General features: G+C 38.2%; 51 protein-coding genes and 1 tRNA gene (2 of these 52 cut by a window edge). 14 read left to right on the top strand and 38 right to left on the bottom strand.

The window, feature by feature from the left end:
- The 4 genes from LVD47_RS06760 to LVD47_RS06745 form a co-directional block, all read right to left on the bottom strand.
- On the bottom strand, positions 1-781 hold the 5' portion of the coding sequence (locus LVD47_RS06760; protein WP_236974803.1) for a sulfotransferase family 2 domain-containing protein. Its footprint begins 56 nt before the window's first position; the window shows 781 of its 837 coding nt (coding positions 1-781); the start codon lies at positions 779-781; the stop codon falls past the left edge of the window.
- 1 nt (position 782) lies between these two features.
- The gene (locus LVD47_RS06755; protein WP_236974802.1) at positions 783-2237 is read right to left on the bottom strand and encodes a lipopolysaccharide biosynthesis protein; all 1455 of its coding nucleotides are present in this window, start codon (positions 2235-2237) and stop codon (positions 783-785) included.
- Between the two features lie 306 nt (positions 2238-2543).
- Entirely contained in the window at positions 2544-3452 is a 909-nt protein-coding gene (locus tag LVD47_RS06750) for a hypothetical protein (RefSeq protein ID WP_236974801.1), read from the bottom strand.
- A gap of 3 nt (positions 3453-3455) precedes the next feature.
- A complete protein-coding gene (locus tag LVD47_RS06745; RefSeq protein WP_236974800.1) occupies positions 3456-5564 on the bottom strand; it encodes a hypothetical protein in 2109 nt (702 codons plus the stop codon).
- Between the two features lie 81 nt (positions 5565-5645).
- Here LVD47_RS06745 and LVD47_RS06740 point away from each other — a divergent pair, with 81 nt between their 5' ends.
- Entirely contained in the window at positions 5646-5819 is a 174-nt protein-coding gene (locus tag LVD47_RS06740) for a hypothetical protein (RefSeq protein WP_236974799.1), read from the top strand.
- A gap of 136 nt (positions 5820-5955) precedes the next feature.
- Here LVD47_RS06740 and LVD47_RS06735 read toward each other — a convergent pair whose 3' ends face one another.
- The 20 genes from LVD47_RS06735 to LVD47_RS06640 form a co-directional block, all read right to left on the bottom strand.
- Positions 5956-6927: a Gfo/Idh/MocA family oxidoreductase gene (locus LVD47_RS06735; protein WP_236974798.1), complete on the bottom strand. Its 972-nt coding sequence runs from the start codon at positions 6925-6927 to the stop codon at positions 5956-5958.
- Positions 6928-6959: 32 nt separating this feature from the next.
- Complete coding sequence (locus tag LVD47_RS06730) at positions 6960-7556, bottom strand: acyltransferase (RefSeq protein WP_236974797.1); 597 nt, start codon at positions 7554-7556, stop codon at positions 6960-6962.
- Between the two features lie 24 nt (positions 7557-7580).
- Entirely contained in the window at positions 7581-9065 is a 1485-nt protein-coding gene (locus tag LVD47_RS06725; protein WP_236974796.1) for an oligosaccharide flippase family protein, read from the bottom strand.
- Between the two features lie 9 nt (positions 9066-9074).
- On the bottom strand, positions 9075-10025 hold the full coding sequence (locus tag LVD47_RS06720; protein ID WP_236974795.1) for a class I SAM-dependent methyltransferase: 951 nt from the start codon (positions 10023-10025) through the stop codon (positions 9075-9077).
- Positions 10015-10911 (bottom strand): glycosyltransferase, encoded by an 897-nt coding sequence (locus tag LVD47_RS06715; protein ID WP_236974794.1) that lies wholly within the window; start codon positions 10909-10911, stop codon positions 10015-10017. Before LVD47_RS06715 ends, LVD47_RS06720 begins: the two co-directional genes overlap by 11 nt.
- A 140-nt stretch (positions 10912-11051) precedes the next feature.
- The gene (locus tag LVD47_RS06710) at positions 11052-12008 is read right to left on the bottom strand and encodes a UDP-glucuronic acid decarboxylase family protein (protein ID WP_236974793.1); all 957 of its coding nucleotides are present in this window, start codon (positions 12006-12008) and stop codon (positions 11052-11054) included.
- A gap of 59 nt (positions 12009-12067) precedes the next feature.
- Positions 12068-13369 (bottom strand): UDP-glucose dehydrogenase family protein, encoded by a 1302-nt coding sequence (locus LVD47_RS06705; RefSeq protein WP_236974792.1) that lies wholly within the window; start codon positions 13367-13369, stop codon positions 12068-12070.
- 82 nt (positions 13370-13451) lie between these two features.
- Entirely contained in the window at positions 13452-13907 is a 456-nt protein-coding gene (locus LVD47_RS06700) for an RES family NAD+ phosphorylase (RefSeq protein WP_236974791.1), read from the bottom strand.
- Positions 13908-13915: 8 nt separating this feature from the next.
- The gene (locus LVD47_RS06695; protein WP_236974790.1) at positions 13916-14383 is read right to left on the bottom strand and encodes an Xre family toxin-antitoxin system antitoxin; all 468 of its coding nucleotides are present in this window, start codon (positions 14381-14383) and stop codon (positions 13916-13918) included.
- Between the two features lie 72 nt (positions 14384-14455).
- Positions 14456-15403, bottom strand: coding sequence for an SDR family oxidoreductase (locus LVD47_RS06690; protein ID WP_236974789.1), 948 nt, complete (start codon positions 15401-15403; stop codon positions 14456-14458).
- A gap of 155 nt (positions 15404-15558) precedes the next feature.
- Positions 15559-16827 carry a nucleotide sugar dehydrogenase gene (locus tag LVD47_RS06685; RefSeq protein ID WP_236974788.1) on the bottom strand — a complete coding sequence of 423 codons (1269 nt, stop codon included), beginning with the start codon at positions 16825-16827 and terminating at the stop codon, positions 15559-15561.
- 16 nt (positions 16828-16843) lie between these two features.
- The gene (locus tag LVD47_RS06680) at positions 16844-17782 is read right to left on the bottom strand and encodes an NAD-dependent epimerase/dehydratase family protein (protein ID WP_236974787.1); all 939 of its coding nucleotides are present in this window, start codon (positions 17780-17782) and stop codon (positions 16844-16846) included.
- A 96-nt stretch (positions 17783-17878) separates the two neighbouring features.
- Positions 17879-18553, bottom strand: coding sequence for a phosphoadenylyl-sulfate reductase (locus tag LVD47_RS06675; protein ID WP_236974786.1), 675 nt, complete (start codon positions 18551-18553; stop codon positions 17879-17881).
- 60 nt (positions 18554-18613) lie between these two features.
- Positions 18614-19690 carry a hypothetical protein gene (locus tag LVD47_RS06670; protein WP_236974785.1) on the bottom strand — a complete coding sequence of 359 codons (1077 nt, stop codon included), beginning with the start codon at positions 19688-19690 and terminating at the stop codon, positions 18614-18616.
- Between the two features lie 5 nt (positions 19691-19695).
- Positions 19696-22737, bottom strand: a complete 3042-nt coding sequence (locus LVD47_RS06665; RefSeq protein WP_236974784.1) for an SLBB domain-containing protein — start codon at positions 22735-22737, stop codon at positions 19696-19698.
- Between the two features lie 2 nt (positions 22738-22739).
- Entirely contained in the window at positions 22740-23801 is a 1062-nt protein-coding gene (rfbB, locus tag LVD47_RS06660) for a dTDP-glucose 4,6-dehydratase (protein ID WP_236974783.1), read from the bottom strand.
- Between the two features lie 182 nt (positions 23802-23983).
- Positions 23984-24850: a glucose-1-phosphate thymidylyltransferase RfbA gene (gene rfbA / locus LVD47_RS06655; protein WP_236974782.1), complete on the bottom strand. Its 867-nt coding sequence runs from the start codon at positions 24848-24850 to the stop codon at positions 23984-23986.
- Between the two features lie 346 nt (positions 24851-25196).
- Positions 25197-26267 carry a glycosyltransferase family 4 protein gene (locus tag LVD47_RS06650; protein WP_236974781.1) on the bottom strand — a complete coding sequence of 357 codons (1071 nt, stop codon included), beginning with the start codon at positions 26265-26267 and terminating at the stop codon, positions 25197-25199.
- A 158-nt stretch (positions 26268-26425) separates the two neighbouring features.
- A complete protein-coding gene (locus tag LVD47_RS06645) occupies positions 26426-27016 on the bottom strand; it encodes an RNA polymerase sigma-70 factor (RefSeq protein ID WP_236974780.1) in 591 nt (196 codons plus the stop codon).
- A 32-nt stretch (positions 27017-27048) separates the two neighbouring features.
- Positions 27049-28365, bottom strand: coding sequence for a BNR-4 repeat-containing protein (locus LVD47_RS06640; RefSeq protein ID WP_236974779.1), 1317 nt, complete (start codon positions 28363-28365; stop codon positions 27049-27051).
- 107 nt (positions 28366-28472) lie between these two features.
- Between LVD47_RS06640 and LVD47_RS06635 the strand changes: the two genes are divergently transcribed.
- The 3 genes from LVD47_RS06635 (at position 28473) to LVD47_RS06625 (ending at position 34767) form a co-directional block, all read left to right on the top strand.
- A complete protein-coding gene (locus LVD47_RS06635; RefSeq protein ID WP_236974778.1) occupies positions 28473-29618 on the top strand; it encodes a S9 family peptidase in 1146 nt (381 codons plus the stop codon).
- A 63-nt stretch (positions 29619-29681) separates the two neighbouring features.
- Positions 29682-31781: an outer membrane protein assembly factor BamB family protein gene (locus tag LVD47_RS06630; protein ID WP_236974777.1), complete on the top strand. Its 2100-nt coding sequence runs from the start codon at positions 29682-29684 to the stop codon at positions 31779-31781.
- Between the two features lie 211 nt (positions 31782-31992).
- Positions 31993-34767 carry an outer membrane beta-barrel protein gene (locus tag LVD47_RS06625; protein WP_236974776.1) on the top strand — a complete coding sequence of 925 codons (2775 nt, stop codon included), beginning with the start codon at positions 31993-31995 and terminating at the stop codon, positions 34765-34767.
- Between the two features lie 61 nt (positions 34768-34828).
- On the opposite strand, the gene rplI is transcribed toward LVD47_RS06625, so the two are convergent.
- From rplI to LVD47_RS06605, 4 genes are all read right to left on the bottom strand, one after another.
- Positions 34829-35275 carry a 50S ribosomal protein L9 gene (gene rplI / locus LVD47_RS06620; protein ID WP_236974775.1) on the bottom strand — a complete coding sequence of 149 codons (447 nt, stop codon included), beginning with the start codon at positions 35273-35275 and terminating at the stop codon, positions 34829-34831.
- A 27-nt stretch (positions 35276-35302) separates the two neighbouring features.
- Positions 35303-35569, bottom strand: a complete 267-nt coding sequence (gene rpsR, locus LVD47_RS06615; protein ID WP_236974774.1) for a 30S ribosomal protein S18 — start codon at positions 35567-35569, stop codon at positions 35303-35305.
- A gap of 36 nt (positions 35570-35605) precedes the next feature.
- A complete protein-coding gene (gene rpsF / locus LVD47_RS06610; RefSeq protein ID WP_236974773.1) occupies positions 35606-36022 on the bottom strand; it encodes a 30S ribosomal protein S6 in 417 nt (138 codons plus the stop codon).
- 220 nt (positions 36023-36242) lie between these two features.
- Positions 36243-37433, bottom strand: coding sequence for a caspase family protein (locus LVD47_RS06605; protein ID WP_236974772.1), 1191 nt, complete (start codon positions 37431-37433; stop codon positions 36243-36245).
- Positions 37434-37702: 269 nt separating this feature from the next.
- On the opposite strand from LVD47_RS06605, the gene LVD47_RS06600 reads away from it, so the two are divergent.
- Positions 37703-38182: a DUF4920 domain-containing protein gene (locus LVD47_RS06600; protein WP_236974771.1), complete on the top strand. Its 480-nt coding sequence runs from the start codon at positions 37703-37705 to the stop codon at positions 38180-38182.
- Positions 38183-38789: 607 nt separating this feature from the next.
- Here the strand turns inward: LVD47_RS06600 and LVD47_RS06595 are convergent.
- Positions 38790-39887, bottom strand: coding sequence for an AAA family ATPase (locus LVD47_RS06595; RefSeq protein ID WP_236974770.1), 1098 nt, complete (start codon positions 39885-39887; stop codon positions 38790-38792).
- Positions 39888-40630: 743 nt separating this feature from the next.
- Between LVD47_RS06595 and LVD47_RS06590 the strand changes: the two genes are divergently transcribed.
- The 8 genes from LVD47_RS06590 (at position 40631) to LVD47_RS06555 (ending at position 46558) form a co-directional block, all read left to right on the top strand.
- Positions 40631-41659 (top strand): glycoside hydrolase family 113, encoded by a 1029-nt coding sequence (locus tag LVD47_RS06590; RefSeq protein ID WP_236974769.1) that lies wholly within the window; start codon positions 40631-40633, stop codon positions 41657-41659.
- Between the two features lie 6 nt (positions 41660-41665).
- Positions 41666-42523, top strand: a complete 858-nt coding sequence (gene panC, locus LVD47_RS06585) for a pantoate--beta-alanine ligase (RefSeq protein WP_236974768.1) — start codon at positions 41666-41668, stop codon at positions 42521-42523.
- A gap of 436 nt (positions 42524-42959) precedes the next feature.
- Positions 42960-43307, top strand: a complete 348-nt coding sequence (gene panD / locus LVD47_RS06580) for an aspartate 1-decarboxylase (protein ID WP_236974767.1) — start codon at positions 42960-42962, stop codon at positions 43305-43307.
- A 6-nt stretch (positions 43308-43313) separates the two neighbouring features.
- Positions 43314-44375 carry a lysylphosphatidylglycerol synthase transmembrane domain-containing protein gene (locus tag LVD47_RS06575; RefSeq protein WP_236974766.1) on the top strand — a complete coding sequence of 354 codons (1062 nt, stop codon included), beginning with the start codon at positions 43314-43316 and terminating at the stop codon, positions 44373-44375.
- Positions 44356-44835: a D-glycero-beta-D-manno-heptose 1-phosphate adenylyltransferase gene (gene rfaE2, locus LVD47_RS06570; RefSeq protein WP_236974765.1), complete on the top strand. Its 480-nt coding sequence runs from the start codon at positions 44356-44358 to the stop codon at positions 44833-44835. The genes LVD47_RS06575 and rfaE2 overlap by 20 nt, the downstream gene beginning before the upstream one ends.
- Positions 44832-45626, top strand: coding sequence for a Nif3-like dinuclear metal center hexameric protein (locus tag LVD47_RS06565; protein ID WP_236974764.1), 795 nt, complete (start codon positions 44832-44834; stop codon positions 45624-45626). Before rfaE2 ends, LVD47_RS06565 begins: the two co-directional genes overlap by 4 nt.
- Positions 45627-45643: 17 nt before the next feature.
- Positions 45644-46396, top strand: coding sequence for a zinc ribbon domain-containing protein (locus LVD47_RS06560; protein WP_236974763.1), 753 nt, complete (start codon positions 45644-45646; stop codon positions 46394-46396).
- Positions 46397-46484: 88 nt separating this feature from the next.
- Positions 46485-46558 (top strand) — tRNA-Met (locus tag LVD47_RS06555).
- 523 nt (positions 46559-47081) lie between these two features.
- Here LVD47_RS06555 and LVD47_RS06550 read toward each other — a convergent pair.
- The 9 genes from LVD47_RS06550 to LVD47_RS23685 form a co-directional block, all read right to left on the bottom strand.
- Complete coding sequence (locus tag LVD47_RS06550; RefSeq protein WP_236974762.1) at positions 47082-48254, bottom strand: PepSY-associated TM helix domain-containing protein; 1173 nt, start codon at positions 48252-48254, stop codon at positions 47082-47084.
- A gap of 14 nt (positions 48255-48268) precedes the next feature.
- On the bottom strand, positions 48269-49510 hold the full coding sequence (locus tag LVD47_RS06545; RefSeq protein WP_236974761.1) for a DUF4374 domain-containing protein: 1242 nt from the start codon (positions 49508-49510) through the stop codon (positions 48269-48271).
- An 8-nt stretch (positions 49511-49518) separates the two neighbouring features.
- Positions 49519-51924 (bottom strand): TonB-dependent receptor, encoded by a 2406-nt coding sequence (locus LVD47_RS06540; RefSeq protein WP_236974760.1) that lies wholly within the window; start codon positions 51922-51924, stop codon positions 49519-49521.
- Between the two features lie 1311 nt (positions 51925-53235).
- Entirely contained in the window at positions 53236-54297 is a 1062-nt protein-coding gene (locus LVD47_RS06535; RefSeq protein ID WP_439651988.1) for an alpha/beta hydrolase, read from the bottom strand.
- A gap of 35 nt (positions 54298-54332) precedes the next feature.
- Entirely contained in the window at positions 54333-54725 is a 393-nt protein-coding gene (locus tag LVD47_RS06530; RefSeq protein WP_236974758.1) for a DUF2255 family protein, read from the bottom strand.
- 69 nt (positions 54726-54794) lie between these two features.
- On the bottom strand, positions 54795-55508 hold the full coding sequence (locus tag LVD47_RS06525) for a carboxymuconolactone decarboxylase family protein (RefSeq protein ID WP_236974757.1): 714 nt from the start codon (positions 55506-55508) through the stop codon (positions 54795-54797).
- Between the two features lie 9 nt (positions 55509-55517).
- Positions 55518-55934: a cupin domain-containing protein gene (locus LVD47_RS06520; RefSeq protein ID WP_236974756.1), complete on the bottom strand. Its 417-nt coding sequence runs from the start codon at positions 55932-55934 to the stop codon at positions 55518-55520.
- Between the two features lie 99 nt (positions 55935-56033).
- A complete protein-coding gene (locus tag LVD47_RS06515) occupies positions 56034-56384 on the bottom strand; it encodes a cyclophilin-like fold protein (RefSeq protein WP_236974755.1) in 351 nt (116 codons plus the stop codon).
- Between the two features lie 78 nt (positions 56385-56462).
- Complete coding sequence (locus LVD47_RS23685; protein WP_305067721.1) at positions 56463-57023, bottom strand: sugar O-acetyltransferase; 561 nt, start codon at positions 57021-57023, stop codon at positions 56463-56465.
- Positions 57024-57138: 115 nt separating this feature from the next.
- On the opposite strand from LVD47_RS23685, the gene LVD47_RS06505 reads away from it, so the two are divergent.
- Positions 57139-57671 carry the 5' portion of a helix-turn-helix domain-containing protein gene (locus LVD47_RS06505; RefSeq protein WP_236974754.1) on the top strand. Its footprint extends 304 nt past the window's final position, so 533 of the gene's 837 nt are visible here — the first part of the coding sequence; the start codon lies at positions 57139-57141; its stop codon lies off the right edge, out of view.

Below are 57671 nucleotides of genomic sequence, written 5' to 3'. Positions count from 1 at the left end.
AAATGATCTTTTCTTTCTTATTGATCCTTTCAATGATCTCCGGGGTCAGTAGCTGACTGCGGTCAGGGGACTTCCTTTTGGATACATTCACCTTTTTTTGTCCGTCTATTACACTCAATTCCTGTTCCGTAAAATTCATTTGGGAAAGAAATTCTTTTAAATCAGTATTGAGGTTTTCCTGGCGGAGAAAATGAATTCCAGCAAAGTCATCAAAGACCTTTTCGGAGTTAATGTATTCATCAGAAAGGTTTCGAATAACCTCGTCGGGGTTTTTGAAAAACATTTGTATAAATTGGATACTTAGGATCCCTATATCCGTATTTCTGACTTCATGGCCTACGAAATAAGGGACGGCCATATCGACCAAATGGAGGTATTCGGTGAAAGTCAAGTCCGGGTAATGGGAAAACGCATTTTTGATGATTTCCATGGGGCAGGGTGGATTCCTCACCCAGCTTTCCCAGTCATATCGGGAAAGATAGGCACTGACCGGATTGCGGACAATAGAGAATATTTTTTTTTGTTTATGTTCATTTGGAATTTGTTCATAGGTGCCGTGCTGGTCAATAACCCCTTTATTACCAACATTGGTTTTTACCTTGATGTTTTCTACTAAGTAATCCTGGAAAAGAGGCGGCTTTGAATTTGTCCAAATTGAAATTTTATGTTTTAAGGGTAATTTTTTAAATCTTTTACTATAAATGTCTTTTATACATTTTCGAGCATAGGTACTACCCGTTTTGGGCAAATTGAGCATGACAAATTGGTCTGTGATTATCATTTTACGTAAATTTCCTTTTAATTACCAATTGATGAAATTCGTGCATAGGGGTATTACTTTGCAATAAATTCAACCCGATATATTGTAACGTATAAATTGAACCCAATACTATTAATTGGACAAAATCATTGAATTGAGTAAAGTCAAATATCACATATCCAATTAAATAGGTAGTAAAACCCACTATAAACGCCCGGAGTATTACCGGTATGATATCTTTTATCTGATCGATGGTGTTATAGTTAATGAATTTACCACTGTAATAGCTGTTTATTACAAAAGCAAATATAGAATTGAGGACCTGAAAATATAACAAAGCAAATATCCCCATTGGAATGGCAATGATGATACTGATAATGTTGATACTTTTTTTGATGAGTGACAAACGAAGCATTAGATCCGAACGTCCTTTAACCTTCAAAATATTGAGATTATATAAATGGATAGGGTATAGGATCCCAAGGGCACATAATATCTGAAAATAAGGAACGGCCGGAACCCATTTTTCGGTGAGTAAAAATCGAAACATCGGTTCCGCTAACACAAATGCAATAGTGAGTGCAGGGGTGATCCAAAACAGGACTTGTTGCATTAATTTTTTATAAACTATTTTGAGTTTGGCATCATCGTCCTGAATACTGGCAAACATCGGATATGTTACTTTATTAAGAGCAGTGGATAGCGTTCGCACTGGATATTTTTGCATGGTGTCTGCCCTGGTATAAAACCCTACCTGCGAAGCTGTAAAATATTTTCCGATAACAATCGGGTAGACATTATTAAAAATGGCACTTAATAGCCCGGTAATAGTCAATTTATATCCGAAATTAAAATGCTCTGTAAGCCTTTTTTTATCAATTACCCAACTTGGTCGCCAACCCGTATATATCCAATATTGCACCGTGGAAACAAGGGCCTGAACAAGGTTCATATAGACTAATGACCATACACCCCATCCCATTACCGCCAATACGATACCCACAATGCCGCTTATGACCAGCGAAGGGATCTGTATAATCATTTGTATCCTAAAATTCATTTCTTTGGTCATCCGCGTGATCTGAATACTGGAAAAAGACCGGATGATGATCGAAATAGTATAAACCCGGATAATATCGGGTGTCAGGATTTCTTTGTCGTAAAAACTGACAATCAAAGGTGCTGTGGCATATAATAGACCGTAGACAAAGAATGATACCACTATATTAATGAAAAAGACTGAAGAAAAGTCTTTTTGGTCAGGATTGGGTGTGCGGATCAGTGACTGGGTCATCCCCGCATCGACCAGCATATTCCCAATAGCCATAAATACAGCGATCATCCCAATAACCCCAAATTCTTCAGGTAGTAGTATCCGAGCCAGGATAATAGATACCACAAACCCGATCCCCCGTGAACTAAACTGTTCTGCAAAGGTCCAGAAAAGACCGGAGAGCGTTTTTTCTTTCAGTGACATATATATCGGCTAATGTAGAATTTTTTTAGAATATTTTCTGTAGTCAGCAGGCCTCGCAAATAGTTGGGGTGTGGCCGGGGTTGGCTCGATCCAAAGGATTCTCTGGGGATGGGATCCCTTTGAGACGATTTGTTGTGCAGAGGATTGCTAACCCGCGTAAGTGGATGGCGCATGGACAGGGTTGGTGAGCCGTGTATTTTGGAGGACCATTAGGGCTCACCAAACCCGGTCTTTGCTCGAAAGCCTGATCGCGGCTTAGCGATCCCTTTATGGACGAGCGGGAGGGAAGCCTGGTGAGCCATATAGCTATATACCATCATAATCTCTTTTAAATAAATCATGTACTTTAAAAAATTCCGGTTCTCCATTTTTTGTGTTTTGTGTTTCCAACAGTGAAAAAACATCTTGCCACGCTACCCTTTGCTTTCTGGCAATGTAGTCATTATATGAAGAATATTTCCAGTCAGCATACTCTGAGACCAATCCATGGTGAATAGGATTATGGTGTACATAACAAAGTTTATTTATTGTATCCTCTTCCGAAGTGACAACCAATCTTTTCGTTCTCTCAAGGAATAGAGAGCCTTTAATCTGGTATTTTCTATTTAAATACAGTGAGATAGAGCTAAAAAATCGACGCATTTGATCTTGCAGGAGTTTATTTACGGAGGATTGATTATTCAAAAAAAGCTCTGCCTGCTTCGTTTGTTCAAATTTCAATATATTTCTGTCTATGTTATTGATTTTTCGCACTTTAAATAGAAAGTGGAAATGATTCGGTATTAGACAATAGGCGTAAAGCAAAATATAGGGGCCGAAGTAGTCGAGAAATTTAGTTAAAAATCTTTGGTAGTCATTATGTTCTTTGAATAGGAGCCGGCCGGATATGGTTTTATTGTATATGTGATATATACCCCCATGTTCGAATTTATGCCAGTAGTCAATTTTCATTATTTGTTTGTTTTCATTTGGTTCGTGTAGAAGGCATCCCTGCAGGGCCAGACCTGGCTTCCCCAGGATTTTTTGCGATCTAGCCACTAAGTGATCCCTTTGAGACGATCTGTTGTGCTGAGGATCGCTAACCCGCGCATGCGGATGGAGCGTAGCCAGGGTTGGTGAGCCGTGTAGCTCGAAAGCCTGATCGCGGCTTAGCGATCCCTTTATGGACGAGCGGGAGGGAAGCCTGGTGAGCCATATAGCCTGTGGAACCTGCACAATTCACTCAAACCACTCCGGATGGTTCAGTATCATTTCCAATTTGCGAATGATAATATCCACCTGGTTCATCTGGTCTTCGATCTTTTGGAAAAAGATACTTACATCCCGATCTTTCCAACTTTCGGATATAACACGGGAACCAAGGCTTATACGTATATACCCACTAATGGTGCCATTGGAATGAGTGGATTTTACCGGTTGACCTATGTGGCATACCTGGGCGGAAAGACGTTTACTGTCATCGGATTGATTGGTCAATAACGGAGTGAGATTTTTATTTAGCAATTGATATACCTTCTTCACTTCGTCCAGTGAAAGAATACGATTACCTGTTTTTACAAAAAATGGAAATATAGTCCTTCTGCTGCCAGTATTTTCGACTGTGTTCTTTTCGTCCTGGTTTGTATTGTACTCGTTTATTAGTTCCAGAAAACCGGCTTGCGAAATGCTTTCTTTTACGTGTTCGCAAAACATTTCAATACCGAGGTGCCTCAGCGTTACAGGAGTTTGGAAATACCGTTCCATTTCCACAATAGAGGCATACCACCTCAGGTACATTCCAAAATTGATTCCCCGGGGGAATTCCGAATTAATCTTCCAGGTTTCTGGCCATTCATTTACATGGGCGTATTCAAAAAGTCCTTCGGGAAGATTGATTTGCTGTTTTCCCCATTTTTCATTTAATTTTTTGGGTATGATAAGTGCTCCGCTAAAGGGGGGACCGGTAAAAAACTTTGATCCCGTAATCGTCATAAGTATTTCCCTTTCAAGGTACCACTTTAATTCTTCATGGTCCATTCGTAATTGGGAATTGTCAACAACCATCAATACGTTGTTTCCAAATTCCTTCTGGATATTTTGAATGCTTTTTTTTCCGGGGGCAGAAAAACCTAATTTGGATTGGTCCATTATATGCAGGACCGGTTGCCGGCCACCTTCCAAAACTTCTTTAATGGTATGGCTTATTTCTATGTCGATTACCTCGGGATCTTTGAGACTACCCGCTTCATCTCGTAGAGTTATTGTATGGACATCTGTTTTTCTAAAGCCATCTACCCATTCCCCTCTTTTTACATCATAACCACAAGCAGTTGTATCTGAGAAATGTTGACCGGCGAGAGCAAGTGGCACACCGCTTCCCGTTTCATCTGAAGCTACAAGGATATGTACGACTTCATTAGCGAAAACGGATTGACACATACCGGCGATACGCAATGAAATATCTGTGCCGGATGGTGCCATGATTAGCCCGGAGGATGATGGTATTGATAGTACTTTTTTTAATTTGCTTTTGACTTCGGCAGGGAATGAAACAATGGTGTTTTGAATATCTTTTTTCAGGCTGTTTCTAATAAGTACTTCCCTTTTTATTTCAGTATGGTTGAAAGCAACATTTGATACAGACGTAGCAGTAGAAGAGGCAAAAGTGTATGCTTCCGGCCGGGGGAATGGCCTGCATCCGTAGACGTTTAACAGGGCTTCCGGGTCTACATTCATTCTTAGGTCGCCACCAGACATTAACAGTGACTCTGAAGGCTTGGCCAGATAAAATAATACATCGACCAGGTCCGGATCCAAATCGTATTCTGGATAGGGCCGATTGTGTAATTGACCTAAAATCTCAAAGTCACTTTTCTCAAGGGAAGGAATAAAATGATCGTTGAATTTTAAAATGATATTCACAATATCTGGAGGTAATTGGTCAATTACCTTTTTGTCTTCCTTGGGCGTTAATTCGTAAAATTTTGCTGCAACCCTACATGCTGCCAGGTCACAGATCCGGACATCCATTTTGTCTTTTGGTAGTCTTTTATACCAAATTTGCCATTCTATCCCATATCTCAGACAAAAGAGCGTAGCTATGGGGCTAGAGAGAAGGTTGACCCCAATGTTGATGGATTGCCCGGGATTGATAAAGAATATGTCTGGCCTGGAGTGAACAGATCGAATATGTATATTACTTATTTTAGGTAATGTACTGGAACGACTTAGAATTCTTATTAGCTGTATCCTTTCTCGAACACTTTCTGCAGAGTTATTTAGCAAAATTTGCTCCATAGGAGGACTTTGCCCAAATAGTTGATCAGATGTGGTTCGGTCTTGTTCCATTTCTTATGTGATTACTGGCAATTTTTGCCTTTTTTAGCTTCCCATTCTTCCAAAAAACACAAAGTTAAAAACTTTTGTTTATTGAACGTAAGTATTGGCTCTGAAGCACCTCTGCCTGAAGAGATATCCGTAAGTCTTCCGAACTTGGAAGATACGGCGCCGGGATCCGCTCTTCAAGATGTTTATTCAGGCTCCCCGATTCATAAATTTAAATATTTTCGAAGGATCGGCCCCAACGGGATGCCTATGGCATAAGCTTGAGAAGATTGCCGAGCCTGATTAAAATAGTTTTGGCTCAGAAATCCGCTTTTCACAATGCTCTCTCAGGCTCACTGATCCGTAATTTTGGAATGGATGCCGAGTCCTAAAATTAATGATTTCAGATCTGTATTTAATCCCCTCTCTCAAAAGGATGCCTGCTCAGAGGTTCTTCCGATAGTGGATGGTGATTCCCGGAAAGGGGAGATACTGCATTATTACGAATGGTATGTGCCAGTTCTATAGCCGGTCGAACTTCATTAATCCCAAAGCCTTTCCCCTGTAAAATGGTTTCATAGCTCTTGTCATGAAGGTCAGTGAATCCCCCGCTGAATTCAAACTCCCTGTCATTGAGGGTAAGGGAACGATAGGTCCGTGCTCCGGTTCGCTTTATGTTTTCTGGAATGAGATTATAATTGATGCTTAAAAACCATCTTACTCTTGCCTTTTGAAGACGGAGGTATCCAGCTGCCCGGTCGTGAGAATTTATATGAACTTCAATTTCAACCGGGGGCCCAAATATCCATAGTAACATATCAAAAAAATGAATGCCAATATTGGTAGCGATTCCTCCCGATTTTGAAGAGTCACCCTTCCAGCTTGCATAATACCATTTACCCCGTGAAGTGAGATAGGTAAGGTCGATATCAAAAACCTTGCTTTCGGGTGAATGGTCTACGGTATCTTTTAATTTGATTACTTCGGGATGAAGTCGCAATTGAAGTATGTTGAATATTCTTTGCCCCGTTTCATTTTCTACATGTTCCAGAGCATCTACATTCCAGGGGTTGAGAACCAATGGTTTTTCACAAATCACATTCGCACCGATCCGCAAGCCAAACCGTATATGAGCGTCGTGTAAATAATTAGGCGAACATATGACTAAATAATCGATAGAGATATCATTACGGATTAATTTATCCAAATGCCTATCAAATCTTTCAAATTCTGTGAAAAAATCTGCTTCAGGAAAGAAGGAGTCTATGACACCTACGGAATCACAGGGGTCCAGTGCCGCGACGAGGTTGCCACCTGATTCTTTGATAGCCTTCATATGTCGAGGGGCAATATATCCGGCAGCTCCGAGTAAAGCGTAATTTTTCATGCTGGATCCAATTGGTTTTTTGAAAAATGAGATTACATATCGGAATTAACCGGTCGTACTTCATTATTGGTTAAAATATACCAGTCTTTGCCTTCCGGGCATTGAAATCGGTTATCATTGTTAAATTTCATTCGATGACCAAATTTAGACATCCAACCAATATGTTTGGCAGGGTTCCCTACCCATAATTCATAAGGCTTAATGTTTTTGGTAATGACGGCACCGGCTCCAATAAAAGCGAACTCCCCAATCTCGACACCACATACAATAGTTGCATTAGCCCCAATGCTGGCACCTTTTTTCACTACAGTAGATGCATATTTGTCACGCCGTACAACATGGCTTCTCGGATTTACGATATTAGTAAATACCATTGACGGTCCCAGGAATACATCATCTTCACAAATAACACCGGAATATATAGAAACATTGTTTTGAACTTTTACATTGTTGCCCAGGGTTACATTGGGCGAAACAACTACATTTTGACCAATATTGCACTTCTCCCCGATATGGGATTCTGGCATTATGTGAGAAAAATGCCAAATTTTTGTGTCCTTACCAATTGTGCTACCCGGATCTATCACCGCTGTGTCATGTGCAAAGTAGCTTTTACTATTTTTTTTCATTATTAATGATAATCATTTTTTAGCTTAATTACGGAGTCCTATTTTAGCATAATATGTCTTGCATATTTCAATAAACTCCGGTGATATTTTAAAATAAAATAGACCGGTGAAGACCAAAACGGAAATAATTACTGGCTTACCTATAATATTTATGTAGACCTGTCCAAAATCAATAAAATAGAGGGTGAGGAATGTTACTGCCCCTAACAATATCAAGTGCATTAATGGAAGTGAAAATGGGCTTAACTTGTATTTCACCAACAGGTATATGAATTTCAAAGTATTGAATAAGAGATACGCTATAAATGTGGAATAGGCAGCACCCAATATGTCAAAACGCTGAATCAAAAAGTAATTTAATACGATATTCGTTGAACCCAATAATAGTATAAATATAAAATTAACTTTGTAAGAGGGAGAATAGCCCAGGATAGCGTTATTTATTCCGGTTGCCAAATCAATTAATTTCCCTAATCCAAGAACCAAAAACAGGATTTTTCCACCTTCAAAAGATTGCGGGTTGGAGGATATACTGATTAAGTCGTCGTATATAAACCATAATACAAGGAACAGGTAGATTCCGCCTGCCAACATATTTACAGATGCGTTTTGATAAAATTTTTTAATGAGTTCGGTATTGTTTTGGGACCACGCATTTGAAATAGCAGGTGATAGGGTCTTGTTTAATACTCTACCGGGAATTTCAATAACATTTGAAAGAATTAAGATCTTTGAATATAACGCCGTTCCTGTCAGGCTTATTAACGTTCCAACCATAATTACATCAATCCTGAATGCTATAATGGAGCTTATGCTGCCTAAACTGGAAAAAAGCATAAAAGCAAGAATTTCCCGGGAAAAATCAATTTTAAGACTCTTTTGGGGAAGGGAAAATGTAATGAATTTTTGATGAATAGAATACGCTAGGAGTGTGATGAATACCCCAATGGTAAAAAACAACAACGCCTTTGCTCCAAATTCCAGGGGAACCCATCCAAAGTAAAATAGTAGTACGGTGACGGGGAGAACTAACTTGTATCCCAGGTCACGAATAAGTGAAGGGGTGGCAATGCGATTAAAATGGCTTAAAAACGAGATTAATATTCCAGACTGGACCATAACAAAGCCAGTAAAAAAAATAATTTTTTCATTGGATTGTAACAATGCAATGTCGAAATCCAATTTGTCAAGGTTGTGGTAAATATATTTTTTGAAGGATAAAAATAGAAGGACAAAAATCAAGGTCGTGATAAAAGAGTATATAACCATTTTGATCAGGAATCTATTTTTATCTTCCTGAACCTCATAGGGTATAAACTTTAACAGAGCAACAGGGATTCCCATGCCGAGTATGGGGATGAGAAGATTCCCGGAACTGTATAGAAATTGCATATAACCGAAAATCTCATCACCTAATGGATAAATAAATAATAAACTGAAAAATCCGATAAATATCCCCAGCCCTTCTACTATGAATGTTTTAAGACTTTGTCTCTTGATGGAGTTCATGAAGATCTTTCAATTCAATTTTTTCAGGTAATAGGCAGCGGCATCTCCTTCTCTCCGATTATTCAGTTTTTTCGCCCGTTTTCGAAATTCTTTAACTTGTGACTTTGTGAATATGCTTCCCGAATTATTTTTTTCGGAAATGAGTGGTATCCCTTGCTTGAAAAGTTCACTTCCGATAAATTGCTTTTCGGTGCTATTGTATAAAACAGATTTGATTGTATATCCGAATTTTTCTACAAAATCGACCATTCCTTTTTCGGAAAAAATATGTAGATGGCGAGGCGGGTCCATTGCTATCCAATTAGCTCCGTATTCTTTTTCAGCATAGGAATCTGCTACGGGCATGGCAATAATAAGGGTACCCTGTTCATTCAATAACCTAGATAACCCAATAAGTGTTTCACCGGGGTTTTCTACGTGTTCAAAAACATGATTAAGGATAATTACATCATACGTTCCATCGTGTTCTTCAACAGATCTTTTGTATACTCTTATCCCATTTTCAAAGAATAGGTCTTTGTCAATAAAGGGTTCAATACCTTCGAGATTTTTAAAGCCATGTCTGTGTAAATATTGCAATTTCGCACCATTTCCACAACCTACATCCAGAATTTTGGAGTCAAATGTGATGCCCGGAAATTGAAATTGCCTTAAAAAGTTTGCTTTATAAACCTGTTCTAATAATCCGTGGAACAGGCTGCCCTTTTTCGTCCCCAGGTATAGATGAGCATATGTACCTTTCAAAGAATTGATGAACTTCGATGCCTGCACTTTCGCATTATCGTTATAGGAATAGTAATGAGCAGGATAATACTTCCCCAGGTTTTCCGGAATCTTTTGAATTTGTAAAGAACCGCAGTGTTGGCACTTTTCATACATAAAGACTTCTCTGGTCCCAAACATCATCTCTTTAGTCTCAATTTCCAGGAGATCGCTGGCAGAACAAATCCTACAATTCATCTTTCATCAAATTTAGTAACTCGCTCCTGGACTGTATAAAGTTTTTATAATAAAAGATTCTTCGTTTTGCTTTGTTCCTCAGAACTGTTTTGGTGCTTGAAGATTCTTTGTGGTACAAAATGACATCTGGGAAATAAATAGTTTTTAATTGGTCTCTATTTGAAATATAGTGGAGTATGGACTCTTCTCCATACATAAAAGTACGATCGTATAAACCTTCATATTTTTCAAGATATAGAGGCGAAAATATTATGGCACAACCATTAATTTTTACATCTTCTATTTCTTGTGAGGGATGATATGCAACCTCCCCGGAGGAAGGTAGCCATGAATTCCTAAATATTTTTTTCTTTATTTTTATGAAAGTGGTATCAAGGTTGATGCTTGCGAGTGCTTTCATTTTTTTGTAGTGGTCAATTCTGGCCTGAAGTATTTTTACGTTTTCAGCTAATGATTTTTGCCTATTCCAATCTTTATTTGTTCTGGGGCTTTGGTCAGATCCATCAATGGATGAAATCACCCTGGGGCCTAAAATATGAAAAGGAGAGTGTTTGTATTTATTGATAATTTTGGTCACAAAAAGGGCATCGTCAATAAATGTATCATTATTTATAAGAGCTATAAAATCCGAATGTAATGTATGTTTAGCATAATAAAAACCAATATTGTTTCCCCTGGCAAATCCTACATTAGTCTGGCTGGGAAGAAAGTGTACCCTGGGATTATTTGAAAATTTGTGTTTGAGTAGATCTCCACTTCTATTGGGAGAGCCATTGTCAATAATAACAATTTCCACATTTGGATAATCGACGATTGACAAGCTATTTACACAATCTAATGTATCGCTGTATGTTTGGTAATGTAAGATGACAAATGCAAATTTCATCAGTTATAATTTGGGGTTACAAAGAATCAACGTTGGTAAACGGGTTGTCTTTTTTCTTACAATGAATGTAAATTTCCTAAATATTCATTGGTGACCCGGTCCAAAGCCTGGCAAATGCAAGTGTTAAATTATAAAAAATTTTAATATGTAGTTACTTTTTTCTTAAAATATTTCGATGTTAATGACAATCCCTCATTTAAAGAATTGTTGGGTTGCCAGTTTAATAATTTTCTGGCTTTAGATATATCTGGTTTTCTTCGTTTGGGGTCGTCTTCGGGAAGGGGGTGAAAGCTTATTTTTACATTGGAATTCCCTACCGTTTGAATTATTTTATTCGCCAGTTGCAAAATGGTGATTTCTTCCGGATTCCCCAGGTTAACGGGTGCTGAATATGTATGTTTTAATAGTCTGACTATTCCTTCAACCAGGTCATCAATAAAGCAAAATGATCTTGTTTGGCTACCGTCCCCATATACGGTGAGGGTACGGCCCTGAACGGCTTGCGTGAAAAATGTGGGTAATGCCCTTCCATCTTTTGTACGCATCCGGGGTCCATATGTATTGAATATTCTTGCGATTCGTGTATCAATTCCATGAACCTGGTGATAGGCCATAGTCATTGACTCCTGAAATCTTTTGGCCTCATCATATACCCCTCTGGGGCCAATAGGGTTTACATTTCCCCAATATTCCTCGGGTTGGGGATGGACAAGGGGATCACCATAAACTTCCGATGTGGAAGCGATCATGAAAACGGCTTTTTTCGCTTTTGCCAGTCCTAGCAAATTATGTGTGCCCAGGGACCCGACCTTCAACGTTTGGATAGGCATTTCCAAATAATCTACAGGGCTTGCCGGAGAGGCGAAGTGTAAAATATAATCCAGTTTTCCTGAAACATGTACAAACTTCGATACATCATGTTTGTAAAATTCGAAAGTTCCTAGTGGAAATAGGTGTTCTATATTTTGTAAATCGCCGGTGATTAAGTTATCCATCCCTACGACATGGTAATTATCTTGGATAAAACGGTCGCACAAATGGGATCCGATAAAACCTGCGGCTCCAGTAATTAATATTCTTTTTTTTCGGTTGTTCATCCCTTGGGAATGATAGATATTACATGTATCATCTTCATGTCTTTCAGATTAATTTATGTTTATCGCCCTATGCTCTCGTAATAGAAATCCTGATCTTTCATAAAGTCCATCTCGTATAAGTTTCTTCCGTCAAAAATTACAGGAGCTTTCATCAATTCTTTCATTACGGAAAAACTTGGTGTCCGGAATACACTCCATTCTGTAATTATTGCCAGTGCATCGACATCAATTAAAGCTTCGTATTGGTCATCGCACAATTGTACTTTTTCTCCGAATAATCTATTGATATTCTCCATTGCTTCCGGGTCATATGCTTTTATTCGAGCCCCATGTTCCAGAAGCTCCTGAATGATATATACGGCTGGAGCCTCTCTTATGTCGTCAGTATTAGGTTTGAAAGATAACCCCCAGATTCCAAAAGTTTTCCCGGCTATATCGTTGTCGAAATATCTCAATATTTTTTGAACAATTACTTTGCGTTGCCGGTCATTGACATCCATTACTGCATTCAGGATTTGGAAATCATAGTTGTTTTGGTTGGCCGTTCTGGCCAGAGCCTGTACATCCTTGGGAAAGCAGGACCCCCCATAGCCTACTCCCGGGAACAGGAATCTTTTTCCAATTCGCGAATCCGACCCGACGCCGATGCGAACATGGTCTACATTGGCTCCTACGATTTCGCACAGGTTGGCAATTTCATTCATAAATGAAATTTTAGTCGCCAGAAAACTATTGGCTGCATACTTGGTCATTTCTGCTGATTTCTCATCCATAAAATATATAGGATTCCCTTGCCGGACAAAAGGCTTGTACAACCTTTCCATCAGACTTTTTGCTTTGTCCGATTGTGTTCCTATCACGACTCGTTCTGGTTTGAGGAAGTCATCAACAGCTACGCCTTCCCTGAGGAATTCCGGGTTGGATACTACATCGAACAAGCTTTCGTCGAGGTGTTTTGCAAGGGTGTTATGTACTTTGTCCGCAGTACCTACCGGCACTGTACTCTTATCAACTATCACCGTATATCGAGTAATAATTTTTGATAACTGTTCAGCTACGCCCAATATATATGTTAGGTCTGCTGATCCATCTTCACCCGGTGGAGTGGGTAAGGCGAGGAATATGGCCTCAGCCTTCTGTATTCCTGCTTTGAGGTCAGTAGTGAAACTCAGTCTTTTTTGCCGGGTATTTCGTTCGAACAAAGCTTCCAGCCCCGGTTCATAAATAGGGACTTCTCCCTGTTTCATCCTTTCTACTTTATCTTCATCAATGTCCACACATACCACTTGATTACCTGTTTCCGCAAAACAAGTTCCCGTTACCAAGCCTACATATCCTGTACCTATAACCGTTATATTCATATTGTCAAATTATTATCGTTATCTGTTTATTTTTAATTAAAAGTGACGTTGGCATCGTTTGTATTCAAAACCCAAATTTTGGTTAAAAAACCCTTTGGTCAAATAAAAACGGCTCTTCATCAATAATCTTAATGTATTTAAAAGAATGGTGAAATGGATTGATCAAAAAATTAAAATCACCTTTTACCACGGCCGAAGGGACTTTCAAAATTCCATACCGATTTTCCGAAATTAAGCGGTCTCCGAAAAACTGGGTTCCCGGGGTGTAGGGAAAACGGTTCCATCCATTTGGTAATTCCTCAGGCGAAGCTGATCGAATGGGGGTAGTATCCGGAACATAAATTACAAGCATATAATAATCATTAGCTAAGGTCTCAGCACTAATATGAACGACTACCTCTGCCATTGCCAATGCCCTGCTGGAAGCAGTATAAATGAGTTCTGTTCCCTGGCTATTCCATCTTGCTCCATACCTGGAGGCCCCTTTCCCCGATAAAGTTGATTTATACTTTGTTTTACTAAGGCGGAAAACTTCCATAAGGTGTTTTATGCAAAAATTCCGTACTCTATGTTGTTTAGCTCTCTGATAACCAATTCTCTTCCAAAGGAATCTTTGAGCAAATCCATGGGCTTCTGAGACCCTAGCGCAAAAGAGGGAGTCTCTAGCCAATGGTGGAACTTCTCTCTATTCTCAAAGACATCCTGACCTGTCGCAAATACTTCTGCCAGTTGCAATATCTTTTCGGAATAAGATGGTCTAAAGGTCTTTTGGTCCTGTTCATATCGCTGGATCGTTTTATGGGAAATTCCCATTAATTTTGCCCATAATTGTGTGTTGAGTGAACTGGCCGAACAAATTCGATCAAATAGGCTATAAGGAATACCTTCCCTGACAATAGATCTCATCAATAATTTGTCTTTAAAAATATTTTCATCCAATGGTTCCTGTCTGATGGCAGATGATTTCCCGGACCGGAGATACGTAAGCAGGGGCTCCTTAACAACATTTTTCATAGCTTGACATTTGTATAAAAAAACAAGACATTTGTTTTATAACTGCCTATTATCTTTTTTAGTTCACGATTCTCAACTTTTTTTAAAGTACTCAACCGTTTTTTCCAATCCTTCCCGGACTTTTATATTTGGTGAATAGTCCAATAGGGATTTTGCTTTGGAAATGTCTGCCAAGCTGTGCGGGATGTCACCCTGGCGCTCCGGGCCGTGAATAGGGGAAATATTTTTTCCGGTAATTTCATTTAGTAATTTCCAAATTTCAGATAATGTAGTCCGATAACCACAAGCTATATTGTATACCTGGTTAATGGATTCCGGACGGGTGGTGAAGAGTGCTTTGATATTGGCTTGTACAGCATTGTCCACATAGGTAAAATCCCGGCTAAAAGACCCATCGCCGTTTATTGTAGCAGGCTCATTATTCAACAATGCCTGAATAAATAAAGGCAATACGGCTGCATACGGTCCATCAGGACTTTGATTCGGTCCAAAAATATTGAAATAACGCAATCCAATCATTTCCATTCCGTAAAGGGATCCAAAATTATCGGCATATAACTCTGCTGCTTTTTTAGTCACAGCGTATGGTGACAGAGGGCGTCCCACACGTTGTTCAACTTTCGGCATTGTTTCTTCATCCCCATAAACCGAAGAACTGGAGGCATAAACAACCCTTTTAATGCCCTGGTCCCGGGCTGCGGTAAAAATATTTAAGGTTCCCTGAATATTGTGGTCATTGGTGGATATAGGATCTTTTACAGATCTGGGAACAGAACCTAAGGCCGCCTGGTGACAAACAGCATCTGATTTTTTACACAATTCCTGGCACAAATCGATGTCCCGGATATCCCCATTGGCAAAGTGTACTTTTTTGTGATGTCGGAATTCCTCAATATTTTTTTTATAGCCCGTTGATAGATTGTCCAGGATTATAATGGAGTCAATATCACTATTGTCGATTAGGGTACGGGTTAAATTTGAACCAATAAAGCCGCAACCGCCTGTCAAAAGTAGTTTCATAGATGTAATAAAGTTATATTTTCAATTTGATGAAGTTTTATCACCAATTATATAGGGTGAAGGGACTGAGCTTTAAATGAAATTGGTTTAATCAGTTAAAGTGCCCCTTTACCTTTAATTGATTTATTTCTTTATTCAAGGGAAGGATTCTGCTTTTACAATCTTGCCGGAACATTGGCTTTGTCCCAAAAACCTTTCACATCATAGAGCACTGCTTCTTTTTTGGCTTTTGAGATATTAATAGTGGCAAATTCCCTATGGGCTACACACAATATTATGGCTTTATAATGTCCGAGATCAGGTTGTGCATTGAGCATTTCTACCCCAAGAACATTTTTTACTTCTGATGGTGAAGCCCAGGGGTCGTAGATATCTATATCGAGTTCATAGTCCTCTAATTCGCGATAAATATCAATAGCGCGTGTATTCCTGATATCCGGGCAATTTTCTTTAAATGTAATGCCCAGCATCAATACTTTAGCTTTTTTTAGAGAAAAATCTCTACTTATCATTAGCTTAATAACTTCTTGCGCAACAAACCCGCCCATTCCGTCATTTATCCGTCTACCGGCCAATATCATTTCCGGATGATAACCGACTTCCTGCGCTTTTTGCGCCAGATAATAAGGGTCTACCCCTATGCAATGCCCTCCAACCAAACCTGGTCGGAAAGGTAAAAAGTTCCATTTGGTTCCGGCTGCTTCAAGTACTTCAAGGGTATCTATATGAATGCGATTGAATATTTTTGCCAGTTCGTTTACAAAGGCAATATTGATATCGCGTTGGCAATTTTCAATCACTTTAGCAGCCTCTGCTACCTTTATACAGGTTGCCTTATGTGTTCCTGCAGTAATAATGGTTTTATAAAGAGCATCAATTTTTTCTGCTGCTTCCGGTGTTGAACCGGAAGTAACTTTTACGATTTTCGTTAATGTATGGTTTTTGTCACCCGGATTTATTCTTTCGGGGCTATATCCTACATAAAAATCTTTATTAAAAATTAAGCCTGATTCTTTTTCCAGTATTGGGACGCATATCTCCTCAGTTGCCCCCGGATACACTGTTGATTCGTAAACTACGATATCCTCTTTTTTGAGATGTCTGGCAAGCATGGAGGAGGCAGATACCAGTGGAGTAAAATCCGGTTTATGGTGTTTGTCTACGGGTGTAGGAACCGTAATTATGAAAAAATTACATTTTTTTAGGTTGGTTTCATCATGGGTAAGGGTGAGTCCCTTTTCACCCTGGTTTTGTACGGATTGTAAGTCTGTGTCTTCTACCTCCAGGGTTGAATCATGGCCGCTTTGTAATTCTTTTATTCTATTCCCGTTAATATCAAATCCCAGGACAGAATATTTTTTGGCAAATTCAACAGCCAGGGGAAGGCCTACGTATCCGAGGCCAATAACTCCGATTTTTGTCATAAATTTTAATTTTTGATCACGCGGGGGATACAGGGGTGTATTTGTCTAGCACAAAATGATCAGCAAATATTTCGACTTCTTCTTTAAGTGACTGGTATATCCAATCTTCATTTTTGAGATTGGAGTCCAGTATTTCCAGACTTGGTACTTTTTGCCCCTGGTTAACGTATATATATTCAAGACTAGGGATTATAGACTGGAGGATACTCCTTATATCATTTATACTCATATTGAATTGGACCATATTGTGAATATTGAATCCTTTTCCGGTATGTGTATGCAGAAACTGAATGAGTGCCCGGGTCAGATCTTCAAGCCGCATGAAGGGTCTTTTTTGTTCGCCGTCTCCAAATATTTTTATTTTTCCGTAGCAAAGGGCTTCAAAAATAAACCTATTGATGACAGAGTCTAACCGGACGGTCCGATTGTACCCATAAATATTGCCAACCCTGAAAACTTCTACTTTTATTTTGCCGGATAACAGTTGTATAAACTTTTCCGCTTCCCTTTTTGACTTTCCGTATGCATTCATAGGATTGGGTTCCATTAACTCATTTTCTATATTGTTGAAACCATATACCGAAGCGGTACTGAGAAAAATAAATTTTTTAACCCGGGTATTGTTTTCAAGGCACTGAACCAGGTTGGCAGTACCCCATAAATTGATTTGTTCGTATTTTAGACTGTCTTCGTGGCTAAATGGTGATTTTACGACCCCGGCCAAATGGTACACAACATCAATTTCTTTCAGGACTCTCGACAATTCAATATGATTGAGAATATCTCCCTGAATAAAATGTACTTTATTTAATTTAACACCATTAAAAAAGAATCGGATATTATTGTGTGAACGATTGTCATAAACGATAATTTTGTCGACATCGGGATGTTGATTTAGTTGGTCTACCAGCGAAGTTCCCAGGTATCCAGCCCCTCCTGTTACCAATATATTCATAGTGGTTGAAAATTATTTGTACGAATATACATTATTAGATGAATACAAAATAGCAATTCAATTAGTAAGCATGATTATATAACCGCTGTTTACATGTCAGGAAAGGTCGGTATGTAACCCACATTCTGTTTTGGTTTGTCCTTGCCATCTTCCTTGTCTTCCCAGCTCGTCAACCCACGAAACAGTGCAGGGTACACATCCTATGGATTTGTAGCCGACATCGTGTAGTGGGTGCTTAGGTAAATCAAATGCATTAATATAATCGTAAATCATTTTATTGGACCAGTATAGCATAGGGTGATATCGGATAATTCCATTATTTGTTTCCATTACCGGTTCGAAACCAGCCCGAACTTTCGATTGGTCCGCCCGTACCCCATTGATCCATACATCGTATTCTTTAAGCACTCGATCCATAGGAATGACTTTATTGAGATGGCAACAATAGTCCGTATTAGAATTATAGTAAAAAAGACCGTTTTCGTCCATTTGCTGCGAGTGTGGAATATCTGACCGTTCCACCCGTACATTAATACCCAGGGTCTCAACTAATTCTTCCCTAAATGCTTTAGTCTCCGGAAAAAGAAAGCCCGTATCTAAAAAGACAACCTCAATATTTTTATCAAATTCCGAAAGTATATGCAATAATGGTACAGACTGAGTCTGAAAAGAAGAACTGCTTACCATTGTCATATGGTGAGCTTGAAATGAAGCTAACTTCGTGTGAATGGATTCAATATGTTCGCGGAATTCTTCCTGTTTCTTTTTCATTCTGTATTTCCTTCAATTACCAAGGTAATCAAATCCTCTCAAAAATGTTCACGGGCCTTATCATGTATCTTCGTACATAAGGTCATTGTAAGTTTTGGACAAAAATAATATGATCGAAATTAAAAAGACCCCTATTACGGATCCTAATATTATACTGATCAAAAGGCTTTTCCTATCTGTTCTAAGTGGCAACATTGGTGTATCAATGATCGTGAAAACGGGACGAATATTGTCGAGTCCAAACCGCGCCGTTTCCAAATTCTTTACGACTTCAAAATACATTGTACGGATAATTTGAACATCCATACTGAGGTCTCTTTTTTCTACATTGTCCTTTTGGTAAATAGTCCCGAGACTCCGGTCGTTTTCGACAGCAAGGTTGATTTGCCTTCGTTTTAGAATTCTTTCCAGGCTATCCCTTCTTGCTGTTAATTGGTCTACCGTCTCCTGCGACTTGGATATAGATTGCAGAATGTAAAAGTTGCTGAGTATTTCATAAATTTTTTCTGCTAATAGAATTGAAAGTGCGTTTTCCGGGGTCGTGGTCTGCATGGAGAGTATTTGGGAAGTTTCATCAAAAGTAAGTGAAAATACCGGGTCGGATCCCGATGAAATCATCCCGTACAACCTCTTGAGCATTGCTTTTTGCTGAAGGGGTAGTTTGGCGGCAATATTCGAATCAAAATGTATGGATTCCCCTTCATTCCATTCCTCTTCCAGGTTAAATGCTCTGATTATATGGTGGGCGAGCAAGTCTTTTTGGTCTTTATAGGATACGGAGTCCAGAAGAACATCAAATAGTATCTTTTGTGATTTACTAAGCTGAATGATTTTCTGGTAATTAAAACCGCCTCCGGAACCGGAAGAAAGCCCAAAGCTGGCAAGGGCTGAAGAAATGCCCCCTCCGCTTTTCCCCTGGTCTTCATTAACTACAAAAGTAAGATCTGCTATGTAGTTAATTTTTTGATTGAAAATAACAATACCTCCGATCATCCCACCGACAATAATACCAAAAACCACCCAAATCCACTTTCGGCCCAAATACCGAAAGTAGTCTCTCGTCTTGAGGATTACATCGCGAAGTGTCACCTCATTTTCGGGGAATTGGTTATAGTTTGAAGGTCCTCTTTCAGTCATCTAAATTATTTATCATTAATCCTATCCAGTAATAAAATTGCAGTCAAGGTACTGGTCAATAACGCTGTGGTGGCAGAAACCGTTCTAATAACCTCGTTCCAGTCTACTTCCTTCTTCGGTTCAGGGGCAGGTTCTTCTTCCTGTTGAACCTCGGGAGGTTGCATTGAAATCAGAACTTTACTACCCTCTAATACCTGGGGATAATTCCTGAAGAACAAAAAGCTTTTGGTTCCTTTGATACGGCCATTGGGGTATACGACTTTTACTGATTTGCGGTTTGCATCTTCAGCAAATCCCCCGGCATAATTTTTGACATACCACCCGGCTGATTTTCTTCCGTCAAAGTTTACATTTATAGCATTGTTTTCAATCAGCGTGTCTTGAAGAAATTCCCGTGCCCTTGTTCCAGTGGTGCGAATAGAAACCAGGCTTTCGAGCCGAGGAATGCTGATTATATCCCCTTCTCTCAGGACCATATTTGTTTTATGATTTTCTTTTTTCAATGCCTTGTCGAGTGAAATTACGACTATTCCATTAATATCTCCCTGTGATCGAACCAGGGTAGCACCACTGGGGAATGCATCCGGACTCAATCCACCAGCTCTCTCTACTATATCTGTGAGTTTTTCAGGTTTTTCCATAAGAACATATGGCCCAGGGTATTTGACCCTCCCATTAATTTGAACGACTTCTTGTAACCTGTAATCAGGAATAGTCCTGACGATAATAATATCAAAAGGCTCGAGTTGGAAGTTTTGATCCGTAGCATCGATCATGCTTCCCTGAGGATCCAACTCAATGGAACGAATAATGGTACGGGGAGTGCCGTTATCGGCAAACTCTATACGATAAACGTCTACCCGTTTGGGGTCGGCATCAAGTTGTAGGCCACCACCCATCAAAAGGGCGTCTTTGACAGAAAGTGTAGAATCATATACAAAGGTATTGGGTGTATTGACCGCACCTAGAATAGAAATTTCAAACTGATTGATGAAGGTCTCCTGATTGTATATTCGGAATTCATCACCCGGTTTGATTTCGATGGTTTCTTTCCCGTTCATCAAAGCCTGGACATCAATCATCCTGTATTCTCTTTTTTTCCGATTGATGGTATCCTTCCTGATCAGCATACCATATCGATTAGCCTGAGGCGTCAATCCTCCGGCATCCATGACCATGTCCCTGAAGTTGAGACTTGAGTCATAAATAAATGTCTGTGGGTTGCGAACCAAACCTGCGAGCTCAACGGTATATTGCTCTTCAAAATATTCCACATTGTACGCAAATATACTATCTCCGGGGGAAAGGGAAATGTTGTAATTCGATTCCGGGTTGTTGACGGCTTGTTCTAAGTTTACGGTAATAAATTCCCTTTTGTTGTTATTGGATAAATTTTTTCGAGTTAAAATACCTTTGCCTGTTGCGTTTGGTTGTAAGCCACCAGCCATTTCTACCATGTCAGAGAGTTTGACTTCGGCTTCCGGTTTGAAAAGTTCTTTCACTTTCTGCCGTACAGCCCCTGCAATTACCAAATTCCTGTTTTGGTTAACAAACTTTCTTTTATTATAAATCGTAATGCGATCCCTGGGTTGAAGTGAAATATCAGTTTCTGACCCTTCGAGAATCGCCTGTGGATTTGTCTTCAATAATTCAACCGAGCCATCATTGTTGGTTCTAATAATGTAGGCAAGGTCTGTCCTTGCTTCTTCGCGAAAGCGAGCTTTTCGCAATACCTGCGACAGGGATTGATTTTCCTTGGTGGAATAATTGCCTGGAAATACAACCGCTCCTGAAACAGATACAAAAGACTTAAATTCATCGGGGATGGTACTAATGGTGATAATATCGCCATTTTGGATTTTAAAATTACTGTTGCCGCTAAGTATTTCATCTAAATTAACTTCGAGTAATTCCCTTTCATTCGCACCCTGGCGGTTGATCCTTATAAGTTCAGTTCGGGCATTACTGCTAAGCCCCCCTGCAAACTTGACTAATTCTTTTAAATTCTCTCCCTCTTTTAGCTCATACATCATCGGTCTTTTAACCGCTCCTCTTATGGTTACTACTTTTTGACTAAATGGGACATAAATCATGTCGTTGTTGTCAAGTGCAAAGTCAAATCTTACTGTCGGATTAGTCAGAAATTCATAGACATCAAGTTCCTTTACTTCATTGTTGTCTTTCATTAATTTAATGTTCCGCACTGATCCATTGGCCGTAGGACCTTTACAGGCTACCATGGCATTAAAGGCCGTGTTCAGCGCAGAAATGGTATATGACCCGGGTTGTGCCACCTGACCAAAAATATTGACGGTAATGGTTCGGGCTGTATTCAAAACGACAGAGAACTGTTCTTCAAGGAAAGTATACCGCAAACTAAATCTTTTGATTAATAATTTTCGCGCCTGTTCTATGGAAAGTCCCTTAAGGAAAATTTTAGGCATTTGCTCGGGGTTAATGGAGCCATCTTGAAGTATGGTGTAATTGAAGTCAGCTTGTGACCTGCCAAAAATAGATACTCTCAGTTGATCTCCCGCACCCAGTATGTAATTAGATGGAGCGGGAATGTCATCAGCACTTCTGTATAAGGATAATTCGGAGCCAGTGAATACAGAGTGCCCGTATATATTTGTGAGGTTTACCTTTTCTTCTTCAATAACCTCAGAAGTGGTCTCAGATAACGCTTCCTTGACAGAAGCTCCTTCCGTTACTTTATTTTGTATTTCCTCACTCTTTTGCTCAATGGCCTCCTGGGTAGTTTGCCCTGTTTCTTCGACTACGGAATCCTGGTTGGCTTTTTCCTTTTCCATTTCTGCCACAATCTCTTCCAGTGCTGTTTCCAATTCCGGTAATTGTTCGGGGGTTATATTATCCAGGTCGAACCCACGGGCTTCAAGACGATTTTTGACCTCTTCTTCATCGAGTCCCCGGGCCCGGATTTCCTGTTCTGCCAGATTTTCTGTTTGTTCAGGGATATCCTGGGCAAATGTATAATTTACGGACGCAAATCCCATAACCAGGTATATAATCAAATATCTAAAAGACATATTTATACTTCTTTATATTGCTGTTGGTAATATTCCTGATAACTTCCATCAATGACATTGCTGAGCCACTCATCGTTGGATAAATACCAGTCAATGGTTTTTTCAATACCTTCTTCGAATTGAAGAGAGGGTACCCAACCCAATTCAGTTTCTATTTTAGTGGCGTCGATAGCATACCTCAAGTCATGTCCGGCCCGATCTTTCACATAGGTAATCAATGCCCTCGAAGTTCCTTTTTTTCTTCCCAGTTTCTCATCCATGGTATCACATAAAACCTTAATAAGGTCGATATTGGACCATTCATTATGTCCACCAATATTATAAGTTTCCCCTAATTCACCTCTGTGAAATACCGTATCAATTGCTTTGGCATGGTCTATAACATATAACCAATCGCGTACGTTTTCACCTTTACCATATACCGGTAGTGGTTTTTGGGTTTTAATGTTATTTATAAATAATGGAATTAACTTTTCGGGAAACTGATTGGGCCCATAATTATTTGAACAGTTGGAGAGAACAACGGGCATCCGATAAGTATGATGCCAGGCTCTAACCAAATGGTCAGCACTTGCTTTCGAAGCTGAGTAAGGACTCTTCGGATCATAAGCAGTGGATTCTTCAAATAAGCCCTTGCCCAGCTCTAATGAGCCATATACCTCATCTGTAGAGACCTGATAGAATAAGTGACTATCAGTGTTGGATTTTTCCCATGTTTCCTTAGCCACCTGTAACAATGTGGCAGTACCCAAAACATTTGATTTTATGAAGACTAAAGGATCTGAAATGGAACGGTCTACGTGAGATTCCGCTGCGAGATGAATAACATGGGAAATGTTTTTCATGTTGAAAATTTCTCTCATTTTTCCCAAATCAGTTATATCAGCGTGGATAAATTCATAATTCGGAGCACTTTCCAGGTCAGCTACATTATGTAAATTCCCGGCATAGGTAAGAGCGTCAAGGTTGTACACCATGTACTGGGGATATTTGTTGACAAATTGCCGTACAACATGCGAACCTATAAATCCTGCTCCTCCGGTAATCAAGATATTTTTCTCCATTAAGATTAAATTTTAATAGTAACGCTTTATTTTAAAATTGATTATAGTTTTACAATTCGATTAGACAGGAGAAAATTAATTTTATCCCATTTTCTAAATACTCGAAATTCGAATTTGTAGCTATGTCTAAAGGGCATGATTGCTTAAAGGTCTAATAAATAATGATACCTGGGTACTCTTTATTAAAAAGCTTCCCCAATTCGCTGCAAGTACTTCCCATAACCACTTTTTAATAGTGGCTTGGCTAATTCCAATAGTTGATCTTTATCAATGAATCCCATTCTATATGCAACTTCTTCAATACAACCGATCTTGAAATCTTGCCGATGTTCAATAACCCTGACAAATTCGGAGGCATCATGAAGGGATTCAAAAGTACCTGTATCCAGCCAGGCTGTCCCCCTGTTCATAACAGCTACACTCAATTCATTTCTTTCAAGGTAAGCTTTATTGACATCTGTGATCTCATATTCCCCCCTTGCAGAAGGTTTTAAATGTTTAGCGATTTCAATTACCCGGTTATCATAAAAATAAAGTCCGGGTACCGCAAAATTAGATTTTGGGTTTTTGGGTTTTTCCTCAATTGATTTTACTTTATGATTTTCATCAAAGTCTACGACTCCGTATCGTTGGGGATCTTTTACTGAATAGGCAAAAACGTACGCTCCTTCTACATCATTACAAGATTGTAATAATTTGCTCAATCCGCTGCCGTAAAAAATATTATCGCCGAGGACTAAAGCAACTTTATCCTCTCCTACAAATTCTTCGCCAATTACAAAGGCCTGAGCAAGTCCGTTAGGAACTTCTTGAACGGCGTACTGGAAATGGCACCCGAGACTTTCACCTGACCCCAATAAATTTTTAAAAGCGTTATGGTCTTCTGGTGTCGTTATAATTAATATGTCTTTTATCCCTGCCAACATCAATATAGATAAGGGATAGTATATCATTGGTTTATCATAAATAGGCATCAACTGTTTAGAAATGGCTTTGGTAATGGGGTAAAGTCGGGTTCCCGAACCTCCGGCTAAGATAATCCCTTTCATTTTCAAATTCTTTTTTGGTGATCAAACATGGCTCCGCCGTCCATATGTCGAATCAACTTATGGAAAGTTATAAATAATAAATTTTTCAAAACACTTTGATTAATAATAAATTGTGTTTTGCTTTTGCAAAATCTAAAATATTGACTTTGCGATATCTTATTATATTTTGAATTTAGTAATTCAAAATATTTAGATCGTTTAATTACCCTTCGCAGCACCTTATTTACTATGCTTTTTAAGCAACTCAAGGTAATAATTTCAAATCAAGATTGACCGAATTTGTTACTACAAACAAATTTATGAACGCAAATGAATTGTGAAAATTTCTGCAACTATAAGTTTTAATTCATTTGGTTATTTCTGTTCCTTTTGAAGGAATGTTCTCTGGGCGGGAAGCATAAAATAATATGGTTGTAAAAATGACCATTGTTCCGATAAGGATGGCCAAAAGAAAATTAATATTAAGATTTTGGAGTGATAACACCATATATATAATTAGGGCATTAAATGCTGTAAGAATTACCGAAGATACCATATGGGTAAATCCTGCGTCAACCATCATATGGTGAATATGTTGCCGGTCAGCAGTAAAAGGGGAGCGCCCTTTAAGAATTCGAATAGAAAATACTCTTAAAGTGTCAAAAACGGGGATAGCGAGAATACCGATTGCTACCACCGGGGCAGAATGTATGGCAAATCTGGATTCATCAATAACGTTGTTTACTTCAATAAATTGAATGCTCAAAATGGAACATATCAACCCGATGAACAGGGCACCTGTATCTCCCATAAATATTTTGGCCGGTGTCATATTATAATACAAAAAAGCGATGCAGGCACCTGCGGTGCTAAATGCTATTAGTGATAAGGCAAGGTGGTCAACCAGAAAAAACCAGGCGGACATAAAGCTTGTAATCAAAACAGTAATGCAGCCCGTCAATCCATTTATTCCGTCAATTAAATTAAATGCATTAATAATTAATAATATCGTGACCATACTAACAATAAAACTAAACCAAAACGGTATTTCGTAGATTCCGAAAAGGCCGTGAAAACTGGTTAACCTGATGTTGGACTTGGTGACTAAAATGATGGCAGCAAAAATTTCCCCTGCAAACTTTTTTTTCGGACTTATAGGTACAATATCGTCTTTTACCCCAATCAGAAATATTATGGTAAAGGCACAAAGTATATATTGCAAGTCTCCAAATAAATTAAAAGGGGTCCAGAGAACAATAGAAAATAACACCCCCGCAAAAATAGCAATGCCTCCGAGGGATGGAGTTATCTCGTCATGACTTCGACGTTCTCCCGGCATATCTACAAGTTGCTTTATTTTGGCAACTTTAATAATAGAGGGAATGGCGTAGAAAGTGACAACTAAGGCTGTTATAAAACTCAATATGATGTCATACATATTTTCTCGGTTGGGCTCAAAATTTTTAATTTGTGGTACCAATTCTCAATATCTAAAAAAACCTCTTTTAACCACAATAATGAAGTAGATTTTATTTACAAAACATTAGAACTGAAATTAAACGGTCTTATTTTGTTTTTGACCTTTATTAAGACAACTTACAGGTAAAAGAAAAATATTACAATAGAGATGACCAGGTCTGTTTTTTCCCGAAGGTAATTTTTAATAAAGGCATTAGACTTGACGATTTGAGCACGTACCGTATTTACGGATATTCCCAATCTTTGGGCTATGTCTCTATTCTTGAGGCCGTCGATTCTACTCAAAGTATACACCTCTTTACATCTTTCAGGCAATTGATCTACCGCTTCCTTGGCAATTGAAAAATATTCGTTGAATATGATGTCATTTAACGAGGAAGGATTGGCCTGATACAGGTCTTCCTCGACGAATATCTTTTTGATTTTGTATTGGTTGCCGGCAGACTTAAGGTGGTTAATGCATTTATTCCTGGCTATGGTATATATATAATTATCTATATTTTTATTTTCGTTGAGTAATTTTCTGTTCTGCCAGACTTTTATAAATACGTCCTGAGACAGTTCCTCTGCTTCCTCTTTTGATTTACAAAATGAGTAACAAAATGAGATTAACCGATTGGCATACATGTCTATCAGACGATTGAACATGACGTAGTTTCCGGCCTTTATCCCCAATATGATATCGCGTTGTAGTTTATTCTTCATCATAGTTGGTGATTTCATTTCGAATGAAAAAACAGCTATTGATCTTTTAAAAATTTAGTGTATAAGATTTTTGAATCATAATCAGTATAGTGAATATAAGATTTGTTTTGCATCCATAATAGTATAGTAGGGTCATTTTTATCTTTGTATTTAGGAACAAAAGGCCTTACGTTATCGAATTCCGAATTTCTGGTAACAGGGGTGAAAGACCAATTTTTCCCAAAATTATAAGTTTCCCCTCTGGATATTTCAAATATCCCGTCGACAACGTGCGAAAAGTAAATGATGTTGGGTTGAGAAGGATCAATTGTCAATCCCCCTGAATAGTTTAATTCCCGTTGTCTTTCGCCATGTACGTCTTCCGGAAACCAGGGACCCGAATAAATGATTTTGTGATCTTCCCACTCAGCCCCGGTATATACGGCGTAGTGATAATCGTGTTGTTTGACCCTGGGATAACGGGAATAAGCTATTACGGGCCTTCCTGTATCGTCTACTGTGATATCAAATATCCATGCTCTTCCTGTTTTTTCTGTGGCTTTGTATACCATTGAAGCATCTTCTGGATGAAAAGGGAGTTCTTCAACCGTGCAGATCTTATCTCCATTGGCTTTCCAAAAAGCCCCCTTTTCATAGTAACAATAGTAAACAGAGTTTAATGGTTCTACGGCCGGGTGGCCATCGGTAAAAATCAAGTGTATTTTTGATCCCCCGTCTGAGTAGTACTTTACGTAAGGTCTATTGTTGGTGTCCAGATTTTTGGAAGTAATCACTACCTGGGGATCAGACCATGTAGTGCCGTTATCAGTAGAAGTAATCATATTAGGTTTGTATCCTATCCACCTGCCAAAAGCGTACAAGGTATTGTTTTCTTGAGATAACCGGAAAGGATTAGCATAGGTATACGTTTCACGTACATATTTTTTTACGAGTTCGTCAGTGCGGGGTTTGAAGATTATATTATTTCCGAATGAATTTATATCCAGTGGCTTAGTAGTAGTATTTCTAATAACACCATTATTCCCTCCATGCCAGGTATACATGGTCAGAATCCTGTGGTCGGGTAATTCGATGAATGCCGGATTGTCGTGGTCATCGACCTGTAATTCCGGGTATAAAATTTTTGAATCTGTCTGATCGGAATTAAGATCAATACTGGCTACCTCGATATCTCCTTCTGCAGTGACCCAACCGGTAATGATCTTTTCGTGTTCCGGACCTGCATAAATAGCTCTGGGGTCACTAAACCAGCACCAGGCACCATTTTCAGTGAGTGTTTGAATCTTTTGGCTTTGCCCGGAGACAGATATTAGTAAAAAAAATAATAAAGTGTATACGTTTACATTGACCATCTTATTAAGAGAATTAGTGTTTAATAAATTGTGAAACTAATATAAAAAATAGATCGGTAACGTTACCGAGTTTTGATTAAATTTTTAATTTTATTGAAAATTGAATTATGGCGATGCATCTACGGATTTTTTTGGGGGGAATATTTTTCCTTTTATGTGTTCCTGCTGGAAAATGCCAGCAGTCATCTAGCTTGTCAAAAAAGGAAATCTGGAAAGAGATTGACACTTACTTTATTCCTCCGGAAAAATTGAAAAGCGAATTTGGGGATTTCAGGTCTCCGCTTCAATTTTACGATGGGGAAAGTGTGGGGACCGCGAAAGAATGGGGGGATAGAAGACGTGAAATTAAGGAGCAATGGATGGAAATGATGGGAGAGTGGCCGCCTTTTATCAAAGATCAGGAATTTACAATTACCGAAAGTCAACGCAGGGAAAATTTTATTCAACATACAGTTACATTCAAATGGACACCAAATGAAACCACAAAAGGGTATTTATTGATTCCCGATGGTAAAGGAAAGCGACCTGCAGTGATTACTGTATATTACGAACCGGAAACAGCCATTGGAGAAGGTAAGAGTCCACACAGGGATTTTGCTTATCAATTGGCAAAAAGAGGTTTTGTGACTCTTTCGTTAGGAACAAGTGAAGCTTCTGAAGCCAAAACGTATTCCCTCTACTATCCCAACATAAAAAATGCGGAAGTGGAACCGCTGTCGATGCTGGGATATGCTGCTGCAAATGCCTGGTATGCCTTGTCCAAAAGACCTGAAGTAGATTCTGATAGGATTGGTATAATGGGGCATTCTTTTGGCGGGAAATGGGCAATGTTTGCGTCGTGTTTATTTGATAAATTTGCATGTAGTGCCTGGTCGGACCCCGGAATAGTTTTTCAAAACGATCGACCGAGTATCAATTATTGGGAGCCCTGGTATCTTGGATATCATCCAAAACCATGGCGTGAAAGGGGCCTTATTACCAAAGAAAATCCGGCAGAAGGTTTGTACCCTAAGCTCATCCGGGAAGGATACAATCTCCAGGAATTGCATGCTTTATCGGCACCACGGCCATTTTTGGTATCGGGTGGTTCTGAAGATCCTGTAGAGCAGTGGATTCCTTTGAACCATACCCGGAAGGTAAATGAATTATTAGGATATGAAAATCGCGTGGCAATGACCAATCGTCCTGATCACTCTCCGAATGAACAGTCGAATTCGGTTATATATTTGTTTTTTGAGTATTTTTTAAAATAGAAATTATGTATTATATATTTGAATGGTTGTAAATTTCATTGTATTTAAAGTTGAAAAAATAATATGAGGGAGATCGCTCTTTTTTTAATTTTCCTACCTTTTATAAGTTTTTTTTCCTGTAAACCTGAAACGGGAAATAATACGGACTGGTCTCATTATTTAGGGAGCCCTTTGAGGGATCACTATTCTCCATTGTCTGAAATCGATACAAGTAATGTTACAAAGCTCAAGAGGGCCTGGGAATACCATACCCTGGATTCTGGAGAAATTCAATGCAATCCAATAATCGTTGATGGTGTGTTGTTCGGGACTACAGCCACATGTGAGGTTTTTGCCCTGGATGCGGAAACGGGGACGGAACGATGGAAATTTTCCCCTTCTGATGAAAAGAGTTATTTGAGAAGCCGGGGGGTAAGCCATTGGAAAGAAGGAAAGGATTCTCGAATATTATATACATATGATGAGTGGTTATATGCTTTGGATGCCAAAACGGGTACCCCCATTGCATCCTTCGGTCAGGCCGGACGCATTAGTCTGAAAAGTGGCTTGGGGCAAAATATTGAAGATAAATACGTGAATTCAAGAACACCAGGTACCATTTTCAAAGATTTGATTGTTATGCCTATTGTTGTAAGTGAGAGGGGAAAATCTGCATCGGGGTTTATCCAGGCATTTAATGTAAAAACGGGGGCTTTGGCGTGGGTTTTCAGGACGATCCCACTTCCGGGAGAAGATGGACATGAAACCTGGCCGGAAGAAGCCTATAAGCATGATTTGATCGGAGGAGCTAATAATTGGTCTGGTATGTCTGTCGATAAAGTTCGGGAAATTATTTATGTGCCTACGGGGTCGGCAGCTTTCGATTTTTATGGGGGGAACCGACACGGGGAAAATCTGTTTGCGAATACATTATTGGCCCTGGATGCCAATACAGGTGAAAAGATTTGGCATTATCAAATTGTTCATCATGATTTGTGGGATCGCGACCTGCCTGCCCCACCCAATTTATTGACTATTGAAAGGAATGGAGAAAAAATTGACGTAGTAGCCCAAATAACTAAAACCGGATACGTGTATGTATTTGACAGGGAAACTGGAGAGCCGGTTTACCCGATTGATGAAATACCTGTTCCTAAATCGGAAATTGAAGGTGAAGCTGCCTGGCCTACTCAGCCCATACCACAACGCCCCCGACCATTTAGTCGTCAAACACTGACATCCAAAGATCTGAATTCATATTCAGAAGATTACGATTCCCTGTTGGCTGTATTTAATAGTGCCAATAATGGACCTTTTATACCTTTAAGCGAACAGCCTACAATACTGTTTCCTGGTTGTGACGGAGGGGCTGAATGGGGAGGGGCCGCAGTTGATAAGGAGGGTGTAATGTACGTGAATTCAAATGAAATGGCCTGGCTTTTTACATTGAGTAGAACTGAAGATAGTGAAAAATATGTGGGGCGTAGTCCGGGGGAGCAAGTATATAAGCTGAATTGTAGCTCTTGCCATTTGGAAGATCGTTCTGGTAATCCCGATAGTGGGTATCCATCCCTGGAAAATTTAAGTTCCAGGATGGGAAGAGAAAAAGTAACTAATATTATATCCAAAGGACAGGGCATGATGCCTGGATTTCCCCAAATTAGAGGTCTTGAAAAGCAGGCGTTGATTTCATTTTTACTAGACGAAGAAAAAGTAGAGGGGCCCATTATCGACAATGAGTTAGCACTTGAAGAAAAGCTTCCCTGGAAGTTTGATGGTTATAATAAATTTCTGGATAGTAAAGGAATGCCCGCCATCGCCCCTCCCTGGGGACAGCTTACGGCTATTGATCTGAACACAGGTGAACATCAGTGGCAAATACCCCTGGGTAATTTCGAAGGTTTGTCTGGAGAAAACAGTGCTCATACTGGCACAGAAAACTACGGAGGGCCGGTAGTGACAGCAGGAGGTTTGCTGTTTATTGCTGCAACCAGGGATAATAAATTCAGGGCTTACAAAAAGCGGTCCGGGGAATTACTATGGGAAACAAAATTACCGGCTTCCGGATTTGCGACCCCCAGTACCTACAGTGTCAATGGGAAGCAATTTGTAGTAATCGCCTGTGGGGGAACAAAGTTGGGCACAAATAAAGGTGACTCATATGTGGCTTATACATTACCATAGCACTTAGTGTATTATCGAAGGGTGTTCGTCGAAAAAAAGTAATTGTTTATCTAAAAATTTAAACAGTTTGTAAAATACTTGATCGATCGACGTTTATTATAGTACGATCTATTTCGTAAAATAATCAATTTGTTTTATTTTGGAAATATGATACCGTATTAGATCAGATTTATTTAGCAATATATTTAAACAAGTACTTAAAAACAGATTCATGTATTTTAATCATTTTGTTTACTTCCTATTGATACTTCCCATAGGTTTATTCGCCCAAAGCGACAAAAGTGGTCAGATAACTGGAAAACTTGTAAAATCAGAGGATGACACCCCTTTAGATTTTGCGACTGTATCGGTGTACAATTCAGCAGATACTTCGTTAATTAATTATACTCTGACAGAGGATGATGGGAGTTTTGAAATTGATCGACTGCCTTTGGGAACCGAATTACGTCTCATTATTTCTTATCTAGGCTATAAACCTGTGAAGGAGGATTTTATCTTACATGAAGATACTTCCCATAAAGAGTGGTCTAAAATCGGAATGGAAATTAGTGCCCAGCATTTAGAAGAGGTTCTTGTGGAAGCTGAGCGGCCTCCGATCATTGTAAAAAATGATACCCTGGAATTTAATGCAGCTTCTTTTACTACCCGCGATGGAGCAGTAGTGGAAGATCTGGTAAAGCAGTTGCCTGGAGTTTTTGTTGACAATGAAGGTAAAGTTTTTTTTAATGGCAAGGAAGTGAAAAAAGTACGGGTTGACGGGAATGATTTCTTTGGAGGAGACCCTCGAGTAGCGTTGAGAAATTTGACTGCTGATATGATCGATAAAGTCCAAATAGCTGATGATCGCGAAGAAGATCCTGAGAATCTATTGACAGAAGACGAAGTAGAAAAAGTCATAAACCTGAAATTAAAGAAGGAAGCAAAAATTAAGGCTTTTGGGAAGGTCTATGCTGGAGGTGGGACCCGGGATCGGTTTGAATTGGGAGGAATTGTGAACTCGTTCAGAGACACATTACAAGTGAGTCTTTTGGGATATTTTAATAACCTAAAGAAAACAAACCTCTCCATGGAAGAGGTGATGAGTTTAGGAGGTTTTGGCAGAAGAACTTCAATGCGTGTATCCCCGGACGGTGCATTTGGTATCAACGGGATCGATTTTGGTTCCTATGGAAATGGGTTACCAAAAGGGTTACTCGGGGGGACGAATATTAATTATACCCTGGGAAAAGCAAAACTGGATTTGCAATATTTCTATTCAGAAAATGAATTGGTTGGAGAGAAGAAGACGAACAAAGAACAGATTTTGAACAATGATTCTACTTTTTACTATGATGCCCTGAATAATACCCGTTCAAGAAGTATAAACCACAATTTGGGTGCAGGGATAAGATGGGAAATTGATACTATGACCCGATTTAATCTTAATATAGATTATAAAGTCTCCAATTCTGATAATCCGAGTACCAACAGCGAATTGACATACAATGGAGTGCAAGATTTACTCCAGAGCAATATAACTGAAGAGCGGCCACAAAGTGATAATAATTCCCTGAGTTCTTATATATATTTTAGTAGAAAGATGAATAATAAAGGGAGGTTGGTTTCTTTTAGAACATCATACAGAGAGAATAGAAATGTAGGAATGGTCTTTTCGGACTTTCAACGCATATTCTATGCAAACCCCGTTGATTCAATGTACCAATTTTTACAACAGAGAAATCAGGATCAATCAAGCCAGTATTTTAATAGTCATTTAAATTTTACAGAGCCTCTGATTGACAACTGGACGTTGAGTATTTCGGGATCTGTAAATTTACAAAATCAGCGGAATGATATTCTTACCAGCCAAAGATCGGAATCAATGGATCCCTGGATGGAAGTAGATGATTTGGGTAATTCGTTTAGGAGGAATGAAAAAATTTATGCAGCTGGGGCTAACCTACGGTATAGAAAAGATAAATTGCAGTTCTCCGCGGGGATAAATCATAACTGGTTGTCTTATAAAAATATTTTTTCAAATGATCTGGATAATATTAATGCTGAATTTGCCTATTGGTCTCCTTCTATGAATATCAGTTACGGTGGGTGGCGATTAAGCTATTATTATCAAATGAGAACTCCGCAGGTTAGTGAATTACATCCGGCCATCGATAATACCAACCCGCTTTATATACGCAGAGGCAACCCCGATCTGGATCCCTTTGAAACTCATTCTGTGTATATGAGTAATCATTCTTTTAAAGGGAAGTGGAGGTATACAACCTATCTTAACGGGCAACTTTCGGAAAACCCAGTTGTCTGGAGGACTAGTGTTGATAACCAGGGTGTTACAACCAGTGCACCTATTAATTTTGGTACTTCTAAAAGTTTGTATGGAAACTTTAGCCTGATTCGAAACGTCTCAATGGAAAATAGTAAAATAAACTTTAACCCCAGCGTATATTTAAATGGTAGATCAAGCCCTTTTATCATTAATAATAAGGAGGGGATAACGAATTCATTCAATGTGGGCCTTACAGCTAAAATAGGATATTCGTATAAAAACCTTTTTGATTTTTCTCCTAACTATCGTTTGAATTTTAACACTACGAATTACATAGATTTGGATTACAGGAATGTAAAATATCACAGTCATCAGGCAGGGGCTGAAATGACTCTTCATTTACCCTGGGGTATGAGCTTTGAGAATGATCTTTCCTACGTCTACAATCCGCAGGTTGGACCTGGTTTTGATAAAAGCCAATGGATCTGGCATGCAGCTATCAACAAAAAGATTTTAAAAAGCAATCGGGGCACATTGCGTATAAGCGCCTTCGATGTCTTGAATCAAAACACAGCCATTAGGCGGTTTGTATCTTTTAATACTATCACAGACCAGCAGGAACTTACCCTACAGCAATATTTTATTATGACTTTTATTTATGATTTCAGAGGTAAAAAGGAAGAACCAAAAGAAAAGGGAAGTAGTTGGTGGGATTTTTGGTAAAAAAAACCTCTTTGAAAAGAAATTCAAAGAGGTATCTCATTAAATTGTATTATTTGAAGTACTATTCTTGAACTACTTCGAAAGCAATATTTCCCTGTGCTTCCTTATGGAATTTAATCAATGCTGTATAACTTCCCAATGTCTTTACTTCTTCAGGCAATTCAATTTTTTTACGGGGAATTTCCGTATCCAATTGATCTTTTAATGCCTGGGCAATTTGAAGGGTCGTTACACTTCCAAATATTTTACCTTCAGCGCCGGCTTTTGCACCGATTTTCAGTATTTTTCCGTCAAAAGAATCCAAAACAGCCTGGTATTCAGAAAGTTTTTCCAATTCTTTTTGTTCTTCTCTTCTCTGAAGGTGTCCTAGCGTTTTTAAGTTCGATTTACTGGCAATAATAGCCAGTTCATTCGGAATTAAGTAATTTCTTGCATACCCTGGTTTTACAGAAACCACTTCGTGTTTGTCTCCTACTTTATCTACGTCTTTTAATAAAATGATATTCATGATTCGTAAATTTTAATACGTAAGTGATTATTTTAATAAGTCTGTAACATATGGTAATAACGCAAGATGCCTGGCTCTTTTTACCGCAACCGACAATTGACGTTGATACTTAAGTGAATTTCCAGTAATTCTTCTGGGAAGAATCTTGCCCTGCTCATTTAAAAACTTCTTTAAAAATTCCGGGTCTTTGTAATCAATATGCTTAATGCCATATTTTTTAAATCGGCAGTATTTTTTTCGTTGTTTCCCTATATTGGGGTTTGATAAAAACTTTATATCGTCTCTATTTGCCATTTTTTTTTAATTTTGAGTTTTTTAAATTACGCTACCTTATTTACTGTCTTTTGACGATTCATTGGAAGCACTTTTTTCCTTTTCCGATTTTTTCCCAATTAGACCTTTTCTTTTGTCATCGTTGTATTTGATGGCAAATTTGTCCATTTTCAAAACCAGATGACGGATAACGCGCTCATCGCGTTTAAGTGCCAATTCAAGTTTTTTAATAATTTCACCGTCTTCGGATTGAAATTCGATACTGTAATAAACTCCGGTAGACCGCTGTGCAATGGGGTATGCTAACTGCTTTAATCCCATATCTTCAACGTCGACTACCTTGCAGTTTTGACTTTTTAAGTGTTCTGCGTAGTTCTCAGATGTAGCTTTTATCTCATCATTTGACAAGACTGGATCTACAATAAATGTAACTTCGTATGTCCGCATGGATATCAATAAAAATTTGTAGCCCACATTATGCTCTTTTTTTCCATATGTGAACGCGGTTAATTAATTGGAGCGCAAAGATATAAATAATTTTTCAAGAAAAAAGGGACTCTCTTGTTATTTTACCAGTAAAGGTAATGCTAAAAGGTATTTGATAAGATTTTTTAGCCTCATCTTCTGGTATATCCAAGTAGGTGTAGCTCCTGTATTTTCAAATTATTCGCAACTAACAGTTCTATAGCTTCTTTTATTCCCGGACCCAACTAACGGGTAAATCGGGCTGGTAACTTCCGGCCAGTACAGGGTTTTGTTCCTTGCCGGTATAATTACTGACTTCAACTTTGATATAGTCATATAATTCCTGTATGGATACAATTTGGTCTCGATCGAAATCAGCTTCGCCCTGCAAACCTTTGATTAAGTAATGAGAAAAAATACCTTGTCTTAGCCCACTTGATTCCTTACTGAATTCTTCTTTTTTGGAAGATAGAAGGAATGCTGTGCTTCCTTCCCCTTGTCCCAATTTGTTATAAAAATGGTCCAGTGCGGAAATATCCAGGGTTCTGGATGCTAATAGACTGCCGCTGTAACAGGCATCAGCCATAAATAATTTTTGTTTAGCTTTGGAAGTTTCTAATTGTTGTTTGATAGAATAATAGGAGATCTTGTGCCGATATCCATCCGAATCTACAGGGAGATAATATCCATCAAGTCCATGTCCGGCAAAGTAACAGATAATAACATCATTTTCATCTGCTTTTTCTGTAATCTCATCAAGGGCGTTTTGGATGTTTTCTTTATTAGCACTTTCATCAATGAGAATTCGAATGTTCTTATCCGGGATGGCTCCGCCTTCCGGGCTTTTGAAAAAAGCATATATACGGTAAGCGTCATCATCAGAGTATTTGAGTGTTTTAAATTTTTCATAACGGGAAACACCCACAATGACTGCATAAATTTCTACATTGCCTGACGAAGGAGGTTGTGAAGGAATTTGCTCTTCTTGGGTGGGCGTTAATTTACCTTCAATCCAATTTCCGGAAACAATTTTTCCGTCTGATTTGGTTAAGACACCATATCCGTTAGGTCTATCATTTTTAAATATCCCCTGAAATTTATCGCCATTCGAAAAGTAGTAGATCCCTGAACCGTGCATGTAGTTGTTGAGGAATTCCCCATTATACCGTGCACCATTATCATATTTGATTTCACCCTCTCCAGATTTTTTCCCATGTTTCCATTCACCTTTATATACATTCCCATTGGAATAAACATACTTTCCTTTGCCATGGGGTTTCTCCTTAAAAAAATATCCCTGGTATATAGAACCATTTTCAAATTTGTATGCTCCTAATCCGGACTTGCAATCTCCTTGTATACATTGACCAATAGTAATAGCCGGCAACAGAATTGCCAGTGTAAAAAAGTATCCTCTCATAGTTTAATTTGATTAAAGTCAATGTCATTCCATAGTTTGAGGGTGTGTTCGTGTCAAAAAAATATAACCAAAGGCTGAGTTGCTATATATAACATGGTGGGGATGTGCTATAGTATTAGTGCAATGTTAAAAGGTGACTTGAATATGGAATAAAATATTATTTGAACAGATCTTTTAATCACCAAAGCAGTTTGGTTCTTGAAAAACCTGGAAAATACCAGTGTTCAGGAACTTATATTTTTAGTATTTTTATTGGAAAAATAAGATTTATGAAATGGATAATGGGTATGGTTGGAATTATTATGATGATGGGATGCCATCCAAAGGTTGGTGAAAATAAAGATGGAAATAAGGAAGTTTTTGGCGATGGTTTACACGGAACAACAAGAATGAGTTTTGCACAGGTGGAGAAGAGATTGGAGAAATCCGATACTATCGAGGCCAGGGTATCCGGAATTGTAAATGAAGTGTGTCAAATGAAGGGGTGTTGGATGACATTGAACGCAAATATTACAGGCGGTAGCCAAATTACTGTTCGATTTAAAGACTATGGTTTTTTCGTTCCAAAGGATATAAGTGGGGAGAAAGTGGTAATTGAGGGAAAGGTTTACAAAGAACTCACCTCGGTGGAGGACCTAAAGCATTATGCTATTGATGCCGGGTTGCCAGAAAATGAAATTGAAATGATTGATAAGCCCAGAATAGATTATGTCTTTTTAGCCAGTGGTGTGGAACTCTATAGAAATTAATCAATGTATTTTAAATGGAAAATCAATAAGGGAAATGGAAAAAGTGCAGCCCTCGATGTTGATTTAATAGGATTTTACTAACTCTCTGATTGTGAAAAGATCAATTATGTGAAGATGAACATAAGGGCTGCATCTAACTGGAAATAAATATAGGGAATATCTTACGAAAAAACCTTGTTTTACGCGAATTTTAAGAGAATTTAGAAAAAATTAAGATTTTTTTTAAGATTAAAGCAGCGAATCATATTTTCGAGGCGTTTTCAGACTGAAGATTTCGATGTGATTAACTTTTTTGATGATTTACTACACTTCTGTTAAACTGTGAAAAGAGCAATTTTGTGAAAATGAATTTAAGGGCATTTTTTTACTTCCCGGAAAGCAAAGGATTTTTTGAACCTGAAAAATTCATCAAACAATATTACGAAGTAAGTGTGAAAAAGCTGTGTTGAGAAAAAATGCAGCCCTCGATGTTGATTTAATAGGATTTTACTAACTCTCTGATTGTGAAAAGATCAATTATGTGAAGATGAAATTAAGGGCTGCATCTTAATAATTATACGGTAATATAACACATATTCAGGACAATTCATTGTATTTTCTGTTTTTTTTAGAAAATATTAAGATTTATTTTTAATAATTCTAGGTCGATATTTTCTTTTATTAGTTCAATAGCCCGTTTAATTTTCCAGGGGGTTCTAAGATTAATTTTTACTTCAATTTTTGATATTTTTAAAACAGTGCCCAACGTATCGAGTTCTGTTCGGATCAAAGGTATTTTATTTTCCAGTATGTATCTTTTCCCTTTCTGGGTAAGTGAACCCTCTCCTGTGGCTACCACTCCGGAAAGCGGGCAATTGACAGTGGGGTTTGCAAGGGACCATTCCTCGAATTTGTATAATACTTCATCTACCTTATCGGCAGAAACTACCAGTAATTGATTCTGTTGGTCCCTGAGTTTACTCATTTCCATTACCGATCCAGAAATAATATCTTCTACTTTATTGTAGACATTTTCCTCATTGTATGTTACTTTTCCTCCAATAGAATCTACGACGCTCTTGATAATAGGAAAAGCCATGGTTTTGTCATACGGAAGGTAGCCGAGGACCGGTAGGTTCATTTCTTCTAATTTTTTAGAGGTGTAATACCGGATTTTATCGATTTTTTCCGGAAGGACTTTATTTACTATAACGCCAATAATAGGTACATTTTGTTCTCTAAAAAGGGCAACACTCATATTTAGCCTGTCAATGGTGCGACCAATACCACCTTCTACTATCATTACTACACCGAGGTCGAGCATTTTAGCCACATCAGCATTTGACAGGTTTACAATACTGCCTACTCCAGGATGACCAGTTCCTTCATAGATGACGATATCGTGTTCTTCCTGCAGGTTTTTGGCGGCATTGTATACATGCTCCTTAAATCTATATTTTTCTGGATTATCCAGGTAGGAAGCAGTGGCTCCACTGCCCAGTATGACTGGAGAATGGTAGTCTGGTTCCAGATTAAACCCGAGTAAATCTGCAAAAAGGAGAGTGTCCTTATCTACTCGCAGGTCGTCCAGATCCAGGAAATGTTGACCTACCGGTTTGCAATAGCCTACGTTGACATCCATCGCCCTGAATATGGCTGCTAAACCCAGAGTTGAAGTTGTTTTGCCTACGTGTTGATTGGTTGCTGCTACGTAAAATCCTCTCATTAGTATTGATGATTAATGCTCAGGTCAAAAGATAGTTATTTGGAATCATTGTGCCAAAATACTTTCATTTCTCGGTGTAATTGAAGTTTTTTATTCTCCGGTTGGAGGTTTAAATTCAATTGGTTATTGGGAGTATTCCTGTGGGTAGGTTTTATAATGTGATAAGTGCCCTGTGGTCAATTACGCATGGATTCTTTTCCGGTGTACTGTAGTAAACTTCGAATACAGACTTTATTTGATAATTTCATCCATTGTCAAATGGGTCATTTTAGATTATTTGATTGGACAATGGGTAGAAATAAAAAAACCTGATTGGAAAGTAACCCCAATCAGGTTTTTGTTTTATGGCTGTGAGAGCAGGATTCGAACCTGCACAGAGCGGTTAGCCAAGATACAATTTTAAGTGGTCAACCCCAGACTTCATTCTATGTCCATCTGAGACAGACAAAGAGAAGCCATTATATCTGGTTTATCCCTTGTTCTCCACCCCCGAGACAAGAGGGCACGGCTGCCTATTTCGTCACCTCACAATATTTTAAACAACCATCTTTTTGATTGCATTAGCAAATATACAACAAAGTTGATCTATTTATACAAATTTTTAATAAAAAAAATAATAAAAATATCATATTGATAATGAAGTGTTGAATTTTTTATCAATTTTATAATATTGAATCTGGTATTAAAGTCAAAATTAGTTTTTTTGTAATAAATAAGCTATTATTAGTGTAAAAATATTGAGATTGAAAGGTTTTTTATATTCTATAATTTGCTTCTTTTTGATTTTAAGCTGTCATTTTACTCCAAAATCAAGTAAATATGTTGAAAAAAGAAACTCTGAGTGGATTAAGGGAATTACTTTGGTAGCACCGCCGGATGAGTTTTCGACGGATCCAATGCATCCACTGAAAGCGATTAATTCGGAATGGGTAGCTGTTGTCCCTTATGCATTTTCACCCCAACATTCTACTAAGATATATTATGGTGAGGGTAAACAATGGTGGGGAGAGACAAAGGAAGGAATCATTGAATCCATAGAATTGGCGCATCAGTCGGGCATGAAAGTTTTGCTTAAGCCACATCTTTGGTTACGGGGAACCTGGACGGGAGATATGACCTTTGAAACAAGCGAAGAATGGAGCCAATGGGAGCGAGAATATCGCCATTATATTTTAGAAATGGCAAATCTTGCAGATTCCATGAATGTGGAGATGTTTTGTATTGGCAATGAATTCAAAACTTTTGTAGTGACCCGCGCCCAGTTTTGGAAGGAATTGATAGATGCCGTTAGATCATCTTACGATGGAAGTTTGACCTACGGTTCAAATTGGGATGAATTTGAAATGGTGCCGTTTTGGGAGTATCTTGACTTTATAGGTATTAATGCGTATTTCCCCCTGGTAGATGCAAAGAGACCTGAATTTAGTGATCTATTGAAAGCGTGGGAACCTGTAAAAGAGAGGATAAGCCGTGTGCAGGAAAAGGTCGATAAACCTGTGGTCTTTACCGAATATGGATATTTAAGCACTGAATTTAATACACATAATACGTGGGATAGGGAAAAAATGTTACACGAACTGGAACCAAGTGAAGAGGCACAAAGTGTGGCTATAGATGCTTTGTTTTTTACTTTCTATCAGGAAGATTGGTGGTACGGAGGGTTTTTGTGGAAATGGTATCCCTTTGAATATAGAATTAGGAACAGGGAAAAGGACTATACTCCACAGGGAAAAGTAGCTGAAAGCACACTTAATAATTGGTTTTTAAAATAACTATGTATGCATTTTTTAAGGACGGAACAAGGAGTGAAGGATCACCTGGCTAAAATTAAGGAGAAAAAAATAGGTTTTGTCCCTACTATGGGCGCATTACATGAAGGTCATAGATCTCTTATTGAGATGGCTGCAAACCAGGATAATTATACGGTCGTTAGCATCTTCGTCAATCCCACTCAATTTAATGATCCGGCAGATCTGGAAAAATATCCGAGAACGCTGGCTGCAGATATTGAATTTTTAAAAAATAGCCATTGTGATTTGCTCTTCTGTCCCGATGAGAATGAAATCTACAAAACGGGAGAAGCACCTGTTCCGGAAATAAACCTGGGGCATTTGGACCGCACACTTGAAGCTGAGTTCCGTCCGGGACACTTTAAAGGAGTTATGCAAGTAGTTGCCCGGTTGTTGAAAATTGTCAAACCTCACGATCTTTATATGGGGCAAAAGGATCTGCAGCAGTTCGTAGTACTTCGTACTATGATTGAACAACTACACATTTCCACAAACATAATTCCGTGTCCTATAATCAGAGAGGAAAATGGATTGGCAAAAAGTAGTAGAAACCGCCGAATAGGTGAAGCATTTTTGAGAAATTCTGATATTTTATATAGGTCTTTAGTCCATTGCAGGGATTATTTTCAAAAATCCGAAATAGATTATCTTAGGTCGTATGTCCAGTCTGTCTTTAGGAGTTCGGATTTTCAATTGGAATACTTTGAATTTTTAGACGCTGATACCTTTGAAGTTATAAATAGAAAGGGGAAAGTGAATAATATCATTGCTGTTATTGCTGCCTGGGCAGGAGACGTAAGGCTTATTGATAATATGATAATGTCCGGGGAGCTTTCATCGCATTAGGTTCCTCTTTGTCTATAGATTAATTTTTGACCGCTTATTATCTTTTCGCATTGGATTATTTGGTTCTTTGGACTAATCATTTTTTATTTTAGAATAAAATTTTAACATGGTGTCTAAATAAAAAATTTTTAAAAAAAATGGACTACGTGAACTTGAAACAATTTAGGCCTTCAATTGTAATAATGAATGAAAATTGGGTGAAATAATTTTCATGTTTAGGTGTACCTCGGCATCGAGTCTAAAGAGTTTTGTGGTTGGATAGAATGAAAATTCTTTTGCCGGGCACTATTAAAACCCTATTATTGGTGGAAATTTAAGAAAAAAGTAAAAAGAGATAAAGTTGCCGAAAGACTCTATACGTGGTTTTTTTAATATCCACATAAAAGAAATTGATTTTCAAAGCAAAAAACGATAATATTTATAAATTTGCGATGTTATGCTGATTCAGAGATTTAAGTCAAAAATTCATAGGGCTACTGTAACCGAAGCCAATTTGAATTATGTTGGTAGCATAACCATCGACGAAGATTTGATGGAGGCTGCCAAAATACAGGAGGGGGAAAGGGTTCAGATTGTGAATAATAACAATGGGGAGCGATTGGAAACCTATGTTATTCCCGGTGAACGCGGTTCCGGAGTTATTTGCCTTAATGGTGCAGCTGCACGCAAAGTAGAAGTAGGCGATGTTGTAATTATTATTTCATATGCTTTAATGACTCCCGAGGAAGCCAAAGAATTTATCCCTACTACCATTTATCCACAAATTGGCAATTCAATAGACTAGTAGAAGTTGAATAAAAATTTAGGTAATATAATAAGGCTTATTGTTTTCCTTTCTATAGGCTCTGCGATTTTGTATTTTGTATATAAAGAACAATCAGCTCAGTATATTTCCTATTGCACGGGTCAGGGAAATGCAAGAGAAGATTGTAATTTAATATCAAAGATAATATCAGATATAAAGTCAGCTGATATTATTTGGATAATCCTTACAATTATTACGTATCTACTTAGTAATGTTTCCAGGGCTATTCGATGGAAGTTGTTGATTAATTCTGATAGTGAAAACGTAAGGACCGGCAATGCTTTTTTTGCTACTATGATTGGTTATCTTGCGAACTTGGCAATTCCCCGCCTGGGAGAGTTTGTAAGAGCGGGTGTAATTTCAAGATACGAGAAAATCGATTCTGCAAAAGTTATGGGAACAGTGGTGACGGATCGCCTACTTGATTTATTATGTTTTGGAATAGCTTTTGGGTTGGGATTAGTTTTAGCTTCAGGACAAATCATAGGATATATAAATGAGAATGCATCGATGCCATCAATATCTACATCCTTTTTCCTGGGTATGTCCGCTGGTCTGATTTTGTTATGTATTGTTGTTGGGTTACTATTTATTAAATTCAAGGAGCACAATATTGTAAAGAAAGTTGTAGAAAAAATTCGTCAGTTTGTTGCTGGTATTCTTAGTATAAGAAAGGTCAAAAACCTTGGAGGATTGATATTTCACAGCATCAATATTTGGGTTATGTATTATTTGATGACCTTCCTTCCCTTTTATAGTTTCGAAGCAACTTCGGAATTGGGTCCGGTCGCAGGGTTGTTGGTATTTATTTTTGGTGGATTAGGCATGATCTTACCGGCGCCAGGTGGTATTGGTACTTATCATGCGATGGTAATAGCCGGATTAAGTATCTATGGAATTTCAGGACCTGATGCCTTTTCATTTGCTATGATAATTTTTATAGCGATTAATATTTTAGTAAATTTATTGATGGGGTTATTGTCACTTATTATCCTGCCATTATATAACAAAAACTATAAATCAGTTAATGCTGAAATTCCCGAATAAAAAGTTTTTAAATGCTGATAATTTTCAAGATGTATTGTCAGGTCGGAAACAGCCATTGATTTGGACCAATGGTTGCTTTGATATCGTACATCGCGGCCATATAGAATATTTATCCGCTTGCAAAAACATTGGCGGGCAATTGATAGTAGGTATAAATAGTGATGAATCGGTAAAACGGTTAAAAGGTGCGCAAAGACCTTTAGTGCCGGAAGAAGATCGGATGATTCATATAGCTGCTTTTGAATTTGTTGATTTTGTAGTGATGTTTGAAGAAGATACTCCTTTAAATTGGATAAAAAAGGTACGACCGGATTATCTGGTGAAGGGAGGAGATTACAAACCCGGGGAAATCGTGGGTAATTCATTTGTGAAGAGTTACGGAGGCCAGGTAATGACGATCCCATTGACACCGGGAAGAAGTACATCTTCGATAATTGATAAAATATTGCAAGATAGATGACAAAAATTAAGACGGTGACTGGTTTTCTGGAGAATATTGCCCCACTTGAATTGCAGGAATCATATGATAATTCAGGTTTATTAGTGGGAGATGACGAAAAAGAAGTAACGGGTGTCTTGTGTGCCCTTGACGCTACTCCTGATATAATCCAGGAAGCGGTCGATAAAGGACTGAACCTAGTAATAGCACATCACCCCATTATTTTTTCAGGTTTGAAAAAGCTAACCGGCCGCAATTACATAGAAAAAGCTGTGTTAAAAGCTATAAAAAATGATATCGCTATATATGCTATCCATACAAATCTGGATAATATATTAAATGATGGGGTAAATGGCAAAATAGCCCAGAAATTGGGATTGCAAAGTATTGAGATCCTCCGGCCTCATGCAGATAATCCCCAATTGGGATCGGGAGTGATTGGTCAATTGGTCAGGGAATTGCCCCCCAATGAATTCCTGAAATATTTGAAAAATTCTTTTGAGTTATCTGTCTTCAAATTCACTGATTTTAGGCCTGATTCCAACATCCGAACAGTAGCTGCCTGCGGAGGGTCAGGTAGTTTTTTATTGCAAGATGCAATTGATGCTGGCGCGGATGTATTCATCACTTCGGACTGGAAGTACCATCAGTTTTTTGATGCGGAAAACAAGATAACTATTATTGATATTGGGCACTACGAAAGTGAAAAATATACAATTCAACTGCTTAATGATCTAATTAACAATAATTTTCGTAATTTTGCGGCGCATTGTACGGAACGGAATACCAATCCCGTGAATTATTATTTTTAAAATAATTATATAAACCTATGGCTAAAAAGAAAGAGTTAACAGTTGAGGAAAAGTTGACGGAATTATATAATCTCCAGGAAATTGACTCTGAGCTTGATAAAATAGAGATTCTTAAGGGAGAACTTCCCGAAGAAGTAAAGGATCTTGAGGACGAAATTGAGGGGTTGAATAAAAGGATAGAGAGATTAGAAGGTAACGTTAAGGAACTTGAAGGAGAGATGAGTAATCAGGATGCCAATATTAAAGAGTCGAACGCTTTAATTGAAAGGTATAATTCTCAGTTAGATGATGTAAAAAATAACCGTGAGTACGAAGCACTTACAAAAGAACTCGAACTTCAGAAGTTGGAAATAGAGTTGTCTGAGAAACGAAAAAGAGATACTCAAACAAAAATAGATAGTAAAAAAGAGGTCCTTGACGGCACCAATGCTCGTTTAAATGACAAGAAAGAAGCACTTGATGCAAAGAAAGGCGAATTGGAAAAAATAATATCCAAGACAGATAAAGAGGAGAAGAAGCTTCATAAAGATTCTGAGAAACAAAGAGAAAAGATTGAACCTCGATTATTAAAGGCATACGATAAAATTAGATCTACTTATCGCAATGGCCTTTCAGTTGTTACAGTTCAAAGAAATTCGTGTGGAGGATGTTTTAATAAAATTCCCCCTCAAACGCAATTAGAAATCTCCCTGATGAATAAATTGATTATTTGCGAGCATTGCGGACGGATTCTTGTAGATCATAGTATTACCGGGGAAGTGGTAGAATAGTTCAATGTGAAGTGAAAGTAGTACAAATTTCCATAGATACTTTTTGGATAATTTAAAAGTAAATATATATTTGCGAATTCTTTAGAAAGGCGTGGTAGCTCAGCTGGTTAGAGCGCAGGATTCATAATCCTGAGGTCGAGAGTTCAAGTCTCTCTCACGCTACAGAAAATGAAGGAGTTATGATTGTTTTCATAGCTCCTTTTTCTTTATGAATTCTCCCTGAAATTGACCTTCTATAATATTACCAGTGTGCATTTTTATTATGTCCTATATAGTCTTAAAGGTCATATTGTATAAAGGGGTATTGCAGGATATAGGTCAACGATTTATCCATCATAATAGCGCTGGGGTAAACGGTTTACATGATATCTAGTATCCCCGGGTGTTGTGTATCCAATGACAATTGAAACAAGCAAAGAGGCAATAAAGTAGTAAGGAATACAAAGACGATGGAAGGGATAGTATTTACAGATTAAAATAGGAGAGGGTTAAAGTTGATAGATATGGACTGTCAATTTCTAATACGGGAGAATTCTGAGTGCTCTATGATACTTAGTGGAAAGATGATAGTAAATCTTAAAAGGATAGAAAAAAGATATGTGGATGATAGTATTCAACGGCAAATAGCGCCCGTACAGGAGATAGGGCGTTCAAGTCACTTCCACGATACCAAAAGATCAGGGAGTTATGTAGTTGTTGGTTGTAATTCCTTTTTGTTTTTTCGAATTGGGTACCTTCCCGATCTTCTTCCATGGCGCTTTTTTCTCCCTAACCATATTTTTAAACCGGTAATTGGTAGACTGGCGGCGATCAGACTGGCAAAGAAAGCGATAATTTTACCGGGTAAACCCAAAATAGCCCCAACATGTATGTTATAATTGGCCTCCTGGAGTTTTTCACCCGTATTTTTTTCTTTCCACAGGTTTGAATCCAACACCTCACCAGTATATTGACTTATCTGGTATGTATTGTGTTTATTGTAAATTTTTCCTTTGGCATTATTCAGTGTGAGCGAATAATTTGAAGTAGAATCATAGGGATACTCAATGTAGTATGACATTAGAGCCGGACTGTTATATACCAAACTTAAAAGTGTTTGATCAACATCTGGTTTTTGTTTAGGGATGTGAGAATCAGGAAGGGAAAAAGTTGTTTTCAAAGGTTCTTCCGGCACTTCTCCGCCCGTGGCAAGCCAGTAAATACTCTTATCCACCCATTCATAGGACCAGACTAATCCTGAAATGGCTATAAAAATGGCGATCCAGGTCATGTAGAATCCAAATACATTGTGCAGATCATAATTGAGCCGTTTGGGAGATGCAGTCCATTTTACCTTAAAACGCTGTCTGAATCCCCTTTTGCTTTTTGGAAACCAAAGATATATCCCGCTAAACATTAAAGCAACAAAGATCAGAGTACTAATAGATACAATGTGATGTCCGATTTTAGGAATAAGTAAGGAAGTATGTAATGATAAAACGATCGACCAAAAAGTTTTTCGATAGGAAAAGGTGTCTATAATGTTTCCGGTGTAAGGATTGACAATATAAGCCCTGTAATTCCTCGTTGAGTCACGAAGCCAGACGATAGAGGCTCTATCGCCCGAAGGATATACCGAAGCATTCATGTATGTGACTTCCCTGTCAAATGCATTTTCCACCTTTCTCTGAAGGGTTAAAGGGGAAATAAACTCTTCTTTTTGGGGTTCTATTTTTCGAAAGACCCCTGATTCAAGCAGTAAACAGACCTCTTCCTGAAAAACGTACAGGCAGCCTGTTATGCTTACAATAAAGACCACCAGCCCGGATGTTAATCCGAGCCAGAGGTGTATTTTCCCGATTAGCTTTTTAACACGCATAAAAGTCGCGGTAACTATTCGGTTGGGTGTTTGACTACAGAATATCCTGTGACACCATCTCCGTCAATTGTTTTTCCAATGGTATAATCATCGGCATTACCATTATAGTCGATGAGGAGTACATTAGTCGTATTGTTTGCTGCACTTTTGTGAAATGCAATAAAATTTCCCTCACTAATCAGTGGTTTTCTGGACAATCGGATATCTGCTTTTGGCATATTGTATCTGGTAATACTTTGGTTAGCCAAATCTACTTTAGCATAGTAATAGTGGTCATTGTCCAGATTGGAATATTCACCTATATCGTTTGGATTGAATAACATACCCATGGCCCAATTCCCCTCAAGAGCATCTAATTGCATAACTTGGGTAGGTTCTCCCGTTTCAGCTGACAAATCGAAGAAATATGAATCATCAAAATCCGTCTCACCTGCATTGATACGCAAAATATATCCATTCACGTCGTCATCAGTTGGCGTTCCATAGAAACCTCTCAAATAGCCGATGTATAAGTCTCCATTATCTGTGTGAGCTAATAAGTTGTTGATATATGCGTTTTCACCTGTGGAAATGTCAGATTCTATTAAAGTCTCGTTATCCATAGAGGGATAATCCAATACAACCGATCTTGTGCCCGGAGCGTAATTCCCATCAAAATCGTAATACACCGTAGGCATGACTAATTTGTTTCCATGGACAACTGCAGTACCTAAATTGGCTTTCCAGTTTTCCCCATTATCTTTTGCAATAGTTGGAATACTATATACACCGCTGTTGGAAACCTCAAATTCGGGTATTTTGATGGTAACCCATTTTATTTCCGGCTCTCCCCATTGGATAGGGTCCATAACCAAAATGGTATTCTCATCAATTAGGTTTCTTGAATAAGCTCTGTCCGTAATATATTCTGAAACTAAAAGAGATGCTGTTTCAGTAACAGATCCATCAGCGTGCATTTCATATTGAAAAAACTTTTTCTCTCCACGACTAAAGAAATAAAAGTAGTTTCCTGATTGAATAAATTCATTTCCAGGAATCTCTACACCATTCCCTACAGGGCTTATGTTTCCTGTCATTAGATCATCTGTTGAAAGGGAATAGCTTGCACCATCCGGGATTTGGACCCCCAGTGAATAATACTCAGCTTCTTCTTCTGATGTTGTAGGGTCATCAATTGATTCATCCTTACTACAGGAAAACATTAAAGCAAAACATACTATAAAAAATAAATTATACACATTAGCTGTACTATTCATAATCACAATTAAATTTGTTGAATAAAATATCTGAATTTTAAATAAAAAGATCTTCCTGGCTTTTGTAGTAAATAGTTGTCATATACTTGTCTGTCAAATACATTTTGACAACCAAAGCTAAAATTATATATTCCTGAGTTCAGGCTATAGGATACGCCTGTACTATGAGTCAGTTGAGTGGGGATATTGGCTTTATTCTGATTTCCTAAGCTTGGCCACCTGAGATAAAACTCATGGACGTATTGAACATCCCAATAAAACGTAAATCGACTGTCATCTAATAACAAATTATTTTTATTCAAATACACTCCCCCATTCGACATAAAACAAGGTGTATTAGGAAGTAAATCCTTGTAGGTCAGATTTTTACTTGCTCCGGAATACTCATTCCAATCCTTCAACTGTTGATAGGTTGCATTTCCTTTCAAACGAAGAAAATCATTGTAATCGTAAGTGAAATCTAAGGATCCTCCCCAACCTCTTACCTTGCTTATATTGGCATGAGATCCACCACCTAGATTACCACTTACAGCATATTGAATCTTATTTCCCATGTTTCTAAAAAAGACAGAAGGCTCCAAAGAAATAGTACTTTTTTGACCAGTAGGCAGATGATTGAGCAACCAACCAATATTAAAGTTTAAACTTTTTTCAGGTTTAAGGTTTGGGCTAGGCCGAGTCAATAAACCATCTCCTAATACTTCATTTGCATCAGGCAATCTATAAGATCTTTCCATGGAAAATTTAAAGATATTGTGGTCATTGACATTCCATTTTAAGGCGTACCCGTAACCTATATTATTTATAGTACTTTCAACAGGATACGTTTCTGGTCTATAACCTAAGGAGTCTGTTATATATCTTTCATCTACCGTCTCTACGGAATAATTATAGTTCTTTACCCAAAAAGAATTTTGTAATTTGCTGTCAAACAAAGACAACTCATAGGATAGGCTGCTTACCTGTTTTCTGAGGTGTTGGGGCTTCACAAAAGAAGCTGTTCTATTGGATAGAAGTGGATCAGAGCCATCTCTTATGGTATGGTCAAATGTATAGATTGCATTGATTACCTGGTTTTTACCAATTGGATAGCTCAGGTTGGCTTGTTGAAACCAATTTTTATTGTTCAAATTCAAAAGTGATTTACCATTTCGTCCTCTCCCCAATTCACTATTAGTGGGTTGTTCATCCACTATTTCTCCCAACCAATTGTATGCCCTTGATGATGTATCAATAACCATACTATTTTGAAAACTCACCGAACTATGAATACTTAAATTTAATTTAGTATCAAAAATTTTCTCCTTATTGTAAAATAAAGATGGAGAATAAGATCGATCTTCTCGCATAGCCTCTCCATAAACATGCGCCATTGTTGCACCATGTTGAATCTCATTATTATTTCCAGCCATAACGAAAGTAAAATTCAATTGATCAGCCCATGGTTTATTAATAAAACCAATTCCAAGTTTACCTGAGGCCGACCGGTACTGATCGTGAAATCGTTTGGTTCGTATATTTCGCGCTCTCCCCGTTTGTGGATCAGCCACTTCTACCCCTTGTCCCCACACTTCATAGTCATTATCGGAATAATTGAAAAAGCTTTGCAAATCGACATAAAATTCATTGTCTTCAGACGTCCAGCGTGTACTAAGAGCAGCACGATGCGTATTAAAAGAACCAATACTATAAGACGCATCAATATATTTATGACTTTTATTTTTAGTGACAAGATTAATTACACCACCCAGGGCATCGCTACCAAATTTGGGCGGTACGACACCTTTAAAAATTTCTACACGCTCAACTAGATTTACAGGGAAATTATTAATTGAATATCCTCCTCCAAATCTATCCAATGGTACCCCATCGATAAAAAAACGCACAGATCTTCCCGACATCCCATCTAATGAGTAATGAAAGGAAGAACCCAGACCCCCGGATTCCCGCACTCGTATTCCAGCAGTCCTGGAAGCAAGCTGGTTGATATTAACTTCCTGATTTTGTAAACTTTTGGTTTCAATAGCATTTACAGAATATCCAGTTTCTCGTAGTTTTTGAGACTCTGACTTTCCTACAACTGTCAATCCCTCCAGGTTTACTTGATCATCTTTGAGTATAATCTCAAGAAATATTTCTGATCCTACAACAACATTTATTGGTTGTGTATGCGTCACAAATCCTATCCCTGAAACAACCAAATTATAATTTCCCGGTCCTGTTTTAAATTGAAAATATCCATTTTCATCTGTCGCATTACCTGTTGATGTCCCTTCCAATATTACCGTTATTCCAATTAAAGAGTTGGAGTCCTGATCCAGCACCATTCCTTTTACATCAACCACTTGTCCATTAACCATTTTGAACATACATAAGACAATACACACTATATGGGAAAATCTGAAAATTTTCATTTAATTAGACTTAATCTTAATTACTGAAGGGCAAACGTACTGATTAAACCTCAATTTACCAAGTCAAGGATAAACAAATTGGAAGTTAAAATCTAAGTGTTTACAGGGATTCAGAATGGACTATAAATTGATTATTTCAAAGGAATCATAAAATGTCGTCTGCAGTGTAAGGTCCATTTGTATAGATGGAGGGACAGTGGATTATTACTGATTTATAGATAACTAAATATTCTCTTACGAACATTTGTTCAACATTTTTATTTCGATAGTCAATCGCAGGAGAGCTGTTTTAGAGATATGTTTTTGGTATCTACTCAATGTTGTTGACTTTATTGTTCAGGCATAATCCCATCGCTCAGTGGCGTGGAATCTAATAAACTTTTTTATTTGCGAAAGACAGATCGTAATTGGTGAAAGCTTCAATGTCTTTTACACATTTGTACATCATTTCAACATTAAAAGAATTTTACCCAAAATCATAAATCCATAGTGGTCCTAATTAATTTCGGTATTTTGTCTTTAAGCAGAGAAAATAAGGCTTAATTAAGGATGTGAAAAATAGTTCTACCAAAGGGAAAGGATACAAGGAATGGATCTATACTTCAATAAATCAATAATGTCTATGCGGCAATTTACCTTTTTACTTATTCTGGGCTAATACAAGTAATCCCAAGATACTTGTTTTCAATGTTTTAGGGGAGTCGGTAATTTGGCATAAAATTGGAGGCTATGGGTTTGGTTTTTTTAACACCGGAGCACTATTTATGGAATGGAGTAATGAGTGTAGCCTTGTAATAAATGCGTTCAATGGATCTTGATTGGAAAAAGTATAGAAACCCTGAGAAATAATTACCTAATACCCTGGACTTGAAGAATGATTATATCCTCATATCTGGAGGATGATCACTGAATGAACTTAACCCCGCATTGTCCATAGGGTTTTTCGGAATTCCTCAAGCCATTGAAGCATATTCATATGGGTGAAATGGGGGCGACTCTGTATGCTTTTATTGGAAAAAGAAAGGAGAGGGAAGGTTGAATTTACGCATTCCCTCTCCTCTAACTTGTGTAGTATATATTGTTTTAAAAATTCTTTGATCCTTTAAAACAGCGATTCTCTTCTCAATATGGGTACATGATAATCCACCATATTTGAACCCTTCGCAGTGTGATTTTGCGATTTTCTGGTTGTCTGAATCCAAAATATCCATTTGTTCTGATAATAAAATTCAGCCAACATGAAGTTTTCAATTATCTAATTTCGATAATGCCAACTGCCAGCAACAATGTGGTCAAGGAGCCCATTAATCTTTAGCCTGCGTTGACCTTTAAATGCTCATTGAAAAAATTTTCCAGTTTATCAAACGGAATCATATCCAATTGGTCATATAAATCGGTGTGCACCCCACCGGGAATTATCATTAGCTCTTTGGGTTCTGATGCTGCCTTGTAAGCATCTTCACTGAAGTAACGAGAGTGAGCATTTTCCCCGGCAATGAGTAACATGGGTCTTGGAGATATCTCTTTGATATAGGTCAAAATCGGCATGTTCATCAAAGAGACAGGCGTAGTGACTGTCCAGGAACCATTTGAGTTGATGGAGCGCTCGTGAAATCCCCTATCTGTTTTGTAGTAATCAAAGTATTCCTGGACGAATGGTGGTTCATCACCTTTTATTTCGCTGGGCAAACCCTGCGGAGCTTGCTTTGGAGTTCCGTTTTGAGCATCTTCCCAGCGTTGTTGACTCATTTGCTCAAGTAATTCGGTCCGTTGTTCAGGTGTCGTGGAATCAAAATAACCTTTTGCATTTACGCGTGACATATCGTACATACTGGTCGTGGCAACGGCTTTTACACGTTTGTCAACAGCTACGGCGTTCAAGGCAAAACCTCCAAAGCCGCAAATACCGATGATGCCCAATTTTTTTCGGTCAATATAATCCTGTAATCCTAGAAAATCTATAGCGGCGCTGAAATCTTCTGTGTTGATATCAGGGGAAGCTATATTCCTTGGCTGACCTCCACTTTCTCCTGTATAAGAAGGATCAAATGCTAGTACAGCAAACCCGCGTTTGGCCATTTCGTTGGCGTATAAACCGGAGGCCTGCTCTTTTACCGCTCCGAAAGGACCACTAATCGCTAATCCCGGAAGGTTGGTACCTCCCTTTTTCGGAAGGTATAAATCGCCGGTAAGTTCAATTCCGTATCGGTTTTTGAAGGTTACTTTTTTGCGGGATACCTCATCATTCAACTCGAATGTGTATTGTCCCGCTTGTTTAGGATTATCCATATTACTTAGATTTTGCTGATTTGTAATGTTATTTTGACCCTGTGACAGTCCTGCCATTATTAGGGCCACCATGAGAATTATCATCTTTTTCGATCTTGTTATTTTTTTATGCATGTTGTTTAAATTTTCGGATTAATTTTCACTGTAGCTTCTTTGGCACGATTGCTTACCATTGGGTTCAAATAAGGACTATTCCTGTATTTGGTTTTATAAGCTTCATCAATTCTTGTCAGGAGATCTTCATTGTACTCCACAGGCTCAAAGATTACGTCTTTTACCATCCCTGCCGCATATATGCAACCGGCTTTCTGTTGAATGGCCGATCGATACCAACGTCCGTTTTTACCGTGAAAGGCACGAACGTATAAATCGCCATCAACAATCACTTCCCAGATCCAGGTCGGCGTGCCATAGGTCTTTCCATCGGCTCGGAAAGGTGCAATTTTCAAATCGTCAGCTTCGTCGATGTGTTGCAATTCATCCGACGTAAAATTTGTATATTCTGAAATCATTTTTTGTTAATTTAAAAATCCAATTAAGACCATATTAAAATATCTTTTACTAGAGGTTTTAATTGGTTATTAGTTTCTTACAGTTTGTGACAAAACTTCTCTCGAGGTCTCTGCTTGATCTTTTCCGATATGTTTTTCTATCAAGTCAAAAGTTTCCTGTATTTGATGTATCGTAATACCGGTGTTCATTCCCATTCCGATATGTGCCTGTAATTGAGGAGCCACTCCGTTCATACTTGCCAAAGCGGCAATCGTAACTAATTCACGTTGCTGGAAGCTAAGAACATCACTGTTGAAAATGTCTGCAAATAAATGTTCTTTCAGAAAAACATCAATACGCGGAGCAAATTCCCCAAATCCCGGGGCTGGTTTAGATTGGGGTGTTTGGGTTAAATACTCCAGGACATTCCTACCTTGTTCATATTTGTCAACCGTTTTGTTTTCGACTTCAATTTCTTTTCCCAAATTGTCTTTCTTTCCTTTAGCATGTCTTTCATCCAATACTTTGCGGAATATATTGATGCCATTCAAACTTCTTGGGAAGCCACAATAGGCATACAGTTGAACCATTGCTTCCTTGATTTCATTTATGGTAAGTCCTGAATCCAGCGCCGTGTTTAATTGTAGCTTCAGGTTATCCAAATCACCTGTAGCCGTTAGTGCGGAAATCAATATAATCCCCTGGTCCTTTGGACCTATTGTTTTGATTGTTTGCCCATTCATGGTATTAATACTTAGCGTTATAGGTAAAAAGAATGTCCATAGTAAAGAGTGGAATTTCATAATCATTATTTATTGTAAGGCTTCTGTATAATCATGATTACTGACTGGCTCTAACCAGGTGTTTGTATTTGTCTGCGGATTGCATTGTATAGCGATGTGCGAAAACCAACTGTCCGGGACAGCTCCATGCCAATGTTCTTTCCCGGCTGCAATTTCTACTACATCGCCTGGTTTCATACATACAGCTTTTTTGCCTCTTTCCTGGTAATATCCCACCCCACCTACTGCAATGAGGATTTGTCCACCCGAATGGCTGTGCCAGTTGTTGCGGCAACCTGGTTCAAAGGTGACATTGAACATGGGGACGTTCAGGTCCTTGTTGTTGGTTAAGGGGGCAAGCCAGGATTTTCCTGAAAAAAACTGCGCAAAACCTGTGTTTTCTTCTCCGACTTCAAACGTACTGATTTTTGGTACCGAAGGATTCATAATATATTGATTTATAATTTTAAAATTTATTTTTGAGAACAATACTGTTAAAAGGATTGCAGTAATAAACCTGACAAGTGTGAGCCTCCATTTTTCAATTTATTTTTCCCTTTCAATTTTTACGGTCACTGAACCTTTTACGGCAAAATTTTCCATTCCACTGGTTATTTTCCCAAGAGAAATCAATCCTTTGGAATAGTCGAAATCCTTATAGAACAAGGCTATATTGCCCCAGGGTGCGTAATAGGTCAGGTCTCCAATGGATGGATTAAAACCAACGGGAGCATCTTTGGTAGAGAGCTTTTTGGAAAGGGATGCGATTTTTTCGGTGTGGGCATAGTCTTCCAATTGAAGCGTCAATGGCAACAATGAAGCAAAATCCCTGCTTGAAGGTGTATCGTATAGGATTGCACTACTTGTTTTTTCCCCTATTGTTAATCTAAGTTTCATATGTTCCTGTTTTGGTACTGATGTATAACCCGAAAAAATGGTTACTATAAATAAGAGGGTCACAGTGTATTCCATAATTTATATAGATTTAAGAATTTTCGCTGGAATCCCACCAACGATCGTGTTGTCGGGAACATCTTTTGAAACCACTGCACCTGCAGCAACAACTGAATTTTCACCAATGGTTACCCCTTGTAAAATCGTTGCATTTGCTCCAATCCATGCGTTCTTTTTGATATGAATGTGGCCAGGAACAAGTGAATGTCGGGATTCCGGAGATATTGGATGTCCTTCGGAAAGTAAACTAACTTTTGGCGCAATTAGGACATGGTCTTCGATGGTAATTCCTCCTAAATCTAGAAAAACACAATTAAAATTGATAAAGACATTTTTCCCTATTTTGGTATTTTTCCCATAATTGAGGTATAATGGTGGAAATACAGCCGTGCTTTCATCGATGTCAAAACCTGTGATTTGGCTCAATAGTTCCCTGATTTTAATAGGGTCAGAAGAACTGTTCATTTTGACAAGTAACTTTCTTGTGGCATCTGATGCTTTACGCATTTCTCCTGCTTGCGGATCCCCTGAAAAGATAGTTTCTCCGTTTGCTAATCGCTTGAAAATATCCGAATTATTCATACCTTCTATAATTGTTCTATGCAAATATACAGGGATTCATATCTCTTATGTTACACATTATTCGTCTATAATGTCAAATATTACGTATTTTTGTCCCAAAATATCAGAATAAAGAATGAGGGAAGAAAAGGATCCCCGTGTTGTTATGTTAGAAGTCACTAATGGAGTTGAGTTTTTGGTAGATTTCCGTAAATTCTTTCACGGCTATTTTCATACTCATTTACTCTGTCATGAGGGAAGCATTGAGTTCTTATTCAATGATAAGCCTATGAAGTGTATGGCTGGGGAGTTCTTATTTTGGTTCGCTGACAGTAAATTGTCTGACTTACATTGCACCCAAAATTTTAAAGCCAGTGTATTGCTCGTGGAAAAAGATTTTTTGATGGATAATATTCCGGATCAAAATTGGTCCATTGATGCTATTCTATATTCCAAAGAGCATCCTGTTAAAACCATTAGCAAAGTGGATGAACAAAAAATTATTGCGAACTACCAAAATTTACACAACAGGTTTTTAGAATTTGATCATCTTTTTTATGAAGAAGCACTAAAGCTCCAGATGCAAATATTCATTCTTGAAATGTGGCATACATTTGCCAATGCATATGAACGCCATAAACGCAGCTTGCAATCCGGTACTTTATATGA

This window comes from Membranihabitans maritimus (assembly GCF_021729145.1).
GTDB lineage: Bacteria > Bacteroidota > Bacteroidia > Chitinophagales > Saprospiraceae > Membranihabitans > Membranihabitans maritimus.
The sequence above is the reverse complement of the archived record's forward strand: the minus strand, read 5'-3'. Positions and strand labels throughout refer to the sequence as shown.

Coding starts and splice junctions, on each gene's coding strand:
- LVD47_RS06630 (WP_236974777.1), top strand. CDS start 29,682: ATGAGGGAGATCGCTCTTTTTTTAATTTTCCTACCTTTTATAAGTTTT.
- rfbA (WP_236974782.1), bottom strand. CDS start 24,850: ATGAAAGGGATTATCTTAGCCGGAGGTTCGGGAACCCGACTTTACCCC.
- LVD47_RS06680 (WP_236974787.1), bottom strand. CDS start 17,782: ATGAATATATTGGTAACAGGAGGGGCTGGATACCTGGGAACTTCGCTG.
- LVD47_RS06530 (WP_236974758.1), bottom strand. CDS start 54,725: ATGATTTCAGAATATACAAATTTTACGTCGGATGAATTGCAACACATC.
- LVD47_RS06690 (WP_236974789.1), bottom strand. CDS start 15,403: ATGAAACTACTTTTGACAGGCGGTTGCGGCTTTATTGGTTCAAATTTA.
- LVD47_RS06545 (WP_236974761.1), bottom strand. CDS start 49,510: ATGAATAGTACAGCTAATGTGTATAATTTATTTTTTATAGTATGTTTT.
- LVD47_RS06540 (WP_236974760.1), bottom strand. CDS start 51,924: ATGAAAATTTTCAGATTTTCCCATATAGTGTGTATTGTCTTATGTATG.
- LVD47_RS06685 (WP_236974788.1), bottom strand. CDS start 16,827: ATGACAAAAATCGGAGTTATTGGCCTCGGATACGTAGGCCTTCCCCTG.
- LVD47_RS06700 (WP_236974791.1), bottom strand. CDS start 13,907: ATGGAAGTTTTCCGCCTTAGTAAAACAAAGTATAAATCAACTTTATCG.
- LVD47_RS06605 (WP_236974772.1), bottom strand. CDS start 37,433: ATGAGAGGATACTTTTTTACACTGGCAATTCTGTTGCCGGCTATTACT.
- LVD47_RS06520 (WP_236974756.1), bottom strand. CDS start 55,934: ATGAATCCTTCGGTACCAAAAATCAGTACGTTTGAAGTCGGAGAAGAA.
- LVD47_RS06730 (WP_236974797.1), bottom strand. CDS start 7,556: ATGAAAAAAAATAGTAAAAGCTACTTTGCACATGACACAGCGGTGATA.
- LVD47_RS06595 (WP_236974770.1), bottom strand. CDS start 39,887: ATGAGAGGATTTTACGTAGCAGCAACCAATCAACACGTAGGCAAAACA.
- LVD47_RS06715 (WP_236974794.1), bottom strand. CDS start 10,911: ATGAAATTTGCATTTGTCATCTTACATTACCAAACATACAGCGATACA.
- LVD47_RS06695 (WP_236974790.1), bottom strand. CDS start 14,383: ATGAAAAATGTTGTTAAGGAGCCCCTGCTTACGTATCTCCGGTCCGGG.
- LVD47_RS06665 (WP_236974784.1), bottom strand. CDS start 22,737: ATGTCTTTTAGATATTTGATTATATACCTGGTTATGGGATTTGCGTCC.
- LVD47_RS06675 (WP_236974786.1), bottom strand. CDS start 18,553: ATGAAAAAGAAACAGGAAGAATTCCGCGAACATATTGAATCCATTCAC.
- LVD47_RS06705 (WP_236974792.1), bottom strand. CDS start 13,369: ATGAATATAACGGTTATAGGTACAGGATATGTAGGCTTGGTAACGGGA.
- LVD47_RS06710 (WP_236974793.1), bottom strand. CDS start 12,008: ATGAACAACCGAAAAAAAAGAATATTAATTACTGGAGCCGCAGGTTTT.
- LVD47_RS06525 (WP_236974757.1), bottom strand. CDS start 55,508: ATGAAATTCCACTCTTTACTATGGACATTCTTTTTACCTATAACGCTA.
- LVD47_RS06600 (WP_236974771.1), top strand. CDS start 37,703: ATGAAATGGATAATGGGTATGGTTGGAATTATTATGATGATGGGATGC.
- LVD47_RS06725 (WP_236974796.1), bottom strand. CDS start 9,065: ATGAACTCCATCAAGAGACAAAGTCTTAAAACATTCATAGTAGAAGGG.
- LVD47_RS06745 (WP_236974800.1), bottom strand. CDS start 5,564: ATGGAACAAGACCGAACCACATCTGATCAACTATTTGGGCAAAGTCCT.
- LVD47_RS06735 (WP_236974798.1), bottom strand. CDS start 6,927: ATGAAAAATTACGCTTTACTCGGAGCTGCCGGATATATTGCCCCTCGA.
- LVD47_RS23685 (WP_305067721.1), bottom strand. CDS start 57,023: ATGAATAATTCGGATATTTTCAAGCGATTAGCAAACGGAGAAACTATC.
- rfbB (WP_236974783.1), bottom strand. CDS start 23,801: ATGGAGAAAAATATCTTGATTACCGGAGGAGCAGGATTTATAGGTTCG.
- LVD47_RS06755 (WP_236974802.1), bottom strand. CDS start 2,237: ATGTCACTGAAAGAAAAAACGCTCTCCGGTCTTTTCTGGACCTTTGCA.
- LVD47_RS06515 (WP_236974755.1), bottom strand. CDS start 56,384: ATGAAACTTAGATTAACAATAGGGGAAAAAACAAGTAGTGCAATCCTA.
- LVD47_RS06645 (WP_236974780.1), bottom strand. CDS start 27,016: ATGATGAAGAATAAACTACAACGCGATATCATATTGGGGATAAAGGCC.
- rpsR (WP_236974774.1), bottom strand. CDS start 35,569: ATGGCAAATAGAGACGATATAAAGTTTTTATCAAACCCCAATATAGGG.
- LVD47_RS06720 (WP_236974795.1), bottom strand. CDS start 10,025: ATGAATTGTAGGATTTGTTCTGCCAGCGATCTCCTGGAAATTGAGACT.
- LVD47_RS06640 (WP_236974779.1), bottom strand. CDS start 28,365: ATGGTCAATGTAAACGTATACACTTTATTATTTTTTTTACTAATATCT.
- LVD47_RS06560 (WP_236974763.1), top strand. CDS start 45,644: ATGGCTAAAAAGAAAGAGTTAACAGTTGAGGAAAAGTTGACGGAATTA.
- LVD47_RS06565 (WP_236974764.1), top strand. CDS start 44,832: ATGACAAAAATTAAGACGGTGACTGGTTTTCTGGAGAATATTGCCCCA.
- LVD47_RS06535 (WP_439651988.1), bottom strand. CDS start 54,297: ATGATAATTCTCATGGTGGCCCTAATAATGGCAGGACTGTCACAGGGT.
- LVD47_RS06625 (WP_236974776.1), top strand. CDS start 31,993: ATGTATTTTAATCATTTTGTTTACTTCCTATTGATACTTCCCATAGGT.
- rfaE2 (WP_236974765.1), top strand. CDS start 44,356: ATGCTGAAATTCCCGAATAAAAAGTTTTTAAATGCTGATAATTTTCAA.
- LVD47_RS06650 (WP_236974781.1), bottom strand. CDS start 26,267: ATGTATGACATCATATTGAGTTTTATAACAGCCTTAGTTGTCACTTTC.
- LVD47_RS06550 (WP_236974762.1), bottom strand. CDS start 48,254: ATGCGTGTTAAAAAGCTAATCGGGAAAATACACCTCTGGCTCGGATTA.
- LVD47_RS06635 (WP_236974778.1), top strand. CDS start 28,473: ATGGCGATGCATCTACGGATTTTTTTGGGGGGAATATTTTTCCTTTTA.
- rplI (WP_236974775.1), bottom strand. CDS start 35,275: ATGAATATCATTTTATTAAAAGACGTAGATAAAGTAGGAGACAAACAC.
- panD (WP_236974767.1), top strand. CDS start 42,960: ATGCTGATTCAGAGATTTAAGTCAAAAATTCATAGGGCTACTGTAACC.
- panC (WP_236974768.1), top strand. CDS start 41,666: ATGCATTTTTTAAGGACGGAACAAGGAGTGAAGGATCACCTGGCTAAA.
- LVD47_RS06670 (WP_236974785.1), bottom strand. CDS start 19,690: ATGACTGAAAGAGGACCTTCAAACTATAACCAATTCCCCGAAAATGAG.